General features: G+C 62.5%; 49 protein-coding genes, 1 tRNA gene and 1 pseudogene (2 of these 51 running past the window's edge). 24 read left to right on the top strand and 27 right to left on the bottom strand.

The annotated features are described in order from the left end of the window. Positions 1 to 96 carry the 5' portion of a DUF3618 domain-containing protein gene (locus tag NE2_RS08250; protein WP_063025324.1) on the bottom strand. The gene continues 129 nt to the left of window position 1, outside the view, so only the first 96 of its 225 coding nucleotides appear in the window; it begins with the start codon at positions 94 to 96; its stop codon lies off the left edge, out of view. A 100-nt stretch (positions 97 to 196) separates the two neighbouring features. On the opposite strand from NE2_RS08250, the gene bcp reads away from it, so the two are divergent. Next, entirely contained in the window at positions 197 to 670 is a 474-nt protein-coding gene (gene bcp / locus NE2_RS08245; protein ID WP_063025322.1) for a thioredoxin-dependent thiol peroxidase, read from the top strand. Positions 671 to 744: 74 nt separating this feature from the next. Here bcp and NE2_RS08240 read toward each other — a convergent pair whose 3' ends face one another. Next, positions 745 to 2,022: a DUF7159 family protein gene (locus NE2_RS08240; protein ID WP_146165327.1), complete on the bottom strand. Its 1,278-nt coding sequence runs from the start codon at positions 2,020 to 2,022 to the stop codon at positions 745 to 747. A 328-nt stretch (positions 2,023 to 2,350) separates the two neighbouring features. On the opposite strand from NE2_RS08240, the gene NE2_RS08235 reads away from it, so the two are divergent. After that, positions 2,351 to 2,980 carry a TetR/AcrR family transcriptional regulator gene (locus tag NE2_RS08235; protein ID WP_228533674.1) on the top strand — a complete coding sequence of 210 codons (630 nt, stop codon included), beginning with the start codon at positions 2,351 to 2,353 and terminating at the stop codon, positions 2,978 to 2,980. A 143-nt stretch (positions 2,981 to 3,123) separates the two neighbouring features. On the opposite strand, the gene acpS is transcribed toward NE2_RS08235, so the two are convergent. Further along, positions 3,124 to 3,549 (bottom strand): holo-ACP synthase AcpS, encoded by a 426-nt coding sequence (gene acpS / locus NE2_RS08230; RefSeq protein ID WP_030517926.1) that lies wholly within the window; start codon positions 3,547 to 3,549, stop codon positions 3,124 to 3,126. An 86-nt stretch (positions 3,550 to 3,635) separates the two neighbouring features. Beyond that, positions 3,636 to 12,983, bottom strand: a complete 9,348-nt coding sequence (locus NE2_RS08225; RefSeq protein WP_063025318.1) for a type I polyketide synthase — start codon at positions 12,981 to 12,983, stop codon at positions 3,636 to 3,638. A gap of 383 nt (positions 12,984 to 13,366) precedes the next feature. Here NE2_RS08225 and NE2_RS08220 point away from each other — a divergent pair. Next, positions 13,367 to 13,451, top strand: a tRNA-Leu gene (locus NE2_RS08220). 643 nt (positions 13,452 to 14,094) lie between these two features. Here the strand turns inward: NE2_RS08220 and NE2_RS37635 are convergent. From NE2_RS37635 to NE2_RS08175, 10 genes and pseudogenes are all read right to left on the bottom strand, one after another. Beyond that, positions 14,095 to 15,153: pseudogene (locus tag NE2_RS37635) on the bottom strand (recombinase family protein); the annotation flags it as partial. A 74-nt stretch (positions 15,154 to 15,227) separates the two neighbouring features. Then, on the bottom strand, positions 15,228 to 15,725 hold the full coding sequence (locus tag NE2_RS34810) for a recombinase family protein (protein ID WP_084493882.1): 498 nt from the start codon (positions 15,723 to 15,725) through the stop codon (positions 15,228 to 15,230). After that, positions 15,722 to 16,312 (bottom strand): ImmA/IrrE family metallo-endopeptidase, encoded by a 591-nt coding sequence (locus NE2_RS08210; RefSeq protein ID WP_051757013.1) that lies wholly within the window; start codon positions 16,310 to 16,312, stop codon positions 15,722 to 15,724. The genes NE2_RS34810 and NE2_RS08210 overlap by 4 nt, the downstream gene beginning before the upstream one ends. Positions 16,313 to 16,577: 265 nt before the next feature. Continuing rightward, the gene (locus NE2_RS08205) at positions 16,578 to 16,988 is read right to left on the bottom strand and encodes a helix-turn-helix domain-containing protein (RefSeq protein WP_030517922.1); all 411 of its coding nucleotides are present in this window, start codon (positions 16,986 to 16,988) and stop codon (positions 16,578 to 16,580) included. A gap of 133 nt (positions 16,989 to 17,121) precedes the next feature. Next, positions 17,122 to 17,778 carry an antirestriction protein ArdA gene (locus tag NE2_RS08200; protein ID WP_084493881.1) on the bottom strand — a complete coding sequence of 219 codons (657 nt, stop codon included), beginning with the start codon at positions 17,776 to 17,778 and terminating at the stop codon, positions 17,122 to 17,124. Then, positions 17,771 to 18,184 (bottom strand): hypothetical protein, encoded by a 414-nt coding sequence (locus tag NE2_RS08195; RefSeq protein ID WP_030517920.1) that lies wholly within the window; start codon positions 18,182 to 18,184, stop codon positions 17,771 to 17,773. The genes NE2_RS08200 and NE2_RS08195 overlap by 8 nt, the downstream gene beginning before the upstream one ends. Before the next feature lie 110 nt (positions 18,185 to 18,294). Continuing rightward, positions 18,295 to 18,729, bottom strand: coding sequence for a hypothetical protein (locus NE2_RS08190; RefSeq protein WP_051757011.1), 435 nt, complete (start codon positions 18,727 to 18,729; stop codon positions 18,295 to 18,297). A gap of 84 nt (positions 18,730 to 18,813) precedes the next feature. Further along, on the bottom strand, positions 18,814 to 19,446 hold the full coding sequence (locus NE2_RS08185) for an MT-A70 family methyltransferase (protein ID WP_051757009.1): 633 nt from the start codon (positions 19,444 to 19,446) through the stop codon (positions 18,814 to 18,816). After that, complete coding sequence (locus NE2_RS08180) at positions 19,443 to 20,447, bottom strand: replication-relaxation family protein (RefSeq protein WP_233429708.1); 1,005 nt, start codon at positions 20,445 to 20,447, stop codon at positions 19,443 to 19,445. Before NE2_RS08180 ends, NE2_RS08185 begins: the two co-directional genes overlap by 4 nt. Beyond that, positions 20,444 to 22,648, bottom strand: coding sequence for a type IV secretory system conjugative DNA transfer family protein (locus NE2_RS08175; protein ID WP_063025314.1), 2,205 nt, complete (start codon positions 22,646 to 22,648; stop codon positions 20,444 to 20,446). Before NE2_RS08175 ends, NE2_RS08180 begins: the two co-directional genes overlap by 4 nt. Here NE2_RS08175 and NE2_RS35550 point away from each other — a divergent pair. Then, entirely contained in the window at positions 22,647 to 22,868 is a 222-nt protein-coding gene (locus tag NE2_RS35550; protein ID WP_146165328.1) for a hypothetical protein, read from the top strand. The two genes, NE2_RS08175 and NE2_RS35550, sit on opposite strands and share 2 nt — an antisense overlap. A 222-nt stretch (positions 22,869 to 23,090) precedes the next feature. On the opposite strand, the gene NE2_RS08170 is transcribed toward NE2_RS35550, so the two are convergent. From NE2_RS08170 to NE2_RS35545, 6 genes are all read right to left on the bottom strand, one after another. Further along, entirely contained in the window at positions 23,091 to 23,306 is a 216-nt protein-coding gene (locus NE2_RS08170) for a hypothetical protein (protein ID WP_231509473.1), read from the bottom strand. After that, the gene (locus NE2_RS08165) at positions 23,294 to 23,554 is read right to left on the bottom strand and encodes a hypothetical protein (protein WP_146165329.1); all 261 of its coding nucleotides are present in this window, start codon (positions 23,552 to 23,554) and stop codon (positions 23,294 to 23,296) included. The genes NE2_RS08170 and NE2_RS08165 overlap by 13 nt, the downstream gene beginning before the upstream one ends. Continuing rightward, a complete protein-coding gene (locus tag NE2_RS08160; RefSeq protein ID WP_146165330.1) occupies positions 23,548 to 25,017 on the bottom strand; it encodes a hypothetical protein in 1,470 nt (489 codons plus the stop codon). The genes NE2_RS08165 and NE2_RS08160 overlap by 7 nt, the downstream gene beginning before the upstream one ends. A gap of 62 nt (positions 25,018 to 25,079) precedes the next feature. Next, positions 25,080 to 26,297: an OmpA family protein gene (locus NE2_RS08155; RefSeq protein ID WP_063025310.1), complete on the bottom strand. Its 1,218-nt coding sequence runs from the start codon at positions 26,295 to 26,297 to the stop codon at positions 25,080 to 25,082. Between the two features lie 405 nt (positions 26,298 to 26,702). Beyond that, positions 26,703 to 27,515 carry a hypothetical protein gene (locus NE2_RS08150; protein ID WP_063025308.1) on the bottom strand — a complete coding sequence of 271 codons (813 nt, stop codon included), beginning with the start codon at positions 27,513 to 27,515 and terminating at the stop codon, positions 26,703 to 26,705. A 203-nt stretch (positions 27,516 to 27,718) separates the two neighbouring features. Further along, positions 27,719 to 28,474, bottom strand: coding sequence for a hypothetical protein (locus NE2_RS35545; RefSeq protein ID WP_146165331.1), 756 nt, complete (start codon positions 28,472 to 28,474; stop codon positions 27,719 to 27,721). Positions 28,475 to 29,217: 743 nt separating this feature from the next. On the opposite strand from NE2_RS35545, the gene NE2_RS08145 reads away from it, so the two are divergent. The 10 genes from NE2_RS08145 to NE2_RS37630 all read left to right on the top strand — a co-directional run bounded on the left by NE2_RS08145 (position 29,218) and on the right by NE2_RS37630 (position 40,479). Continuing rightward, entirely contained in the window at positions 29,218 to 30,066 is an 849-nt protein-coding gene (locus tag NE2_RS08145) for an AAA family ATPase (protein ID WP_084493880.1), read from the top strand. Continuing rightward, a complete protein-coding gene (locus NE2_RS08140) occupies positions 30,066 to 30,626 on the top strand; it encodes a hypothetical protein (protein WP_146165332.1) in 561 nt (186 codons plus the stop codon). The genes NE2_RS08145 and NE2_RS08140 overlap by 1 nt, the downstream gene beginning before the upstream one ends. A gap of 2 nt (positions 30,627 to 30,628) precedes the next feature. Continuing rightward, positions 30,629 to 32,965: a DEAD/DEAH box helicase gene (locus NE2_RS08135; RefSeq protein ID WP_106958666.1), complete on the top strand. Its 2,337-nt coding sequence runs from the start codon at positions 30,629 to 30,631 to the stop codon at positions 32,963 to 32,965. Positions 32,966 to 33,405: 440 nt separating this feature from the next. Further along, positions 33,406 to 33,807 (top strand): hypothetical protein, encoded by a 402-nt coding sequence (locus NE2_RS35540; RefSeq protein ID WP_146165333.1) that lies wholly within the window; start codon positions 33,406 to 33,408, stop codon positions 33,805 to 33,807. Further along, positions 33,807 to 34,556 (top strand): hypothetical protein, encoded by a 750-nt coding sequence (locus tag NE2_RS08125; protein WP_106958667.1) that lies wholly within the window; start codon positions 33,807 to 33,809, stop codon positions 34,554 to 34,556. The genes NE2_RS35540 and NE2_RS08125 overlap by 1 nt, the downstream gene beginning before the upstream one ends. Positions 34,557 to 34,658: 102 nt before the next feature. Beyond that, a complete protein-coding gene (locus tag NE2_RS08120) occupies positions 34,659 to 34,961 on the top strand; it encodes a hypothetical protein (protein ID WP_063025294.1) in 303 nt (100 codons plus the stop codon). Continuing rightward, positions 34,958 to 36,889, top strand: a complete 1,932-nt coding sequence (locus NE2_RS08115) for an RHS repeat protein (protein WP_063025292.1) — start codon at positions 34,958 to 34,960, stop codon at positions 36,887 to 36,889. Before NE2_RS08120 ends, NE2_RS08115 begins: the two co-directional genes overlap by 4 nt. 33 nt (positions 36,890 to 36,922) lie before the next feature. Next, complete coding sequence (locus NE2_RS08110; protein WP_063025290.1) at positions 36,923 to 37,798, top strand: hypothetical protein; 876 nt, start codon at positions 36,923 to 36,925, stop codon at positions 37,796 to 37,798. 705 nt (positions 37,799 to 38,503) lie between these two features. Beyond that, a complete protein-coding gene (locus NE2_RS08105) occupies positions 38,504 to 39,730 on the top strand; it encodes a helix-turn-helix domain-containing protein (RefSeq protein WP_146165334.1) in 1,227 nt (408 codons plus the stop codon). Positions 39,731 to 39,864: 134 nt separating this feature from the next. Then, positions 39,865 to 40,479 carry a DUF4236 domain-containing protein gene (locus tag NE2_RS37630; RefSeq protein ID WP_373862231.1) on the top strand — a complete coding sequence of 205 codons (615 nt, stop codon included), beginning with the start codon at positions 39,865 to 39,867 and terminating at the stop codon, positions 40,477 to 40,479. A gap of 97 nt (positions 40,480 to 40,576) precedes the next feature. Here the strand turns inward: NE2_RS37630 and NE2_RS08100 are convergent, their stop codons facing one another. Next, a complete protein-coding gene (locus NE2_RS08100; RefSeq protein ID WP_063025286.1) occupies positions 40,577 to 41,161 on the bottom strand; it encodes a DUF4760 domain-containing protein in 585 nt (194 codons plus the stop codon). 83 nt (positions 41,162 to 41,244) lie between these two features. On the opposite strand from NE2_RS08100, the gene NE2_RS08095 reads away from it, so the two are divergent. The 3 genes from NE2_RS08095 (at position 41,245) to NE2_RS35535 (ending at position 44,252) form a co-directional block, all read left to right on the top strand. Beyond that, positions 41,245 to 41,745 (top strand): DUF4760 domain-containing protein, encoded by a 501-nt coding sequence (locus NE2_RS08095; protein WP_063025284.1) that lies wholly within the window; start codon positions 41,245 to 41,247, stop codon positions 41,743 to 41,745. A gap of 424 nt (positions 41,746 to 42,169) precedes the next feature. After that, positions 42,170 to 43,447 (top strand): IS110 family RNA-guided transposase, encoded by a 1,278-nt coding sequence (locus tag NE2_RS08090; protein WP_063909313.1) that lies wholly within the window; start codon positions 42,170 to 42,172, stop codon positions 43,445 to 43,447. A gap of 196 nt (positions 43,448 to 43,643) precedes the next feature. Then, complete coding sequence (locus tag NE2_RS35535) at positions 43,644 to 44,252, top strand: DUF4352 domain-containing protein (protein WP_167356718.1); 609 nt, start codon at positions 43,644 to 43,646, stop codon at positions 44,250 to 44,252. Positions 44,253 to 44,261: 9 nt separating this feature from the next. On the opposite strand, the gene NE2_RS08080 is transcribed toward NE2_RS35535, so the two are convergent. Further along, entirely contained in the window at positions 44,262 to 44,537 is a 276-nt protein-coding gene (locus NE2_RS08080) for a helix-turn-helix domain-containing protein (RefSeq protein ID WP_233429707.1), read from the bottom strand. A gap of 192 nt (positions 44,538 to 44,729) precedes the next feature. Between NE2_RS08080 and NE2_RS08075 the strand changes: the two genes are divergently transcribed. Next, complete coding sequence (locus tag NE2_RS08075; RefSeq protein WP_030517895.1) at positions 44,730 to 45,878, top strand: hypothetical protein; 1,149 nt, start codon at positions 44,730 to 44,732, stop codon at positions 45,876 to 45,878. A gap of 81 nt (positions 45,879 to 45,959) precedes the next feature. Here NE2_RS08075 and NE2_RS35530 read toward each other — a convergent pair whose 3' ends face one another. The 4 genes from NE2_RS35530 to NE2_RS08065 form a co-directional block, all read right to left on the bottom strand. Continuing rightward, positions 45,960 to 46,496 (bottom strand): hypothetical protein, encoded by a 537-nt coding sequence (locus NE2_RS35530; RefSeq protein ID WP_146165335.1) that lies wholly within the window; start codon positions 46,494 to 46,496, stop codon positions 45,960 to 45,962. Between the two features lie 20 nt (positions 46,497 to 46,516). Then, positions 46,517 to 47,032: an amidase domain-containing protein gene (locus tag NE2_RS34800; RefSeq protein ID WP_167356717.1), complete on the bottom strand. Its 516-nt coding sequence runs from the start codon at positions 47,030 to 47,032 to the stop codon at positions 46,517 to 46,519. A gap of 343 nt (positions 47,033 to 47,375) precedes the next feature. Next, entirely contained in the window at positions 47,376 to 47,933 is a 558-nt protein-coding gene (locus NE2_RS08070) for a DUF6907 domain-containing protein (RefSeq protein WP_146165336.1), read from the bottom strand. Positions 47,934 to 48,115: 182 nt separating this feature from the next. Continuing rightward, positions 48,116 to 48,454: a histone-like nucleoid-structuring protein Lsr2 gene (locus NE2_RS08065; protein WP_063025276.1), complete on the bottom strand. Its 339-nt coding sequence runs from the start codon at positions 48,452 to 48,454 to the stop codon at positions 48,116 to 48,118. Positions 48,455 to 49,078: 624 nt separating this feature from the next. On the opposite strand from NE2_RS08065, the gene NE2_RS34795 reads away from it, so the two are divergent. Beyond that, positions 49,079 to 51,235, top strand: coding sequence for a DNA methyltransferase (locus tag NE2_RS34795; RefSeq protein ID WP_218018569.1), 2,157 nt, complete (start codon positions 49,079 to 49,081; stop codon positions 51,233 to 51,235). On the opposite strand, the gene NE2_RS08060 is transcribed toward NE2_RS34795, so the two are convergent. Continuing rightward, positions 51,219 to 52,112, bottom strand: coding sequence for a hypothetical protein (locus NE2_RS08060; protein ID WP_146165337.1), 894 nt, complete (start codon positions 52,110 to 52,112; stop codon positions 51,219 to 51,221). The genes NE2_RS34795 and NE2_RS08060 overlap by 17 nt on opposite strands. A 233-nt stretch (positions 52,113 to 52,345) precedes the next feature. On the opposite strand from NE2_RS08060, the gene NE2_RS34790 reads away from it, so the two are divergent. The 5 genes from NE2_RS34790 to NE2_RS08040 form a co-directional block, all read left to right on the top strand. Continuing rightward, entirely contained in the window at positions 52,346 to 53,566 is a 1,221-nt protein-coding gene (locus NE2_RS34790; RefSeq protein ID WP_167356716.1) for a DUF262 domain-containing protein, read from the top strand. Then, on the top strand, positions 53,563 to 54,678 hold the full coding sequence (locus NE2_RS08055; RefSeq protein WP_146165338.1) for an MAE_28990/MAE_18760 family HEPN-like nuclease: 1,116 nt from the start codon (positions 53,563 to 53,565) through the stop codon (positions 54,676 to 54,678). The genes NE2_RS34790 and NE2_RS08055 overlap by 4 nt, the downstream gene beginning before the upstream one ends. Before the next feature lie 149 nt (positions 54,679 to 54,827). Continuing rightward, on the top strand, positions 54,828 to 55,517 hold the full coding sequence (locus NE2_RS08050) for a uracil-DNA glycosylase family protein (RefSeq protein WP_146165339.1): 690 nt from the start codon (positions 54,828 to 54,830) through the stop codon (positions 55,515 to 55,517). Further along, positions 55,495 to 55,845, top strand: coding sequence for a hypothetical protein (locus NE2_RS08045; protein WP_146165340.1), 351 nt, complete (start codon positions 55,495 to 55,497; stop codon positions 55,843 to 55,845). The genes NE2_RS08050 and NE2_RS08045 overlap by 23 nt, the downstream gene beginning before the upstream one ends. A 1,559-nt stretch (positions 55,846 to 57,404) precedes the next feature. After that, a protein-coding gene (locus tag NE2_RS08040; RefSeq protein ID WP_081879808.1) for an ATP-dependent nuclease crosses the window boundary here: on the top strand, positions 57,405 to 57,671 show its 5' end (the start). The gene runs 1,722 nt beyond the window's last position; 267 of the gene's 1,989 nt are visible here — the first part of the coding sequence; the start codon lies at positions 57,405 to 57,407; its stop codon lies beyond the right edge, outside the window.

Genomic DNA, 57,671 nt, shown 5'->3' with positions numbered 1-57,671 from the left:
CGGGTCCGCCCGCACCGCGAGCTCGTCGAGTGTGCCCGCGAGCCGATTGCGCGCGGCTTCGATCTCCCGCTCGATGTGCTCGGTATCCCTCGCCACATTGTCTCCTGTTGTCGTTCCGGTAGGTCGCTGGGCGTCGAGTCTATCCGCCGCCACCGATGTCGCGTCCGTTGTCACATCGGTGGGCTACCGTGCTGGCATGACCGATACCAAAAAACTCGGCCCCGGCGATCCCGCGCCGGATTTCACGCTTCCCGACGCCGACGGTAAGCCGGTGTCGCTGGCGGACTACCGCGGCCGCAAGGTGATCGTCTACTTCTACCCGGCCGCCAGTACGCCCGGCTGCACCAAGCAGGCGTGCGACTTCCGCGACAACCTGACCGAGCTGAACGAGGCCGGCCTCGACGTCATCGGCATTTCGCCCGACAAACCGACGAAATTGGCGAAATTCCGGGACAACGAGAAACTGACCTTCCCCCTGCTCTCCGATCCAGACCGCGAAGTGCTCCAGGCATGGGGCGCCTACGGTGAGAAGACGATGTACGGAAAGCGCATCACCGGCGTCATCCGCTCCACCTTCCTGGTCGACGAGCAGGGCGTCATCCAGGTGGCGCAGTACAACGTGCGCGCGACAGGGCATGTGGCGAAGCTGCGCCGCGACCTGTCGGTGTAGCGCGAACCGGCCGTAGACGAGGCGAGGGGCCCGAGACGATCGTCCCGGGCCCCTCGCGGGTGCTTCGCGGCTGTTCAGTCGCGCTGCGGCATCATCGCGACCATCCAGCGCAGCGTCAGCCGCCAGTGGTTGTCCCACCACTCGGTGAATTCGGCGGTTCCGAGCGGCGGCGGCGCCGATTCGCCCGGAAACAGCAGCGAGCCGTTGGGCGCTCCGACCGGTTCGGTCGGGGCCGGGATGACCGACTTCGTCTGCGGTTGCGGCGAATCCGGCTGCGGCGCCTCCTTGGCCAGGCGCTTCGGCTCACTCGCCGGATCCGACCCGCGCACGCCCAGCCAGGACGAACCGTCCAGACCCCAGCCCGCCGCGGCCGGATCGGCATCGGACGGATCCGGTGCGGCATGCCGCGGACCCGATGACGGCCGATCGGCGGGGCCGTCGATCGGCAATTCCGGAATCGAATCCACCGCCGGCAGACCGGGTTCCGGTCGTGCGTGGCGCGGCCCCCGGCTCGGCTGCGCGTTGCGGGCGTCGGCGAGGCGGGTGGTGGCATCCGAACGCGGATGGTCGGTGAGCTCGTGCACGCCGCCGATGGTCAGACCGCCGGCCAGCACACTCGCCGCGGCGACGACCGCGACCGAATTGCGTGATACCCGTGCGCGTTCCCCCGTTCCCGCGACGAACGCCTCCGGCTGCACCACGAGTGCCGCACCGATCGCCGACCCGGCCTCGGCCATCGCGCACGGAATCACCGGCGCGTTGAACCCCGCCGACAACACCGCGGCGAGCCCCGGCTGCTCTGCCTCCGAACCGATCGCGACGACCGCGCTGGGCCGAACACCGGCCGCATCCAGCTGATCCCAGGCGGCGGCGATGCCCAGCCGCACCGAATCCTCGGAGACGAAACCGGCGGCGGTAGCGGTGGCCGCGACCACCCGGTCGCGATGCGGCGAAATCAGCGAGAAGCCTTGGTATCCCGGGATCAGCTCGCAGATCAGCAGGTGGTCGAATTCGCTCGCCCAGGTCATCGCGCGGGCCAGTGCCAGATGCGCCGACTTGGCCGAGACCAGCGAGGCCTCGTACCACGGCCCGGAAGCCAAGCCGGTGACGACCGCCCGCCGGCCCGCGGCATCGCGATAGGTCACGGCCGCCCCGGCGATCTCGTACTCCGCGCCGACCCGCGCGGCGAGCCCGTCGAGCAGCGCTTCGATCAGCCCGGGCAATCCGGTCGGCGACGCGGCGCCCAGTTCGGCCACGTGGTGCGCGAGCACCCGGTCGGTCAGTTTCGCGCTTCCCTCGCGCAGGGCCACCGCGTCCACGCAGTCGCGAGCGATCGAAGCACCGAGAGTCACCACAGGTCGAACCACCACAGATCAGGCCTTCCGTGTGCAGGAACCGCGCCGAGAAAGTTGCGCCGAGCAGCGGTTCAACGCCGCAGCGGTAATGATCGAAAATCGACACACCCCCGCCGATGTAGATCTACTCGGTATGTGTTCGTCACCACATTCGGCTTGGATGGGTTATGAATCGGACCGAATCGCGGGTACAGAAGTCGGCACCGTGTGTCATCCGCGTGTCGCTACCGCTAGCCTGGTGGATGTGGTGGAAGCGCGCACGGCACCGAGGTCGAACCGGCGTCCTGATCCGGCGTTGGAGCTGCAGGACGACCCGCAGGAGTTGATGCCGCGCCGGCGGCCCACCCAGGAACGTAGCAAGCGCAAATTCGATGCGCTGCTGCAATCGTCGCGCGAACTATTGGTCGAGGTCGGATTCGAATCGTTCACTTGCGAGGAAGTCGCCGCCCGCGCCGAGGTGCCGATCGGCACGCTGTATCAGTTCTTCGCCAACAAATACGTCATCGTCTGCGAATTGAATCGGCAGGATCTGGTGGCCGTTTCCCAGGAGCTGGCCGACTTCCACGGCGAAATTCCGTCGATGGACTGGTTGCGGCATATGAACAAACTCGTCGACCACCTCGCGGAATTGTGGATGACCGATCCGTCGCGGCGCGAGGTGTGGCTGGCCATGCAGTCGACCCCGTCGACCCGCGCCACCGGCGCCATCCACGAGAAGGAATTCGCCGAGGCGGTGCAGCAGATGCTGCGGCCGCTGATGCCGCGCACCCCGCGTGGGCGCCGCTCGATGATGGCGCAGGTGCTGGTGCACGTGGTGTATTCGATGCTGAATTTCTCGGTACAGGACGGGCTCAGCCACGAGGCGGCCGTGGCCGAACTCAAGCGGCTCATGGTCGCGTACCTGTTGATCGCGGAGAAGGAATCGCGCACCGGACAACGCGATACGACGGCCTGATCGCGCGCGATCCGCACCTTCGGGCGATAAGGCTTTCCGTCGCTCCGACGAAGGGCGGAACCGGCGACGTGTGAGCGGGACGTCGCCGGTTCCGGCCTTCGCAGGAGCGACGGGCCGACTCGGGCTGCCGGAGCCCTACCGCCTCAGGGGTTTTCGATCAGATCGGCCAATTCGCCCGGATCCTCGAGGACGACCATCGCGGCGGCCGTATCGCCGTCGTGCGTGATCGACAGGTGCACCCGCACCCGCGGCAGGAATTCCGCTGCCAGTCCGTGCAATTTGATGCTGGGCCGGCCCCAGGCGTCGTTCACCACTTCGATGAGCGGATACGGGTTGTCACCGATCTGCGGGCGGCGAGCGAACCGCGAGGTGGCCCATGCTTTGAGCACGGCCTCCTTGGCCGCCCACCGCGCCGCGAAACTGCGGGCCGGATCTGTGCCCTTGCTCTGACAGTAACGCCGCTCACCCGCGGTGAAACTCTCCCGGAGCATGGTGGTTCCGGCCCGTTCGAGCTGTTCGGCGAAATCGGAGATGGTCACCAGATCCAGGCCGATACCGAGGATGGTCATGAATCCGCAGCCTACGGATTCGGCGGGCCATCATCGGTATCGGCGGATCGTTACCCGGGAGTTGTTACTTCCCGGGCCCGATCTCCCTACTTCTCGGACTCCCGGTTACCGGCCAGTTCGCCTGTGCCGCAGGAGCCGTGGGCCAGATACAACCCCTCGGCGCCCAGGCGAGCCTCCGCCGAGAGCAGCACGTCGGCCTCGAGCTGACGGATCTGCTTGGCCGGAGTGCCGTCGCCACCGAGACGGCGGTCGGCGGGCCGCTCGTAGAGCGGCTCCCCACCGCACATCGCCTCGACCAGCCGCTGACGCCCGGCGAGCCGGCGTTCCTCGGCGCGGCGCAGGTAGTCGTCGCGACGCTGCGGATCGAGCGCCTCCACGAAGGCCTGCGGATGCACGACCGCCAGCAGGCCGGAGACGTGCCCGAACCCGAGCGAGGTCACCAGACCGGCCTTGAGCGCGAACCGATCCCCGAACCGCAGCGGCTGCCGCGGCCACACCAGGTGCGGGTATTCGGCCATCTTGTCGTCGACGCAGTCGAGGCTGCGGTTCGGCGGAATCACGCCCTGCTCCAGCACCTGGCACAGCCCGATCAGCTGGAAGGCGGCCGCACCGCCCTTGGCGTGACCGGTCAGCGACTTCTGCGAAATCACGAACATCGGTGCGCCTTCGGACCGTCCCAGCGCGCCGGCCAGCCGCTCGTGCAGCTCCGATTCGTTGGGATCGTTGGCGGCGGTGGAGGTGTCGTGCTTGGAGATCACCGCGATCTCGTCCGGGGTCACGCCCAGCTTGCGCAGTTCGGCGGCCAGCCGCGATTCCGCACCACCGCGCCCCGCGCCGAGCGCGCCCAGTCCGGGAGCCGGGATCGAGGTGTGCACGCCGTCGGCGAAGGACTGCGCGAACGCGACCACACCGAGAACCGGCAGGCCGAACTCCGCGGCGATGTCACCGCGGGCCAGCAGAACCGTTCCGCCACCCTGGGATTCGACGAATCCGCCGCGTCGCCGGTCGTTGGCCCGGGAGAAGTAGCGGTCGCTGATGCCCTTGGCGCTCATGGCCGCGGAATCCGCGGTCGCCGACATGTCACCGAAGCCGACGATGCCCTCGATACCGAGATCGTCGTAGCCGCCGGCGACCACGACCTCGGCCTTGCCGAGCCGGATCTTGTCGACACCCTCCTCGACCGACACCGCCGCGGTCGCACACGCCGCGACCGGGTGGATCATGCCGCCGTAGCTGCCGACGTAGGACTGAACCACATGCGCCAGTGCGACGTTCGGCAACGCCTCCTGCAGGATGTCGTTGGCCCGCGGCTCACCGAGCAGGTTGTCGATGTAGAGCGAGCGCATCGAGGACATGCCGCCCATACCGGTGCCCTGGGTGTTGGTCACCATCGCCGGGTGCACCCAGCTCATCAGCTCGGCGGGGCTGAAGCCGCTGGACAGGAACGCGTCCACGGTGCAGACGATGTTCCACAGCGCCACCCGGTCCACCGAACTCGCCATATCCGGCGAGATGCCCCAGCGGGTCGGGTCCCAGCCCTCGGGAATCTGGCCGCCGACGGTGCGCGACAGCTTCGCCTTGCGCGGTACCCGAATCTCGGTGCCCGCCCGGCGAATCACCTGCCAGTCGCTCGACTCGGCGACCGGGCTGATCACGGTGTGCTCCGGATCGGCGGCGTAGAACGCGCGCGCCTCGGCCTCGCTGTTGACCACGAAGCTCAGATCCCGGTCGAGGAAGACCGAGGTGAGCAGCGGCGCCGCGTTGTCGATCATGGAACCGTCGTCGCCGTAGCGGCGGATGCCACAGCGCTGCACCACCGCGTCGTGGTAGCGCTCGGCCAGCTCCGATTCCTCGACGTACTCGCCGCTCTCGGCGTCGTACCAGCCCGGCTTCGGGTCGTTCTCCCAGGTGACCAGACCGGTGGTCCACGCCAGTTCCAGCACGCCGGCCGCGGACAGTTCGTCGGCGACCTCCATCTCGAAGCGTGTGCGCGCGGAACCGTAGGGCCCGAGCTCACCGGCGCCGACGATCACGACCATATCGGCGAGATCAGCGGTGACAGCGCCCCATTCGGGAGTCGGCAGCGCCGAGGTGAGCGTGGGCGGCACCGGCAGCGCCGGGACCGTCGCCCGCTCGTCGGCGATCGCCTCCGGCTCACGCTCGACGTCCTCGGCCAGGGCCGACAGGTCCAGCTTCGCACCGGCCAGGCCGCCGGTGAGGTCGATCTGCTGCGGTCCGGTGGCGGTGACGGCGCGGGCCCGCGACGTGCACCACTTGAGCAGCTCGTCGGCCATTTCCTGGGTGGACCAGGTGTGCACGCCGGCCTTCTCGACGGCCGCGACCAGCGGATCGTTATGACCCATCAGGCCGGTGCCGCGCACCCAGCCGATCATGGCGTGCACCAGGGTGACTCGCTGCGCCCACGACTTCTCCACCCGCCACTTGGCGATCACCGCGTCCAGCGCGGCCTTCGACTCGCCGTAGGCGCCGTCGCCGCCGAACATGCCGCGGTTGGGCGAACCCGGAAGCACCACATGCAGTTTCGCGTCCACGTCGTGGTCGGCGCCGAGGGCGGACAGACCGCCGATCAGACGTTCCACCGACCACAGCAGGACCCGCATCTCCATTTCGGCGCGCGCTCCGGCATCGGCCAGATCGCCGGCCACCCGCGGGGCGGCGAACGGCAGCAGCAGCGTCGGGGTCATCGCGGGCTTCACGAGAACCTTCGCGCCGCCGGCGTTGTCGGTCTGTTCGTTGCCGACCCAGTCGATCAGCGCGTCGATATCGGAGTAGGAGGCCATATTCGCCGGCACCACCCACAGCGCGGCTCCCGCGCGAGCGTGCTCGCGGTAGAGCTGCTTGTAGAAGGTGAGGCGGTCGTCGTCGAGCTTGGATGTGGTGAGGATGACGGTCGCGCCGCCGGCCAGCAGCCGACCCGCGATCGAGGCCGCGATGGACCCCTTGCTCGCGCCCGTGATCACCGCGGTATCGGCGGACCAGACACCCTCATCGGTGCTCACGGCCGCCTCGGCGATCCGTTCATAGGTCCGTGCCAGCACCGAACGCGCTTCGCCCATAGCAAGTTTGCGCCACCACTGCGCCTGTGCCGCAACGGCCTTACCGGCTCCGACGAAACTGTCGACCGTGTCCTCACCCGAACCACCCAGCCACAGCGTGGCCAGATCCTCGCGGGCGGTGGCCCAGCGGTCGTCGATCAGCACGGCCTTGCGGGCGTCGAAGGCCGGAGCCACCAAACGCGGCCAGTCCGAACCCAATTCGGCCGAGACCAGGTCGACCAGCGATTCGTCGCTCGCCTCCGGCGCCGACACCTGGTCGGTGAGCCCCAGCTGCTCGAGCACCACCCGGGCGGCGGTCGCCAGCACACCGTCGCGACCGGTGATCTGCTCGGTGAATTCACCGAGGGCGGCCGCGTCGACCGTGGCACCACCGCCACCACCGGCGGCCGGCAGCGCGACGCTGATTCCGCGGCGCGCAGCCACGGTCTGCACCGCGGCGTCGATCGCGGCATCCACCGCGGCGCCGTCGCTCAGCGCGCCGGAGACCAGGCCACCGAGATCCCCGCCGCGCACGCTGGCGCCCTCGCGGGTGCCGAGCGACACCTCGGCGGTGACGTGGTGAGCCCAGCCGTCGCCGAGCTGCCACACCTTCTTCACGCGATCGGTGATCGCCGCCGGGCGCTTGCCCGAGGGACCGAACACCTTGCGCAGGTGGTCGCCGATGGCGTCGGACAGCACCGAGCCGAATGGCTTGTAGGTGCGGGCCAGGCGCTCGACGGTGACCGACAGCGCGCCCATATCGGCATCCGCGGCGCCGTCGATCGCACCCAGCGACAGCTCGGAGCCGAGGTCGACCAGCAACTGATTGCGCCGCGAGGAGACACCGTCGCACAGCGCCTCGATCGTGTCCACGGGACCGATCTGGTCCAGCCGCAGCTTGGTCCACAGCGCGATCAGCACGCGGGTGGCGTCGGCGGCGGTGAAGGTGATGTCGTCGGGGCGGGGACCGCCGGCAGCGGCGACCGGAGCCGGTGCCGGGGCGGCCGCGGCGGCCGTCTCGGTCGGAACCGCTTCGGCCACAGCCTCTTCCGGCTCGTCGACCGGCGCCGGGTCGGTGTCGGTGGAGTACACCACGCCGGCCTCGCGCTCGATGTTGAGCACCTCGACCTTGGTGGCGGAGTACTGCGGCAACTTCAGGGTGTTGCTCGCCAGGTTCGCCACGGTCGGCGTCGCCGCCAGGCCGATCTCGACGAACCGCTCCACGCCGAGGCCACCGCGTCCGGTGTCGCCGAACAGCAGATCCTGGGTCTCGATCCAGCGCACCGGGCTGGCGAACTGCCAGGCCAGCAGCTCGATCAGCACCACCCGGCACAATTCTTCCGGACGCGCGGACCACGACTCGAAGTCGTCGAGCACCGCGCGCAGCGGCTCCGACGGCACGTAGTCGGCGATCTCGGCGATGAAGTCGCGCTCCAGCGAGAACGGCCGCGGCACCAGGTTCGGAATGTAGCGCCCGGCGAGGATTTCCGGATGCAGGTTCTCCGGCAGCAGCTCCTCGAGCTTGTTCCGGAACTCGGGCACGCCCTTGCGCAGCACCGTCGAGTGGAACGGCACGTCGATGCCCGGCACCAGCACGAAGGCACGCTTACCGCCGAATTCCGCACGGCGACGCTCGATTTCGGCTTCCAGCTCCTCGAGCCCGGCGACCGTACCGGCGATCGCGTACTGCGAACCGCGCAGGTTCAGGTTGACCACCTCGAGGAACTCGCCGAGGCGCTCGCCGACGCCGGCGACGAAGTCGATCACCTCGGCGTCGGGCAGCCCGATCTGCGACGGGCGGATGGCGGCCATCCGATAGTCGCTGCGGCCCTGCGCATCCCGGGGCACCAGCTCGTGCATGGCCGAGCCACGCTGGAACACGACCTCGAGCACGGCTTCCAGCGGCAGCACACCGGCCACCGCGGCCAGCGCGTTGTACTCACCGACGGAGTGGCCGGCCAGCATCGCGCCCTCGACGAACGCACCGGCCTCGCGCAGTTCGGCGACCTGGGCCACGCCCAGGGTGGCCATCGCGACCTGAGTGAACTGGGTCAGATGCAGAACACCCTGCGGGTGACGGTATTCCACGCCCCGCGCCTTGAGGTAGGTCGGGTTGTCGCGCACCACGGCGAGGATCGAGAAGCCCAGAGCTTCCCGGGTGTGCTTGTCGGCGCGGTCCCACACCTGCTTGGCCGCCTTCGACCGCGACCGGGCGTCCAGGCCCATCCCCTTGGTCTGGATGCCCTGACCGGGGAAGGCGTAGACGGTCTTGGGAGCCGCGAGCCGGGCGGTCGCGGTCATCACCAGATCACCGCCGGTCCGGCAGGACACCTCGACGATCTCGCAGCCGCGGTCGACGGCGATCCGCTCGACGCGCACATCGATCTGCGCGCCCGGCCGGACCATTCCGAGGAATCGGGTGGTCCAGGCGGTGACAGTGCGTGCGGGCAGCGGAGATTCGGGATCCACGGCCGACACCGCGTGCTGAGCCGCGGCCGACAGCCACATGCCGTGCACGATCGGGCTGCCCAGGCCCGCGAGTTTCGCGGCGGCGTTGCTGGTGTGGATCGGGTTGTGGTCGCCGGAGACCTCGGCGAAGGCGGCCATGGCCCGCGGCGCGGTGAGCGTGACGTCGCGACGACGGCGGCGCGGGGTTTCGGTGGCCTCCTCGGACACGGTCCCGGCCGCGCGCGGCGGATCGGTGAGCTCATTGCCGCCGTTGCGGCCGCGAATCGCGAAGCGTTCCACCAGCGTTGCGACGGTCGGCGTCTCCAGACCGTGATCGCGCATGACGCCGACGGTGACCCGCACCTCGACGACGCGCCCCAGATCGGTGTCGACCACCGACCCGGATTCCGCGCGAACGCTGAGCACCGCCGGATCACCGGGCAGCTCACGCACCAGGTCGATCTGGTGGTCCAGATGCACTAGATCCAGCATGCCCTCGATAACACTGCTGACGCTTCCGTTTTCGCCCTCGGCGCGGCTCGCGCCCAGCACGGCGAACACGGCCGGCCAGCAGGCGCCGACCAGCACGTCGGGAACCCGGCGGCCGATGGTGCTGAGGCCCTCCGGCAGACCCGAGCCGGTCACACCGGCGTGGTCGGCGACCATATCGGGCGTCCAGGCGATGTTGACGTGTGCGACGTGAGAGCCGTTGGCGGACTTGACTTCCGGCAGCGCCTGTCCGGCAGCCACGGCCAGCAGGGCCGACATCGCGGTCTCGGCATCGGCTTCGGTCACCACCGGCGCGCCACCGTTGTAGACCGAAGCGGGAACCGTGATCCGGATCCGGACCTCGTTCGCCGGCGACAGCGGGACGGCCAGTTCCACGTAGGCGTTGTCGGCGTCGGGGCCGGTAGCCGGAACCAGGGTGGCGCCGGTCGGCCGGTGCACCGCGCCCTGGGGGTCGACGGTCCACTCGTGCAGATCGCCGAGCCGGTGCACCGGGTTGGCGGTGGTGCGCCCGGCCCACTGCACGTCGGGCGCGGCCAGCACGATGTCGATGGCGCCGGAACCGATATCGGCGCGGCGGCGACCGTCGACGGCGGCCGGGGTGACGCCGCCGCGGATCAGCGTGTAGGCGGTGTCCTGTTCGAAGCGGTCGAGCAGTTCGCCGACCGGCTCGTCGACGCGGGTGATGCCGGCGACCGAGACGGTGCCGGGGATCACGCACACCTGGTCGGCGGTGTAGCGCGGGTCGTGGGCCTGCCACAGCGAGTCCGAGCGCCACCACCGGCGCACGTCGGCGTCGACGACCGGCACGAAGTTGACCGGCTTGCCCGGGGTCTTGCACAGCGAGACGAAGAACGGCACATCGGCCGGGTGCAGGACGGTCTCGGCGGCGGCCGGGTAGTGCTCCTTCAGCGTGCAGATCACGTGCACCGGCCGTTCGAAGACGCTGTCGTCGTCGAACAGGGTCGGGATGCGGCCACGGTCGGCGGGGTTGAGGCGACCCTCGGCGCGACGCACCATCTCGGCGAACCGATCCCGCCAGGTGATGTCGGCCCAGACCGAGCGGGTGGCGTCGGCGATGGCGTCGCCGAGGTCGGTGCCGCAGTCGAAGCCGTCGCGACCGGCGCGCTGGTGCTCGGGCAGCAGCGCGGCCAGCTCGACGTAACGCTCCAGCCAGCGCAGGTAGGTCATACCGGCGACATCGCCGAAGTACGGCTTGGCGGTCCGGTCGAGCGCCTCGATGATCTCGTCGCGGCGCGCGGCCACAGCCTCGGCGTCACCGGCGACCTCGTCGAGCAGGCGCCCGGTCCGCGAGGCGGAGTTGTCGATCTCGTGGATGTCGGCACCCAATTGACTACGGCCGGAAGCCATTCCGCCGGTGGCGGTCCCGGCGGCGACCCAGTCCGGGGTACCGGGGGTGTCGACCAGCAGCTGCTTGACCTCGGGTGCGGTGGTGGCCTCCAGGGTGGCCATGGCCGCGGTGCCGACCAGCACGCCGTCCAGCGGCATCGTCGGGTAGCCGTGGGAAACCGACCATTCGCCGGTGAGGTATTCGGTGGCCCGCTCCGGGGTGCCGATGCCGCCGCCGACGCAGACCACGACGTTCGCGCGGTTGCGCAGTTCGGCGTAGGTCTCGAGCAGCAGGTCGTCGAGGTCCTCCCAGGAGTGGTGGCCACCCGCGCGACCGCCCTCGATGTGCATGATCACCGGGTAGTCCGGCACCTCGTCGGCGATGCGCAGCACCGCGCGGATCTGCGCGACGGTACCGGGCTTGAACGCGACGTGGGTGATGCCGGCCTCGGTCAGTTCGGCGATCAGCGCCACGGCCTCGTCGAGTTCGGGGATGCCCGCGGTCACGACCACGCCGTCGAACGGGGCGCCGGCCGTGCGGGAGCGCTGCACCAGCCGCTTGCCGCCCAGCTGCAACTTCCACAGGTAGGGGTCGAGGAACAGCGAGTTGAACTGCACGGCCCGGCCCGGCTGCAGCAGGGTCTTCAACTCGGCGACCCGATCGGCGAAGATCTGCTCGGTCACCTGGCCGCCACCGGCCAGCTCGGCCCAGTGACCCGCATTCGCCGCGGCGGCAACGATTTTCGCGTCGACGGTGGTCGGGGTCATACCGGCCAGCAGAATCGGCGACCGGCCGGTCAGGCGAGTGAAGGCGGTTTCGACCACGATCCGGCCGTTGGGGAGACGAATCGGCTTGGGCGCGAACGCATCCCAGGACGGGGCGACCTGCGGAGCCGCGCCCGGGGTGAAGAGGCTGCGCTGACCGGGCCGGGTCGCGGCCGCGACGATGCCCACGCCGGTGCCCTTGAGCGACCCCTGGGTCAGGCGGCTCAGCAGATCACCCGGGCCGATATCCAGAATCCATTGCGCGCCACCGGAAACGGTGTCGTCGACGATCTGCACCCAGTCCACCGGGTCGACCAGAATGCTGCGGGCCAGCTGCGCGGCGAGTTCGGTGTCGATCTCACACTGCGCGGCCCAGGCCGACACCAGCTCGACGGTCTCGGCCAGCGCGGGGTGGTGGAAGGCGACCTCGACCTGGACGTCCTCGAAGACCGGGGCGAACACCGAGCCGCCACGCTTCTTGGCATCGCGATCGCGGCTCTGCTCGGCGTTGATCTCGGCGCAGCGCTGCCGCACCCGCTCCAACTGGGCCACGGTGCCCGACAGCACCGCGCGCCGGCGGCCGTTGCGAATCGACACCACCGCAGCGATGTTCGGGTCCACACCTTCCGAGACCTCGGCCACGACCGCGCGCAGCTCGTCGGGGTCGACATTGGACACCGCGACCATCGGCGATTTGTCGCCGACCGGAATGAGACCGCGCCGGCGTGCGACCAGTGTGGCCGCCGCGCCGATCAACTGGGCCAGCGCGAGCAGTTCCGCGTCGCGCGCACCCTGCGCGGTCGCGGCCTCGGCGGCGAGCAGGCCCTGGGAGTGACCGATGATGCCGGTCGGCGCCTGCTCAGCCGGATCCAGTCCCTGCATCCGCAGCGCCCGCAGCGCGGCGACCTGCGCGAGGAAGACGCCCGGCATCGAGACCGCGGCCGAACGCAGCGCCTGCGCGGACGGCGCCGCCGACTCCTCGCCTTCCTCGCCGTCGGCGAGCTCGTCCTCGAGCATCCACGCGATCGGGTCGAAGCCGACGGGCCGGACCACCAGCAGCTGCGCCGCCACCGGTTCCAGCCGCGCATCGGCTTCGTGCACGAGCGCGGTCAACTCGGGCTCGAGCGCACTGTCGCGTCCGATCTCCTCCAGCTCCCGCAGCCACTGCGCACCCTGGCCACCGAAGGCCAGCGCGTACTTCTCACCACCGAGCAGGCGATCCAGCAGCGACGACTTGATACCCGTATCCGAAACTCCCCCAGCGACCTTCGCGTTCGTTCCGGTCCCGGTGCGTTCGTTGATCGTCAAGACGTATCGACTTCCTTCTCGTGGCGGCTCACCCCGCGGGGCCCGCTCTTGCGTGCACAGGCGTCCCTCACCCCTGAGGACCTGACGAAGCCTCAGGTTCGCACAAAATCATGAGGAAAGCCTCACGTTTCCCCGGCCCCCGCACCCCTACCGTCGAGTATTTCGGTACGGCAGTACAAGAACACCGCCAAACATGACCCTCCCTCATGTTTGAAGCCCCAGGTGGCAGCGTTACTCGGAAGTCAGAAAGTTGAGGGTTCCTCATATTGGGAGTTGCCGAATCGTTATAATCCCAGTTCGTGTTACCCGTGGGTACACGACACCCCCGCGCGGCTTCGCGATCCGCGCCCGGGCCGGTAGAGTTTGGACGGTCGTACCATCACGCGCGAGTGGCGGAATTGGCAGACGCGCTGGATTTAGGTTCCAGTGTCCTCGGACGTGGGGGTTCAAGTCCCCCCTCGCGCACCAGACCGTTGCCTTTCAAACCTGCACCAACCGGTGCAGGTTTTTTCGTTCCTGCACGAGCTGCCGACCCGTTGCGGATGACGTCCATCAGCGCTACTCCGTCCTCGGCGAGCCGTTGGTCGGCGGAGTCGACCTCCGTCGCAGGAGCTGCGGCTTCGGCGTGGCTCGCAACGTGACCGATCAGCTCGCCGCCGAGCAATGTGTTGAACGGTTCGGCTAGCTCCACGCGAACCTCATCCTGTTCGAGGTAGACCTTCTCGAAGAACGCCTGGTTGAACAGGCGGCGGACGCTTGTGCTGGCTTCCAGGTAACCCGCGTAGCAATTGCTGGCGTAGTTCAGCGCAGTGCGGAGGTTGTTCTCCACGACCTCGATATTGAGGACGCTTGCTTCTAAACGGACCTCGATGCGCGCCAGCTGCTCCGCGATGCGGTCCTGCTCCTGCTTCATCAGATCAAGTGGGATCGCGCCGGCATAGTGGGCTTGTAGCAACTTGCCACGCTCATCGAGCAGGCGCTTCTTCTGCTGGTCCAGCTCGCGTGCCTCACGATCCGCAGCAAGCCGGCTGGAGGAGAGCTCACCACGCAAGCTGGTTTCGATCTGCTCGCGCAGTTCGGGGATCAGCTGGACCGCTTTGTATTCCTCTTCGACCAGTTCCTCCACACGGTCAATTAGAACGGCGCGGCGCTGGCAGTCATTGACCTTCTGATGACGGCCCAGGCAGACGAAGTATGGGTAAACCGTGCCGTGCCGGTTCTTGGCGTGGGTGACGATGAGCCTGCTGCCGCAGCCGCCACAGAAGACGGTCGATTTGAGGTAGTGCGGGTGTTCGCGCTGCTTCTCGCCGTTGACCCGTGAAGTCAGCAGGGCTTGCACCAGTTGCCAGGTGACCGAATCGACCAAGGGGGTGTGTCGGCCGGGATGCGTGGCGCCGCGGTAGACCACTTCCCCCTTGTAGTACGGCGAGCGCAGGATCTCTTGCAGCTTGTTGTACTCAACCGTCTTCGATGGACGCTTTGGGGTGGGCCGGGTGGTCAGCCCCTTGGTCTCCAGTTCCTTCGCCAATCGCTTCAGTGTCCACTCTCCAGTGGCGTATGCCTGGAAGGCCCACGCGATCAGGGGTCCGCGCTCGGGATCAACAACCACGGTGCGGATCTCGACTCCCTGTTCGTTGATGATCCCGACGTTGCGGTAGCCAATGGGCGCTCGATGTGGCGTACCGCCAGTGCGAGCCTTCTCGGTCATGCCCTTCAGCACCTCAGTGGCGAGGTTGCGGGAGTAGAACTCCGAGATGGAACTGAGGATGCCGTGCAGCAGCATGCCCGAGGGGGTTTCGTCAATGTTCTCTGTCGCCGAAACAAGCTCAGCCCCGGCAGCTCTGATCGCCATATGAATCTCGACGTCGTCGGCCCTGTTGCGCGCCAACCGGTCAATCTTGTGGACAATGACATAGTCGACCGGATGCTCCTCGATGTAAGCGAGCATCTCTTGAAGCTTGGGCCTATCGGCGGTCTTGGCGCTCTCGCCGCGTTCCACGAACTCCTTCACGACGACCGCGCCGAGCGATGCAGCCTTCCTACGGTTGGCATCTCGCTGCGCCGGTAGGGAGTACCCATCCGGATCGGCGCCATCCTTCTCGGCTTGCTCCTTAGTCGACACACGCGGATAGGACACGGCCGTTTTCAGCGGCTGGTCTGCCACGGTCATGCTCGGACCCACTGCTTCGAATCTGTTTCGTGTCATATCTTCCCTCCGATATCGTTACCTGCTATGCAGGGGTGTTAGGTGGCAGATGCCGCTTTCTGGCGACGTTGCGCCCGTGCTGCCAGACTTCGTTCCCGGACCCATTCAGTGGTGCGCCAGAGCGCTTCGCGAACAGCCGCAGGCATCAAAGGATCGCCATACGGAAGCACCACGACCACGTCACGGGCATCGAATTGGGTCATCAGTTCGCGGAAGTCTTCAAGTCGGCGTGACACCCGGCCTGTCGCCGAGAATATGACGTAACATATACCGGGGTTCTCGTCCAGATAGTGGAGTAGTTCAACAATCGCCGGTCGCTTGCGGTGGCCTGTCGCAGCAACACCGATCTCGACGAACTCACGTGAGACATGAGAATTCAGCTCAGCTGCCTTTTTTCTTCCATTCTCGCGTTGCACCTGAACTGCCAGCGGCTCGCCGCCACGTGCGGCCGAAACCGGCATTGACGCCATGGACAGAAACAGCACGGCGAGTGCTCTATCGTTTCGATGATCAACCGCTTTTTCAGTAATATTCATTGCAAACTCCTAACCAAGTCGACGTTTAAGGCGTCCTGCCACCAGCTGCCGCCGTGACGGCCCTGACAGTTCACTGCCCATCCCATCGCATGCCGCACAACGCCGCTCTCTTCACGGTGCGAACAATCGACCAATCCGGTTTGACGAAGACGCACTTCAATCGCAACCTCGCTGACCCGGAATAGATGTGCAAGGTCAGTGACCTTTTGTATTCCGTTTCCCCATGCACGCTTGAGGAACTTCTTCGGCACCAAGACGCAGCCAGCGAAGTAGTCGGCTGCGCGTTCGGCCTCGATGTCCGAGTCACTATGACCAGGACCGGCATACAGCACGTGTCGGTACCCGTAGTCGATTATGTGTTTGAATTCGTGGAGTAGGGTGAACCGACGACGACGACGGGAGTCGCCGCGGTTGAGATAGATCGCCCATTCGCTTCGTTCGCGATCCCAGAAGCTTGCGCCCGAGGCGCTCTGAAAGGCGTGCTCAACGCGGACTTTTGGCAGGTTGGTGACGATCTCACTCAAAACCGGTGCCGCGTCAACCTCGCACAGCTCCAGGAGCGTAGCCGCTTGCAGCTCGGCGATCACAAGCGCTTCCGAGTAGGTTACGTTTGGGCGGCGGGGGATCCGGATACGCAGTTCACGCAAAATACTGGGCTGCCGTTGCGAATACTCCCCTCCTTGCCGAACTGGCAATATTACCGGTTTGTTAGAGATTGGTCGTCCGTCTCGCATTGAGCGTCACCTCCTTACAAATTAACGTTTGATAGTTGCGCACTACTCCTTTCTTTCCCTCTAGTCTGCCATTAAGGAATTATTAATCGCTGAAGGCGGTGCGTTTCTCCCCCGCTAGCTACCCCTCATCTTCACCGTCGATCGGGCCGTCGTATTCATTGAAACTGATACCTTTCTCCCGTGCGATGCGCGCGAAGTCCCTCTCGATGTCCTTCATCTCCTCGGCGGTGAGGTTGTACTTCGTGCGCAGATACGGCCGTAAGGTCGGCAATTCACCTTTAGGCATCCAACCGGCCACTGCAAACAGGTCACTTACCGGCACGCGCAGCACATTCGCGATAGCCTTTATGTTTTCCGGCCTCGGATTCGGGATCTGCCCCTGTTCGATCCGAGAGACAGTACCTTTATCGACGTCGGCACGCCGCGCAGCTTCTCGCACCGAAAGGCCGAGCGCTTCCCGTCTCAGCTGAAGCAGTCTGCCCAATCTGGCGATGTCGCTTGTTTGATTAACATGCAAATCTTCGTTCATTTTCTTGTCCCCATTCGTATTTGAATAATACCTCCAGTTGGGGAATTATTTCAACGCTTTTTCGTGACTTTTACAATTTCTACAACAATTTCCTGATAGGCTATTTTCTGACGAAGTCATTAATATCGACTGCCTACGCTCGCTCGTCGAATATCCACACGCCGCCGCCTTCTGCCGGAACGGCCACGATGTCGTCTTGTGCCAGCAGTTGCTCGCCGATCGCCTCGTAGTCGATGTAGGCGAGGTGTTTGAGCTGGTCTGGTAAGGCGTCTTTCAGGACTTCATCCAGTCCGAGCGGTGCGAGCAGGTGGCGGACGTAACCGTCGACGCTTTCGTAGTGCCCCTGGTAGGCGCGTTCGAAGTGGTCAAACAGGCGGGGGTCGTCCTCGTTGAATTTCGCCCATGCCGCGTAGGCCGGACCGTGTTCGGTGAGGCCATGCGCAACCTGCGAGAGCAGTTCGATGCTGTCGGTGCCTTCGAGTCCGATCGCGCCGGTCCTGACGTCGAACGCGCCGAAGTCCTGATAGTCCCAGATATACAGCGGAGCACCGGCATGCGCCTCGTCATCGCCGAGGACCGCATATAGTTCGGTAGCGATAGTGGCCGGGTCGCGGGCCATGTCCAGCCAGGTGCCGTCGGTCAACTCGGCCCGCAGCGGCAAGCCGCGGGTGACGTAGATACGCGGATTGAGACGTGTCGGTTGTTCGCGGCTCGACTCCTCATAGCTTTGGGCGTCAATGTCAGGCTGGTAGTCGTTGTGTGCGTGTGGATTTGGGAACCGCTCATTCATGATCACCGCCTTCCGTCTGCTCGACGCCGCCGACCGGCAGCTGGTGATGGACGAGCCGCATGGCCAATGCTTCGATGGCGCCTTGGAGATCGCTCGTAGTCAGCTCGTCGCAGGCGTCGATGAGTTCGACAAGCCGGGCGGCCGCATAGTCGGCCTGCGACGCTAGAACGTGCTGATCATCTTCGTCGGCCACGTCGAAAACGTGTGTCCGCTCCACCTGCTGCAGCGCGACGGTCACCGCGGCCGACCGGGCATCCTCGCCGGAGCGTTCGGCGGCGTCGTAAACCGCCTGGAGCAGCGCCTCACTCACGTCCCATGCGAGGCGCTGCTTGCGGTCGTGGTTCGGTTCGGCGGGCGGTATCACCTCGCCCGAATTACGTTGTGGATTCTGGAATTTCTCACTCATGATCTTCTCCTTTCGGTTACGTTTGAGTGTTGGCCGGTGGACAGCAGCGAGGTCTGTGCATTCCTCGATCTGCTGTCCGCCGGCCTCTTACACCGGGCGCTGAGCGTGGCTCAGCTGTCCGTTTGTTCACCTCCCGCCTGTTGGCTGCCACGACGACCCCGACTGCGGCGAGCGCCTTGTGCCGGTGCGTCTTCCGTCGTGTCCGTCACTTCGGTCGCATCGGCGGCCTCGGTGGCGGGTTCCGCCTCCTCGGGGATGACGACGGCGGTGTCCTCATCGTCGGGTGGCGGGGGTGGTGTGGCGGTGAACAGATTGTTGATGGCTGCCTGCCGCGTGCGTGCTTCTTCTTCGATGGCAGCGCGAGCGGCGTTGGCCCTGGCCATCAGGTCAGGATCGTTCTTGGCAGCCTCGATCCAAGCGTCCACGGCGGCGAAGCATTCAGCCTTGAGGCTGCGCTTCCTGAGATCGGCAATCCAGGTCAGCTGGGTGTGCCGCGCCGTGTCTATCCGGATCGCCAGGGTGACTTCCCGGTTCGGTTCGGACATGGTCCTTCTCCTCGGTGCGAGCGGCCGGCAAGCGCTTGTTGCGCTTACGGAAACGGCCGCAGGACACCGATGAGGCATGTCCGCTCAGGTAGCGAGTTTCTCCGGCGCTGCGCGAGGCTGATCAGCTTCCTGTCGAAGGTGCTTCGCATCGGATGGCACCGGATAGCCGGGAATCATGATGTTCGAGTCGATTTCGTTGCCCCAGGCGTCCCATCCTGGTTGCGCCCGGCGGGCGAACAGCTCCAGGTAGGGGCCGCCGCTGACGCGTTCGATGATCGCGTACTGCTCTTCCGGCTTATGACTGTGCTCCTGCACCGGCGCGATGAACCACGTCGGTTGCGCCCGGAAGTTGACCTTGGCCTTCCCGCGTGTGCCAAACAGGACGTGTTCGGTCATGTTGCGCAGGTATTGCCCGAGCTGCAATCGCGGTTTCACCCAGGTCAGTGGGGAACGATAGGTGAAGCCCCAGGCTTCCATGACGTCGTAGCCTGCCCTCCATGAACCGTTGGTCACCCAAAGCCACAAGTACGCATCGTCTTCCGCAAGATCGACAACAGGCATATTTTTGATCTGCTCGACAGTCATGAGCGGGTAATGCTGATCTGCGCCGCGGTGGCCTCGCTGGAGAATGTCCCAGGGTGGGTCGGCCATGATGGTGCGATAGCGACGGTGCGGCGCCGCGTTCTCGGGCGACTGAATTAGTTTGTGCTGCTTCATAGTTCACCTCCTTTCTGCAATAGTTCGGGCAGTTGTTCCGGCGCGATGATCCGGAACAGTTCCGGCCGCAGTCTGCGGTCCTTGTCGATGGCCCGGCCGAGGGCGTCGCGTCGCCTCTCGGCCTTGGACGGCGTTTCAGCGGTGATGCTCCACACCACCAGCGGGAAGACGCCCTCGTTCTTTTCTTGCTCGGCCCCTTGGCGCCAGTACGCCTCGTACTCATGGCATTTACGGATGAGCGTCGGGATGCTCTCGGTGCCCATGTCGATCTCGATGAACGCCGCGTCGACGTACTCGCTGCCGGGCGGATACGCGGTTTCGGCATACAGGTCCGGCTTGAGTGTCAGCCTCGCGCCACCGATGCCAACGTAGTCACGCCAGGCCACAGGTTCGATGTCGCACTTCAGCAGTTCCAGTTGGCCGTGCCGGGATGCCTCCACAAGCGCTACGTGCGCGGTGGCAATCCCCAGTTGATGGTCCAAGAACCGTTCGGTCGGGGTGTGGAAGCGCCGCCGGGCCACGGCTCCGGACTCCCGCCGAAGCAGGCGCTGCCCGATGTCGTCGACGTAGTGCACCATGCCGTCGCTGCCCCCGGCCAGACCTCCGACCCGGTGGGTCAGGTTGTTCAGCACACGGAGCTGTCGCAGCTTAGCCAGCGCTCGTTGCGCTTTGCGCCGGCCAGAGCCGGGTGTCAGGTCGCCGAAATGCAACGACTCGATATGGCGCACGGTCAGGAACCGATGCTCGGCCACGGACCGCAGAATGACCCAATCGCGCTCACTCAACTGCTTGGCGATGGCGGACAGATCACGGATTGGCTGGCGGGTACGACGTCGCGGCGGATGTTGGTGTGTGGTGCCCGAATGGGCACCATCATTCGCGTCCAGCGGGACGCGGAACTTGGAGCTGACCGGCGAGAATGCAGGAATGTTGGTCGAGGCGAGACGGCCATCGAGATGGCCTCTGTTAGAAGCGGCTCCGCCGCCCGCCAATCCGCTCACGCTTGCCTCCTACGCCGCGCGCCGGCCCCACCTATCGAGGTGCTGCTACCGTTGACCTGATCGAGCAGCTCAGCGAAGCCGCGTTCAATCTCGTCCAGCGGCTGGCCGTAGCGTTCACGGCTTAACCGGCGGATCTCCTCTGGGTCGCTGATCTCGGGTGGGGGCGGCAACGTCACGCCGGATGCCCATGGCTGCACCGAATTGTCGCGCATCAAGCTGGCGTAGACGTGGTGAGCAGGCAGTGTCCCGAAGTCCTGGGGTACCAAGACGGATTGCCCCTCGGCCATGTTCTTGGCGTCACCTGCTTGGAGCTGGAAGGTGATGCGGCTCCGGGCGTTGTTACGGAAGGCGTCCAACATCGCTGGGGGCATCTGTTTCTCGTATTGGTGCGCCATGTGGAATCCGGCTTTGAGGGAGCGGGCGGTAGCCAGGGCATCGCCCAAATCCGTTGGCAGTTTGAGGTAGTCCTGTACCTCGTCGATATAGACGAGTACGGGAATCCGCGACTCCTCCGGGGTGCCGGCGCGTTCCCGGATCGCTTGCCACAACTCGGCCAGCACGATCGCTCCCAACAGTTGCGCCGACTCCGGCCCGATGACGCCCTTCTGGAGCGGTACCAGCAACACCTTGCGTTCGGTCAGCACTTGGCGAATGTTGAACTTCGGATTGCGCTGCGCCAGCACTGCTCTGAGCTGTTTGGTCAGCAGTGGCCGCAGCTTGTTGCTGAGTGGCGCGATCTTGTTGTCCACGCCTTCGGGTGACAACGAGTCGAACCACTGCCAAAAGGGCCCCGCCGCGAATGGATCTTCCTTGATCACCCGCTGCGTCAGTGACCGCCGAAACCCAGGATTGGTCAGCAGGAGCGGCAACATGGCCAGACTGGCGTCGTCGCGCTTGGCCAGCACCTCCAGACTGTTTCGAAGGATGTCCAGACTGCGCGGGCCGACGTCGCCATAGAGCGATTGGAAGGTGCCGACTAGCGAATCCGCCACGACTTCCGGGGTCCGGCCATCGCTCCTCCCACCGAACGATCGGCTGAGCGGGTTGATACCGACCGGGGCCCTATCGAGGGGGTCGAGGAGCACAATATCGTTCTTCCGCTCCTCGGGGATGCGGGACAGAACGTCGGCCACAAGGTCTTTCGGTTCGATGACGACGATCGGGCGGCCCGCCTCCAGGTCTTGCACGATGAGGTTCAGCAGCAGCGTCGACTTGCCGGTGCCGTTCGGCCCAATCACCCAGGTGTGACGCATGCTGTCGATGACGTTGTAACCGATCGTCGCGGTGACGCCCGGCGCGTTCGCGGTGGCGATGGTTCGCTCACCGGTCTGCACCGCATCTGAAGGCCGTACCGGCCGGGGGTGCAGTGGCGGTTGGCCCGGGAAGTATTCATCCTTATCCGATACCGGCCACGCCAGCAGGTGACTAAGTTCGGGCACACTGACCAGTTGGGCAGGCATGAACATCGACCAGCCCGACTTCGGCTGGTTGATGCTGGCGGCCTTCTCCCCCGCCAGCTTCAAATGCACCCCGGCGGTTTCCACCGTCCCCAGCGCCGCGGCCAGACCCAACAGCAGCGATTTACGTCGTTCCGCGGTGCCGGCCTCGACGCCGATCCGAATGACGGCCGCGAAGCCATGCTGGCCAAGTTTGCGGACGAGGGCCTGACGGGCGTTCGGGCGCCGGTCAGGCAACAGACCGCTCCAGACCTTCGAGGCCACCGATTGATGGGCCGGGGGTTCGACAGGCGGCAGCATCGGCTGGCGGCGTGGCCCCAGGATTACCTGAATCACCAGGCGCTCGCCACGATTCACGGCTGTCAGCGCGCTCAGGATGGAGCGGCTCGACGCCACCCGATCGACCGGTTCCAGCGGCCAATCCGTCGCGGTCAGCTTCACCCGGCGGGCGGTGCGCATCTCCCGGCGTTCATCGGCGTCGAACGGCGTGACGACACTGCCACCCACCAACTGTTCAACCGACCGCCGTATCGGCAGGGCATGACGCAACTGGCTCCCCACCAGGTACTCAACACCGCTGGCGTCGCTGCGTGCCTCAAGGATCAGCTGCGGCGCGTGCTTCTGCGCGGCCCAGTGCCGCAGCAGCGACGTCGCCGAGGCTTCGCGAAACGGACTGGGCCAGAACAAGTGCTGCCACACCAACGAGTCAGCATCTACGGGCAGTTCGGATTGGTCAGTCGTCATGGTGAACCTCCTCCCCAGTGGTGTGCGCGTCGGTGTCGACGACGGCGCGAGCCTCGGCCTTGGCGTCAGCCGTACGGGAGGCATCAGCCAGCGCCAACGCGAGAAATGCTTTTCCCAGCAGACGAATGTCGGGGTGCTCGCGCCTCACAGTTCGCGCATAAATCCGTCGTTCGAGTTTCGCCTGATGCCGCCGCTCTCGGCCGCTCCGGCGGTAATTTGATCGCCCTGTTTTAGACATAGCAGTCCTCCTATTCGAATTACGTTTATATTGGTCTCCACCAGCGAAGATGATCGCCGGGCTAGCCGGTGAATATATTCACCAGATCATGTCTCTACTATGCGGTGAATTAATTCCCCAGGCAATAGGGTTTGCGTAAACTACAACACCGAAACGGCCATCATTAACAGAGGTGGAAAATCTGGTTTGTTTGAAAAATTTCGTTCACCACCCGGCACGCATCTTTCGCCAGATGATGATGCCGACGACGACCATGGCCACGAGGCCGATCGCGCCCAGAATCACCGCCAGCGTCGGCCACATCGACTGAATCAGACTGACCGCGAAGTAAATCGCGATCACGCCCAGCAAGATGCCGATACAGGCCCGCTTGAACTGTTCGACCATGCCGGACGGCGAGTCCCCGCTCACCGCGGCCACCGCCGCACCCACTCGATCGCCTCGTTCGCGACCAGGCCAGCGAACGCCAGTGCCAGTCGGCTGCTCGTCGGTGCCAGATCTTCTCGTTCGCCGGCAAAGCGTTCGATCTCGCCGGTGAGGCGCAAACTGCGCCTCACCACGAAATTGACCAGCTCACTGCAGGTTTCGAGATCGTCGCCCTGCGGTACCTGGGGCTGCAACTCGTTGAGAATCACCCGGTGGTTATGCGGAAAGTCCATGTTCACCACTCACCACCGAGGTCATCGGTGTCGTCCACGTCGGTAGAGGTGATCGTCACCAGGGCCGCGCCCCCTGAGGACGTCCGACGCGGCTTGTCGGCAGTGGCGGACGTGGTGGCCTCGGCCACCAGTTCGTCCAGGCGCTCCATCAGCTCGATCAGAATAGACCGGTCGACGGCGACGGACGGCCGGAGCAAGTTGGCGCTCGGGCTGCCGTCCTGGTGTGCGAACACCGCCTCCGGGCCACACCCCTGGTGGTACGAGCGGGCCAGCAGCCGCACTTGGTCGGCGCCCTTGATCGGCGCGCCCATCTTGGCGAGCGTTGAGGCAAAGACCCGCTCGGCCTTCAGCTTGAGCCTCGGCAGTTGCGCAGAGAGCCCATCCAGCTGGCGCTGCAGCGCCAGCCGCTGCTGTTCGATCGGCTCCAGCTGCGCCGCCAGATGCCCCACCTCGTCCGTCTGGAGCGAGCCGTCGCGGAACTTGGTGGCGAACACCACCACGTTCACCACGATCACAATGAGCGCGAAGAACACGCCCAGAATGGCCGCGCCGGTGATGCCGCCGCTCGCCGCCACGCTATCGCTGATGATCCGGTAGGCCATAACGATCCCCGCCCCGACGGCGAGTGCGGTCGCCAAGCCCACGAAGAGGAGCGGCAGGATACGCGCCGAGCCCACAGGTAGAGCGACTGCTCCGTCAGGGTCCTTGTAGCCCTTAAGGTCGCGGCCGAAAAACTTCAAGCCGATGGCCACGGCCGCAGTGCCCAAACACGCGAACACGACCGACGTGACGAGCGGGATAAGGCTGCCGCCCCACGCCGCGCCGTCCCCGCTCGTGATGCCCGTCAGATCGACGTTGAACACCTGCGCCAGGAAATAGACCAGTACCGGGAAATCCAGCAGCCCCGCCCACGTCGAGAACCGGTGCAGCCACACCGGCACCCGGCGGTGCTTCAGGCTGCCCGCGTCACGTTCCTCGGTGACTCTGGCGCTGACCGTCTTCATGCGCTCGGTCGCGTCGCGTGCTGGGATGACGTCGCCGTTCATGCCGGTAACCGGCTGCTTGTCCAGGCGATCCAGTTCGGCACGCACGGTAGCCATCTCGCCCCTGATCGCGGCGGCCTGGTCTACCAGTTGCGCAAGTTGGTCGGCACCGTGCTCGCGGGCTTCCTCGGCCGCCAGCATGCCCTTGCTCATCACCAGTGCTTCCATCTGGCTGAAGGCGTCCGGATCGCGGGTGACGCCGATCCGCCGCTGTTCATCGACCAGCGCGAGCACCTGCGGTAGCCACTTACGCGGAATCGGCTTGCCGGTAGCCAGCGACAGGGTGATGTCGCGTCGCGGTACCTCCGGTGGTGATGATGCTGGACGGCGGCCGGGCGCCGGGGGCGTAGTGATCGCGCGGGGCAGGGCCTCGTGGCGATCGGCGCGCCCGCTGTTTCCGTTCACAGGCGCGGTGGGCTGAATGGTCATGGTGGGATCTCCGATCTGGTTGGGGTATAGAGATTCTGGGCAGCCTTGACGGTCGTCGACCATCACTGGCCGCCGCGGCGGAAGGTCAGCTCGACGCGCCGGTTCTCCTCGGCTTTGGCCTCGTCGAAGACGCCGCCGACGATGTCCGGCACCACCGGCTCGCTGGCGCCCTTACCGGTGACGGTGCCGAGCTGCTGAGCTGGAAGCCCCAGCACCAGAAGTCGATCCGCCACGGCTCGGGCACGTTGACCGGACAGGTCGCTGTCGTCCCGGCCGCCGCCGGTGTCCGCGATGAACCCGGCGATCTCGATAGACCGGACGTTGCAGCGAGCAGCCGATTGGACGAGAGGCCGGAGGACATCGTCGGCATTCGCCGGCAGGACACTGCTCTCCGGGGAGAAGTGCAGCGTGTGGTCAGACAAGCTGGCCCAGACAGGACAGCCGCCTTCCGTGATGGCGTCCGGCACGGGCACCAGTGGCACCGGCATGGTGGCCACCGGCGCCAGCCCGGACGGCGCGTCAGGCGCGACCACGCAACTGGCCGCTTCCGCTCGCTGGCAGATCCCGGTCCACAGTTGTCCGACCACGCTGCGGGCGAACGGTGGCAAACCCGGCTGCGATCCGGCGGCGATGCCGAGGCCATGGAACGTCACGTGACGACCCTGGAGATTAGGGATACGGCCTTGCCGGGCAATGCTGTCGATGACGCTGTCCGGCCTCGTGTTCCAGCCGACGACGCGCAGATCGACCGGTGCAGCTGTCGTGATCCCGGAGGAGATGACCTCGATGTCGCCCGGCATCTGGCTTGCGCGGTCGAGCAGTCCGAGTAGGTCGAGGCCCGGCTGCCCTGCCCGTGCTTCTGCCAGCTGGTCCGCCAGTCCTTGTACCGACGCGGCGATTTGGCGCTCGGCCTCGGCCGTGGCGTGCTGCACCTGGCCGTTTGGCCGGACCGGCGTCAGGTCCTTCGTGGTGATGTCGCCGGTGGCCGAGGACACGATCCGCACGGTGGCATCGCCAACGCGCTTGGATTGTTTGGCCATGTTCGCGAGCTCGGCGGTGAGCGAATCCGGCAGAACCGCGCCGGGTTCGGCGCTGGTGGCCGTGGCGACGATGGTGATGGCGGTTGGCGCTTTGGCCACGTGCAGCGTGGTGCAACCGGCGATACCGATCAAGGTGGCCAGCGACAGGCTGATCGCCGCACCCGCGGCGAGGCCGGCGCGGAAGGGACGACCGATCCGCCTGTCGGGCGCGGAGGATGGGGCTACGGTGGGACGGGCCATGCGGCACTCCTTGGTTAGGTGTTGGAAGGCTTGGACCGAGAGATGAATTCGGATGGCGTGAGTGGGCCTGGTGCCGGATGGCCCTCCGGCACCAGGCCCGTCAAGACGACGAAGGCCGGGCGCGCCAGCGCATTTCACTGCATGGCAATATGTGACACCCGTTTAGTTCCGGTCTTCGTCGTCACCCGCGTCGCGTCACTATCAGCAGTGCATGCAGTAGCCGCGCGAGAAGCGGAGACCCGGAACGACGCCGGGCTCCAGCGTGAAAATGGCCTTCCACCATAAGACTTCACCTCCTTTCCGAGCGCCGGATACCGAAATCCGGTGCGCTCGAAAGGAAGTGAAACAACGCAAAGGCGCAGTTACGGCGTGCGCCGTAACTGCGCCATAAGGATGAGCCGAGAGCTACAAGTTAGGCCAGGTCCACCGAAAACCGAGCACAGATTGCTGGGCATAAGGAACGAAGCGGTGTGCCGCACCGTCGTTGAGCGTCAGTGGTTCCTGGAGTACCGGTTCGCCTTCGTAGTGGTCGGGCCAGGCGCAGAAGTACACGGCAGAGGGGAGGCGGTCTGGCGTGAATTGGATAGCGAAGTCCAGGTTTTCGACGCGCGCTCGTACAGGCCTGCGGACTTCGGTGACGAAGTGGGCACCTGGTTCGAAGTGCGTTTCGTACTCGAAAGCAGTGCGCTGCCCGGTGTTCAGTTGCCGACCGAACGCAATGTCGTCGCTCACGAGACCGAAGCCGTATTCGTAATGGTCTCCTAGGCGGCCGCCATACAGCACATGGATACGCTGCGCGTACGGTTCGTGGTTAAACAGGTAGCTGTCGATGCCGTCCTCGATCGCCTGAATAACCTGCAAGGTGCGGCGCAGCTTGTATGTCCCGTCGGCGGCGAAGAAGTAGCGTTCGAACAGTGTGAGCGTTCGGTGCCATTGCCGCTTGCCGTGCGGCCGTTCTACGGGGACCGTGTCCGTGATGCCTTCGTTCCGACTGACGGCATCGCCCGAGAAGGATGCCCAAAGCCGTTGGGAGTCTTCATCTGTCATGTCAAAGGCACCTATGAACCAGTTCAGAGTTTCGCCCGAGAGGTTCTCGCCGAGCAGTGCGCGGCGGATCCTATCTCGAATCTTACGGGGTAGATCGGTGTCGGTGTCGGGGTACTCACCGACGTCCCAGAGGTACTGGGCGATGACGTGGGAAACGGCGGCTTGCGGCACCTGTTCGGATCGAAGGCGCCTCCCAGCCACCCGCCACTTACGAGAATACGCCCCCTCGTTGCTCAACAGTCGAGAGAGTAATTGTCCGGTTTCGCTAATAGCGCGTTGGCGTGACGTGCTGGCCATAATTCATACCGTTCGATCCAATATCCGGCTTATAGCGCCTTGTCTTGCAGAATAAACTTGCGCATTAATAACCCTCGTCAGTAAAGCCAACCAACACCATAGCTCAAAGCGAGGCGTAGCTGATGGAATTCCGATTGCACTTCGCCCAGGCTGTCAGCGGACAGCAAGTCGTCAGAAGGCTCCAACTCTCCCAAAACAGCTGGAGGTAAGCCATTGATTCGCCAAATAGCTTTAGGGACGTCCTGTCCGAAACATAACCGCATCCGCAGAGAACGGAGGTTACGCCAGGGCGTGACGACGTAGTAAGGAAGAATTGACCGCGGAAGTAGCGAAGACGCAATAACAATACTGTAGTCGTGATATTGCCCCATGCCGATAGGCTCGGGTAAACGAACCGTGAAATCCACGTGTGAACGACCCACCCGGCGCTCCTCGACAAGTTCACCACCGAAACCCATCACAGCTTCGAGTTCCATGAAGGTATCAGGATTGCCCTGCGCTTGGGAAAAACTATACGAAACAACAATTTCATCGAGTTCCTCCGCAGTCGCGACGATCCGCCGTTCCTCAATCAGCCGAACAGCACCGTCGGTGAGGTGAAGCGTCACCCCCAGGTGTTCCGTATACCATCCAGCGTTGGCAATCGAGTCGGACTCGGTGTCTAGCGCTCTCACCGGGCCTGCCATTAACTCTGCCAACATGTACAAGGCTTGATCGATACGACGCAAGGCCGTCCTCGGGTCGCGATCGAAGCTGGCGGCAAGATCTTTAACCCGTTGGTGCAAAAACCGACGTTCGGTCCGATTACTCCCCCTATCGAGCGCAAAGGCCACTGACGCGACGTAACCGAAGGGCTCCGGTAGTCGGCCGCAGTCTTGGGTGATTCTCAGAGTAAGTTTCCCTCGCGCCTCGGCTGGCGAGTCACTCGAACTTATGCCGCAAATCTGACGAAGATGAGGGCCAATTCGTTCAACGACGTCATGGGAGCGAAGTCCATGTCCACGGCGCAGTTGTTTCAGCTCAACGAAGAGAGAGTCAGTCACGACAGAGTTGCTCCAATATGTCTAGAGGCTAAAGACGATTGTTGCACCGTCGATCGATTGCGACCAGGCGAGCTGAGTGACAAAAACATGACAGTATCGACCGTCGCGTAGACGGAACCTGATGGGGGACGGATCATAGATCGAGTGCGCCATCGGCCGCCATTCTCGGACCATGGGCATAATATACCTATCGGTTTGTATGGAAAGAGCTGAAGATTGGACATCAGCAGTAATCCGGTAACTTCAGAGGACGAGGCACGTGCTATCTACGAAGCGGCACGGCAGATCGATCCGATTGATATCGGACAGAATGATCATGAACTCCCTGCAGGGGCTGCCACGGCCAAAGCCGAGCTGTCCGAGAGTCCAGCTGTTTCACCGAGCGAGGCAAGCCCACCACCCGCCGAGTCGGAAGCCGATGGTTCGGGCCATGAGGTGTGGCGCGTAGAGCAGCTCCGCCCACCGCGGTTGCGCGATCGGTTCGCACGACTCAACAGGAACCTTGATGCCTATCGCGAAGACGGGACTCTCCGATGAACAGCGCTGTCCATGTCTCTCCTCGGTTCCGGGCCGAAGTCGAGCTTCATCTGGTTCGGAACCTCGTGCGTCTGCCCGCGCCCGGCACCCCGCTCCTGCTGGGAATCCATGGTCCGGCCGGCGTGGGCAAGAGCTTCCAACTCGATACCGTGCTACGGCAGGTCGGAGTGGCTGTCCTGCCTATCAGCAGCGCAGATCTGGAGAGTGACCGCGCCAACGACCCTGCTCGCCTCGTACGCAAGACCTATCTCAATGCAGCGCAGCAGATGGAGGCGGACGGTGTTGTCGCCGCGGCGGTCGTGATCAACGACATCGACGCAGCACTGGGTGACTGGGGGGCGATGGTCCAGTACACCGTCAACCGCCAACTCGTTATTGGTGAACTGATGCATTTGTGCGATCGGCCGGCTTCGGTCACTGGGTCGCCCAACCTGCGAGTCCCGATCTTCTTGACTGGCAACGACTTTACGAAACTCTACGGCCCGCTGCGCCGATCCGGCAGGATGAAGCTGTTCCACTGGCGGCCCGACGCAGGCGAGATGGTTGAGATTTTGCGAGCAATCCTGCCGCAGCTGCCGGTCGTCGACATCGCCGAGTTCGTGGAGCAGTTTCCCGATAAATCAACATCATTCTTCGTCGACGCGCTCAACGGCGCCCGCGACCAATACGTACGGAGCCTGCTCCACCAGTACGGAGTCCGCGAGGTTGTGTGGCAGGCCAAGCAGGGCCTGATCGACACCGACGGCCACGTCGGCGTTGCCGATCTGATTGCGGCGGCAAAGGGCCTCCTGACCAATGAGCAGGCTGTAGCCAACTACGCCACTCCAGCGTTCGAGGAGCAGTAATGGCCAGAACATCGACGTACACGGCGACATTTACACGGTTAAAACTGTTGCAAATCAATGTCAAAGCCGCCCTGGCTGAAATCGGCTGGAATGAGAAAAGTATCGATTTACTGGTAGACATAGGGCTGTCCGACGAAAACCGATGGGTACAGTCGTTCCACTCGTATGGCAAGCGCGACTCCGGCGATGGCGAATGGGTAATTCATTTCTACATTACCGTAGATTGGGATGAACATGGACGCATGGTCGTTGATTTTCCCGATGTCGGCACCCCCGACCATTGGAAGCAAGGAGTAAATCCAGGCTTGCGTAGCGCGGCTCGGGAGTTTGCGCAGCTACTCGAAGATGAGCAATTGGCTCACGAGATGCAGGTAGATCTTGCCGATTGGGTCCAGGATGATCACTCACTAAGGAAACAGGTTGAAGCCGCACTGCACCTCAGCCGGGCCAAACGACTTGAGCCCGCCGGGGAAGTCGAAACCACCGGTGTTGACATGGTCGGCGATTTGTCCGAACTAACGTTCGCTATCGAGATGGCCTACGATGAGGACGACTGCTAGCAATGGAGGCTACGGATTACGGCCTTCCGCCGAATTACACCCTTCGCACCGAGGTTGGGTCAACGATCTGTCCGTTTCGGGTTGCGAGAGCGCTCCAAGAGCTGATCACTACAGACAAGCTGACTATCGACGAGTACCTCCCTGCAATGGCTAGCAAGCCGTTCTTCCTAGTGGCTGCGACAGGGCTCGGCAAGACAGTTGTCGCACCACCGCATGTTTGGTTACAGCAATGTGCCGACCTCCGAGAAGTTCGCCCTGGAACGGTGCCACGAGTGTGGGTTGTCGAGCCGCGAGTCATGATTGCCGACGAGCAGGGTGCGTACATGCACGAAACGTTTCGCAAGCTCTTCGCCTCGCAACAGCTCGGTCCGCGAACGCCTTTCTTGTTCGGATCAGTCAGTTCGAGTAAGACCTTGCGGCCTGACGCGCCGATTATTTTTGTCACCACCGGTATCTTCACCTTGCGCGCCCGGGCAGGTGAATTTGATCCGCTACGTGATCGCGTCATCATCGACGAGGCCCACGAGACAATCGGGCAGAATCCTGACGTCGAGTTGGCTATCACCATCTGCCGACAGGCCGGCGTCAAGGTTGACTACATGTCCGCGACGGTGGACACGACCTCTATCCCCGACCTGTTGGGCATTGCCCCGGACAACATCATCGTCGCGAACAAGCAGCGGCACCCGATCTATATCAGCACCACCGGCCGGACGATGCGCGAGTCGATCGTCGAGGTGGTCACGGACCTGCTGATTCGCCGAAATCAAGACTCACCGCTCCTACCAGCACCGAACCACGCCCTGCGGGAGCGGATCATCGCGGACCTGTTCGGCGACGAGCGTCGGGCTCATGGCCTGCTGGTGGCGATCAATTCATTGTCCGGGTCAAACAGCGACGCCGTAGTTATTCAGAAGCAACTCAAGGAAGCCCGGCTACAGAGCAACAGTACGCCGCTGGCGGTACTGGAGCTGTCCAGCAAGCAGACCAAGAACCCGGCCGAGATGGCTCGCTTTACCGAGGCACTTGCCAAGGTCGAGCAACGCGCCGAGCCGTACGTGGTGGTGGCGACCAGCGTGATCGAAATGGGTGTCACGATCGGCACTTTGGACTTCGCGGTCACCATGGACAGCGGGTATGAGAACGTCGTTGTCGGTGACCGAAGCCTGCCGACGGTTACACCGCTTCCATTTAATTCCCTCAAACAACGGCTCGGCCGTGTCGGCCGACGCCGCGCCGGAATCGGCATCATCACGACCGACGTTGGTGCGCCATACACCGAGTTCGGCCGTGAAAAGCTGAACAGTCCAGACCTCGAATACGAGCCTGTACGCACGCCACTAGCAAAGGCGTCGCTCCTGTCGCTGGCTTACTACACCTTCGAGCGGGGCTGGCTAACACCGGCTGAAATCGGCGAGGGCCTAGCCAGGCTTCGCCTCCCGTCACGGCGCGCTCTGCTTACAATCCCCCGACTGACGCAACTCGTCGAAGAACGCCGCTACCTCATGCGCCTCGGCGTTGCCGACACCGACGCCAATCTCACTTCCGCCGGCAGGTCCGTCGGTCCATGGATCGGCGATGGATATCTCCCGTACGCGGTGCGGCTTCAAGCTGAATTGGCGAAGCCGACACCGGATCGGCTGGGAACATTGTTCTGGATTGTGGCCCTCGCGTGTTCGGACAGCACACTCTCGGGCCTGATGCGAAGCCGCGTGAGCCTGGACCAAATGACGGGCGCCCCAAGCCCTTTCGACCTCACCGCCGATCAGCTGTGCCGATCAAACGAACTCATCGCCCTGTATCAGGTGGTGGCGTTCTGCGGCCGGGCATTCGGCCCCTACTTGGATGAGCAGCGTGCTCCGCTGCTTTCGCTCCACCGCGCCAGCCTGTCGGGCCTCGACCGACTGTGCGAGGCACTTGGAATGGACACCAACAAGGTGAAAGAACTTCTTACTCGCGTGAGTGCCGTGATCGCTCGGGTGCCGAAGGTCAACCGCGACCGACCGGGCGCAATCAAGCACGTATTCGGCACCCGCACACCACGTGCCCTCGGCGACGTTGCCTGGCCAACCATTACCGACCGCGATGTCGACCGGCTTACGACCGGATTGCACCAACTTCCCGGTCGTCCAGCCCTACAGCTGGACGTTGAAGAGCGCAAGGACGGCACCCCGATGCTGTTCTGGGCTTCGGGTGGTCGACGAATCTGCCGCGCGGGCAGCGCCGTGACGGCACCGAACGGCAGCACGCCACGCTTCTCAGGAAGGGTGCTGCTGCTGCACCGTCCCACCCCGGAAGGCTTCTGGCTCGACGTGGCGCACGTAACGGAGCTGCGCTGATGCCCGAGCTGCCGTCCTATACCTACACGTGCCGAAACAGGGGCTGCCAAGGTGAGCGGCATTTCCAGGGTGCACCGCCAGAATGGTTCCAGAGCAAAGGGCTATCTACCCCGACGAACTGCCGCAGTTGCAAAACGTGGCTCGATGCGCAAACGGACGAGGACGTGACCTGCTCCGCATGCTCCTACCGGTTTCGAGTGCCTAAAGGCGTGAAGATCATGTTTCACCGCAACGATGGTTCATGGAAGACGCCTACATACTGCGCTCGATGCGAAAGCAATCCTGAATGGCGTCAGCGTGCCAAAATTTGCAATAGGCGACTCCGTTTCCGAACCACAACCAACCTGGACGGTTCACTCCATGTTCGAGCAGGCGCTGGCCAAAGAGCCGTACAACACGTCGTCAACTACCTACAGGCGAGGCAGATTACAACGCCTCCTGTGACGAAAGTCGAGCTGATCCGTCACAAGCAACAGTATCAAGCACTTAATTCGTTCAGCGAGCCAGAGAGCACCCTCTTCGACCACATACTGCTCCATGAAGTCAATGGTGGCCACCGCAGCTCGCTCGCGGAGGCGTTCGATCTCAATGAGAACGACGTCGATGCAATCGTTGACAAATTGGCCGAAATTGCAAATAATACAAATCAGAATGAAATACTTCAATTTAGCAGCCGGGGCTCGATCGTGAAAGTTGAACGCGAAACTGGCGTGATGCTGGTCATCAACACATTACCGAGGTCAATCGCTGGATCCAAAGTTATCGTACCGCGAACTGCGTTCGTGCCGAGTAGTGAATTCAAATTTGTCGATAGCGTACGTACCGGAAAGTGGTCGGTCTGATGGCGGATATCGCAACAGTTCTTTCCGATGCCCTCGATGCCGCATTCCCACAGGATGGCACAGCGTTTAACCTCGTACCTTTTGACCAGTGGACAGCGGAGCTCACCAAACTGCAACACAGTAAGCTTCCGGTGGAATCGATCGAAGCTCGCTGCGTATCTACTCTTGTCGAGGCCGCATCGGATATCGTCGCCTTGCGGTTCGGTAACTTCCTCCATGCTACCCGCGCGTTGGCCGTGTGGATGGAGGCGCTGGAAATAGCCAATAACTTATCGTCCGGAAGTCAAGGCATGCCTCCTCCCGCTCGTATCATTGATTGTCTGTACGAACTGGCTGCCGTGGTTGGCTCTATTGAGCAGCAGCCCGAACTCGGCTTTATCGAATCACTAACGAAGGAGTTCGACAGTCATATCTCGGTCGCTGCGGGGCGAGTGCCGAAATTTTCTTCAGTTCCAGGAGACGACGAAGGCGCCGTGGAGGAAGTGCGATTCGCCATCGACGAACTATACACGCAACGCGACAATCTTGAATGGGCCCTTCACGCTGTCCGCTTCATCAAGCTTGAGTTCGCCACGTGGAAGCTTCTCGCGGGTGTCGATGACAATCGCATTGCCGAAGCGTTGGCGTCGCTCGACGAGGAGATGAGCAGAGCGGTCAAGACATCGACAGATAATCGATGGATAATTCCTGACTCGAAAGCTCCAAAATCCTTCTGGTGGCGTCACCTCAAGTCACGCCAGCACGGTTAACGAGCTCCGATCGGTAACTTCGTTCGAGACGCAGTCCCGCTGGTAATCTGACCGCTTGAACGTGGGCGGCACGCCTCGGGCTGTGGTCAGGGAGGGGAACCAGTGGGGATGAAGGTTGATCCGGACGCGCTACGAGCGTGGGCTAAGTGGCTGGACGGACTGTCCAGCGAAATCAACGGGCTGCGAGACGGATTGACGGAGCCCTCCGAAGCGAGCGATCTGTTTCCTGGCGTCGACCTCGGAGCAAGTATCTACTCGGCGCGGGACCAGGTGAAGGGCGGCTTGACCTTCTTCGCGGCTCGGCCGCAAGAGATGGCCGAAATCGCTAAGGGAGTCGGGAACAAGTACGAGATCACCGACGACGAGTTCGCCGCGAAGCTACGTGAGATGGGTGGGCTGAAGTGAGCCCAGAGCCGGGCCGTCCGACGCTGAAGATCTCCGATGTCGAGAAGTGGAAGCCGGACGTGCTCGGCTCCTGCGCAACACAATTCGACAAGGTCGTCACCAAGGGCGATCAGCTGCTCCAGTCGATGCTGACCACGCAGGACGATCTCGCCGAGTCGTGGAAGGGCGCCGGTGCGGATTCGGCCGCATCGCGAGTGACGAGTGAGAAGACCGCCGGCAGTCACCTGATGGAAAAGATCGCCGGCCTCAAGACCGCGTTCACGACGCAGCAGACGGAGCTGGCGCACGCCAAGCAGTTCGTGATCGACAAGCGAAACCTGATCGTGGGCATGGGCTTCGAGGTCGCTGACGACGGCACAGTGACTGCGGAGGCCAAGCGAAAGGCGATCCAGGCTGCGGCCGGCAACTCGCAGCAAGAACCCGCCAACGTGACCATGGCAACGCTGCAGGTGGGCTACGAAGCCCAGCAGCAACACGTTGCGATGTTGGGCGCGCTGCAGCACGCCGAGAACACCGCCGTCGGCGCGAAGGCGGCGATCGACATCGCGAACCAGGCGCTCAACCATGTCGCCATGTACGAGCTGCCGCCCAAGCAGATTCGAGCGATGTTCCCTGGCCTGACCCATCCCGACACCGCGAAGCCCAGCGAGTTGCCACCGATCCTCGGTGGCGCCTTGCAGTTGGAGCAAGGCATCCCGATCACGGTGACAAACGCCGACGGCTCGACGACCACCACCACGCCGAACCCGGATGGGACGCTGACGGTCTCGACCTCGGTGCAGCAGCCGGATGGCTCCACCGTCATGACCGAAACCACGGGAAATCAGCCGCCGGTCACCACAGTGACGACGAAGCCGGACGGTGCTGGCATCACCAGCGTGACCGTGACAGCCGCCGACTGCAAGTCGCAGCAGTTCCAGAAGGTGCCCGAGGACAACGGTAAGACCAGCACGTATGCCGTTAACGCCGACGGCTCGCGCGGCACGAAGGTGTCTGAGTCGTACCCGCAGAACGGCGGCACGACGACGGACCGCTTCGGACCTGGTGGCGTCATTGAACGCCAGTGGCAACGCCCCGACGGCTTCCGCGCGTTCGAACAGTACGTCCCTGGACCAGATGGGCAGCCCAAACTGGCCGGCACTGCCAATTCGGCTGGCATGCGCTCCGTTATGAATCCTGATGGCACGATCACGACCACCGACGCGCAGGGTAAGACAGCGCAGACGGCCCAACTGGCTGATGGTCGGATCGTCACCAAGTTCCCCGATGGCTCGGTGCTGCAGTACGACCCCAACCAAGCGCCGGCCGGAGCGCCCAAGCAGACGATCTGGGACAACACCAAGCTTTGGGCGGGTACAGAGTGGAACAGCTTGTACGGTTCGAGCAAGGACACCGTGATTCAGCATCCGCTCGCGACGGGGTTCGCGGGAATGACTGCAGGGTCGGCTCCTTTCGCGGAGGCAGCTGGTAACTCGTTGGCCGCCCAGGCGCAGGCGGCGATGGCGGATTCGCAGGCATCGCAGGCCCGAGCGCTTCAGTTGCTGGATTCCGGGACGCCGGGCGCCGGGCACGCGTTTGTTGGGGCGATGGACTCCGCCACCGACGCAGCCAGCAAAGCCCAGCTGAGCCAGTTGCTCAAGTCCGACGGGAAGATGCTCGGCGGTGTCCCGTTGGGCGCGGCGGTCAATATCTACACGAACTATGACGACTGGAGTCACGGCAAACCTTTGGACGAGGCGGCAGCCAACGCAGCCGGCGGGACGGCAGGTGGCTGGGCTGGCGGGCTTGCTGGAGCGGAAGCCGGGGCGTGGGCGTGCTCAGCGGCCGGGCCGATCGGGTCAGCCTTTTGTGCTGGCGCCGGAGCGGCACTGGGTGGCTTTTTCGGCGGCTCGTTCGGTGCATGGGCCGCTGAACAGCCCTTCAAGTAGCCTGACGCAGGAATCGAACCAGGAGGATGCCGGTTGTCCGCGAACGCGAGGATCCAATCACCGCTACTTCCGTGGCCGAGCGAATGGGGTCCGCAGCGTCCTCCGGCCAAACTGCTGCTCGCGCTGGGCTTCTTTAGTTTGTGTGTCCTGATCGCAATCCCCTACGCTATCGACTTCGCAACCCATGGAGACACGCTGAGGGCGTTTTACGGCGTGCTTGGTGGGGTCGTGGCGGCGAGTTTCGTGTTGATGCTGGTGCCCAGTTTGCGCGTCCGGCGAAAGAGCCTGCCTTCCAACCTGCACGTCGGCCCAAGCGGACTGTTTATCGAGGTCAAATCTTCGTGGCGCCCGGTCCTGATGCTTTGGCTCGTGACAGGCGTGATCTTTCTGGTGGTCCGCGGAGCGCTGTTTGTTCGTCACCTTTCGAGCGATGACGACGGGGCCGGCTCGGCGATAGACGTCGGAGGGATCGTCACCGTCGCCGTCGTGCTGGTGATGATCGTGTTCCTCGTGTTCTTTCTGTTTGGTCGTCATCGTCGGTACAACGTCGTTCTGTCCCCGGGCGGGATATCGCAGGGTATGGGCCGTACGGTCCGGACGTTGTCCTGGGATCAGGTCGGTGCGGTTCTGCCAGACATAGTGAACAGCGCTCATACAGTGCGCACCTATCCCACGGCCGGTGCACGAGTTGATGTTGACAACGGACGTGGGTTTCTCGACCGTCTGCAGCAGGGGTTGCTGGAGCAATCCATCGATGTCGCCGCGTGGACACTGGCGTTGGACCCGTCGCTTCTGCTGTATCTGATCCGCTACTACTGGCAGCATCCCGAAGCACGCGATGAGCTGGCGTCGGAGGCAGTCGTTGATCGGATGCGCCGTGGCGAATTGCTCGCCGGCGCAACGCAGTAGGGACGTAGCCAATGCGCTCACTGAGGAGTCAGCGGCGGCTGTCATGCCCATAGCTCCGCGCATGGAAGATGCGGCAGATCGCGGCAGACCTTGTCGTCGATCGTGACGGTAAGACCTGAACAGTGTTGCGTTAGCTCCCGTGCCACATCGCGAGCTTGTTCCGCGCTCGCCTGGTAGTCGAGTGTGAGGGCACCAGATTCGATACGGATATGGCGCTGCCGCCGGCTCCCGTAGGTGGCTGGCATCGGGCATCACGCTCCGCACCGGGCGCCGTTCGGCATCCGTTCTGCCGCACCACGGTCTAGTGCCCTGAGCAGGGTGGCTCGGCTCACCGCAGCTTCGAATTCCGGTTCGACGGCGGCGCCCGACTGAGTGATGGTGGCCGACTGCATGTTCGGGACCTCGGTTCGTAGCGGGATCGGCGGTGCACCCGGCACCGGGGGCTTTCGCCGTCAGTTCGCCTGCCTCTCAAGCGAACTGGCGCGCCGTTGGAGGAGAGAGAGGCGTCACCCCGGTGTCGGGTGCGGTCACGACGATATGGCCCGGTGGCGGCACTTTTGCCCGCAAATACCCACCTCCTTTTGAATATACGGAAACCCGTATATGGTCCGTTGTGTGGCTAAACTCGTTGCCCGGCAATGGGTTTGCTTTCGCGCAACTTCCCGAGATGCATTTTCATTTTGAGGACGGGGAACGGCCGTGCACATGACAACTGGTGAAGTGATCCGGCGCATTCGCAAGTCCATCGGGATGACCCAGTCGGAACTCGCTGCCCTGATTCACGTCACGCAGCCGGGGATTTCCCAGCTCGAACACGACGGACCCGCCATTCACGATGTCCGAACGTTGCGCCGCGTAGCTCGTGCGTTGGGCGTGCCACTTGACATACTGGTGGTGGAGGACGAAGAGGAGGCGGCCGTGAAGCGACGCGAGTTCTTCAGAGTAGGCGCCCTCGGCGCTGGCAGCATGGCGGTGGTCGGTGCAGGAACGTCGCGGGCCGCCCCGGACTCGGCTTCTGGATCGACGCTCAAGGTGGGAGCGGCCGATGTTTCCGCGCTTTCCGACAGCGTGAACCAGATCCATGACCTTGATTTGGTCATCGGCGGTGATCGTCTGCGCGCGGTGGCGGCCGCGCAGGTCCGCTACGCACAGCACCTACTGAATGTGGGCAGCTACAGCGACGCCGTGGGGAGCGATCTGGCGAGCGTGACCGCTGAAATGATGGTCGCGGCAGGCTGGGTGCACTACGACTCCGGAGATCCGGACAGTGCCGGCCGGTACTACGCAGAAGCTGCTCAAACCGCCACGGCGGCCGACGATGGCGTCGCTGCTGCACATGCCCTGGGCAACGCGAGCCACCTCATGGTCAATCGGTTCGGCTCGAACACTGCTCCCGATCAACGAGCGACCCAGTATGCACAGGCTGCTTCACGGGCCGCGCTTAAGGCAGGTGGCCCCAAGCTACGGGCACTGATGGCGCTACGGGAGGCCGAAGCTCATGGTGCCCGCGGTGACAGGGCCGAAATAGCCAAGGCGATCGGGAGAGCCTTCCGGGCCTACGAATCGACCAGGGGCTACGACCCTGACTGGGTGTACCTGCCCGAAGCCGAGATGAGCGGGGTGTCGGGCAAGGCGTATATGCGTCTCGGCGACTATGCGGCCGCCACGACACATCTGCGAGATGCGATCGAGCGGTCGGCCGCATGGCCTCGGGAGCGCGCGTCATGGCAGCTGCACTTGGCGCACAACCTTATTCAAGATGGCGACGTCTCGCAGGCATGCTCGGTGCTCACCGGAACATTGCCGACGATCTCTGATCTGGCCTCTGCCCGGCTACAGAAGCGTTTGGATGAAACCGCTGCCACCCTGCGGCCCCACGCGAAGGTGCCGGAGGTGCGGAAACTTCTTGCTATGTGGGCGTATCGAGCATAGCGACGCCGATATCGCCAGTCGTCATGCCTTTTGGCTCCACGACGCCTCAAAGGGCACGGTCGGTTGACCAAGTGTATGTGTCTGCGCCGTATTCGGCAGTATCATCAATCTCAGCCCGTGTGCTATTAGTCTGAATGGCTTCGCACCACAGACTTTCGAGTTCATCTGCCAAGGGGGAGTCGATGGTTCGCATGACGAGAAAGTTCGGTCCGGTGCGTATCACCGCATCGAAATCCGGGTTCGGCGTCAGTGCCGGTGCTGGTCCCGTTCGAGTGACACGCCGTGCGGACGGCCGTGTGCAGCGGACAGTGCGCCTTCCCGGCACTGGCATATACGACACCAAGACTATCGGTGCGCGCCCGAACCGCCTCCCCCGACAACAACTCGTGTCCTCCGCTCGGACGGGCTCTCCCGCTGCGGCCCCCGCTAGTCGCGACGCTGAGATCGGTATCGCCTTCTTTGTATTGGTCGTCGGTGGTGGAGCGGCCGCAGCCCTTGCAAGCGGAATGATCTGGCTGGCAATACCACTGTGGCTGGTTACGGTCTTTCTCGTCTACTGCGGATTACTGGCGCGATCTGACAGACGAAAGGCCGAGGCTGGTCGCACCACCGCGCGGACAAAGGCCAGCAAAGTCCGCGATCTGCCTGCCCCAACCGCACCACCAGGCTGGTATCGGTCGCCCGACGACCCCGGCCGCCAACGGTGGTGGGACGGTCAGTGCTGGGCGGAAACTGAAGCCGATGCCTGATAGGGCCGTTACTGCTGCGGGCAGATGTTTCTGGGCACAACGGCCTTTGCGCACAGCAGATTGTCTATGAACCGGTCCGATGGAGCTTCCTCGTGCGCTAAGGCTCTGACCGTGGTCTCGCACGGTCGGGCTCGTCTCCGCGCACAGGCATGCTGCCCTCGCTGGTAGGGAGGGTTGGAAGCGAATCCGGGCTCAGAAGTGTCCGCGCGGAATCGTCGGGGAGGCGCCGCGCACGGCCTGCGTAGTATTCGAGCAAGCTGAGCATGTGCTTGTCGCCGTACGGATTGTTCAGCCGTTCTGCCTCGACATAAGGTTCGACCGCGTCCCAAATGGCCACGATTCGCGCGCGAATCCGGGCAAGCATCACCTCCTCATTGAGGACGCCCATCGCGATCTGGGTAGCGATCATCTGGTAGAAGTACACGACACTCACGAAGGCGTCGCGCTCCTCGTCGGGCAGATCGGAGAAGCCGATTCCTGCTTCCTGCGGCTTCGGCAGAGCCATCACCGTGCGGTGGGCGTCGTGGAACTTCGGGGACCGAAACTCTGCCATCAGGTTCGACATGGTGGGGATGTGGTTTGCGCTTCGCGACAGTCGTTGCTGTCTGACGGCCATGGTGGTGGAGACGGCGATCGACCCGATGGAGATGAGGAGCGCGAAGGCGCTGATTGCGAGAGTCATTGTGTCCCTGCGGTGTTGCGGGCGCGACGGTCGCGAGAGATCAGCTCTTGTGTGAGGCCACCTCGTCCGCGATCGTTGGTGCTATGAGCGCATTCCTCGCGGTTGTTCCGGCTCTGACGCTCTTGGTGGCGGTCGCCGGCCTCGGCAGATTGGTGCACGAGACCAGGCGGGAGAATCGCCGTCAACAGCAACGTGCCACGGTCACCTACATCACCTCGACGCTGCAGCGGCAACACGAGTTGTACGCCGAGATTCATCAAGACCCCGACTTCGCGCGCAAGGCCGCGGTCATCGACAGCGCAGAGTTCCACCAGCTGACCTCCTACTTCGCTCATCTGGAGTACCTCGCGGCCGGCGTGAACATGAGGATCTTCGACGAAGAGGTCGTCAACCGCACCGTCGGTGGTCGAATTCTACGTGCCTGCAGCATTTTTCGAGCGTGGATGGATTCCGAGCGTGTTCGATTGGAGAATCCAGCGGTCTATGAAGAACTGGAGCAACTTGCGGTGCGGCTACGTGAACGGCGGCGCCAGGCGATCCCGAGCGGACTGGCCGCGCAGCCCGCAGAACTGGAGACGAGCTGAACCGTGTTGCGCTGAAGCGTGTGACCTATCGCTCAGTACGCGAGCAAGTCTCGTCCGCGCGGCTTCACCGCAGCTTGCATGCGGGCAAACCGTGAACACCATGATCGATCGCACCGCGGCGTAAAGGTGGTCGCTCGGAGCGGCACGGTCGTGGGCACGCGGTTGCAGGTCGAGGTTACAAGTCGTGCTACCCGTTCTGTGATCTGAAAGATCTTGTAACGCAGACCAATACGCGACCTGCACGGCGCCGAATAGTTCATGGAGCGTCGAAGATGGCTGGTCACGCACTGCCGACCATGGCTGATGGGATGGAGCTCATGCCGATGTTCCACCGGTGGCCCCATTGCTTTGGTAGGACGGCGCGGATCGCTACTTTCATCACGCACGGGCCACCGCTCAACGTGTAAGTCGGAGAGGACGACGTATGGGTAGGCGGCAGCTCTGGGCGGGTGTTGATGTCGGGAAGCGCGCCCACCACTGCGTGGTCATCGATAACAGTGGTGCCACGCTGTTTTCGCGGCGAGTCGCCAACACCGAAGCCGACCTCATGGCGCTCATTGACACAGTGGCCAGCCTTCAAACAAACAGCAAGGTCACCTGGGCTGTCGACATCAACCGTGGTGCAGCAACAGTTTTGGTGACGCTGCTACATCGGAAGCATCGGCAGGTCGTCTATTTGCCAGGTCGGACGTTCCATTTCGTCGCGTCGACGTACCCGAGCGAACAAAAGTCCGACGCCAAGGATGCCGCGATCATCGCCGACCATGCCCGCATGCGGCGCGACCTCCAACCGCTTCGGGCCGTCGATCCCGTCACCGCGGAGCTGCGTCTGCTCATCACCAAGCGGACTTCCCTGGTTGAGGACCGCGCTCGGGCGGTCAATCGGCTGCGGCACCTGTTGGTGGAGTCGTTTCCGGCGTTGGAATCGACCTTCGATTTCGCGCACTCTCAGGGGGCGCTGCTTCTGCTGACTCAATTCAACACCCCAGATTCCGTTCGGGACGCTGGCGTGACGGCGATCGCCGAATGGCTACGTGAGGCCGGCGCTCGCATCTCCTTCAAGGTCGCCACAAAGGCAGTCGAAGCTGCTGCTGCGCAGCAGGTCTCGCTTCCCGGACGAGACGTTGCGTCTGCCCTGGTTCGAGACCAGGCTCAGGACATCTTGAACCTCAGAACGCGGGCCTCCGCGATCGAGGACGAAATAGAAACTTGCTTCGCCCGTCATCGCTACGCCGCCCTGATTACGAGTATGCCGGGCTTCGGTATCACGCTTGGTGCTGAATTCATCGCTGCGAGCGGGGGCGACATGCGCCTGTACGCGAGCGCTAACCAACTGGCCGCAGCTTCCGGATTGGCCCCGGTAGCGCGGGATTCCGGCGACCGGAGGCACAAACACCGGCGCCCGTATCGGTACGACCGCCGGCTTCTTCGCGCCTGCTACCTGTCCGCCTATCAGGCCGTGCGCTATGACGCGACCTCGAAGGCGTACTACGACCGGAAGGTCGAGGAAGGCAAGCACCACATCCAAGCCATCTTGTCTCTCGCGCGCCGACGCTCCAACGTGCTCTGGGCGATGCTTCGCGATAACAAGCCGTACGAGGCACGTGCGCCCCGTTTGTCAGGAATTGCCACAGCTCATGCGGACGGAGCGACCGCAACCGCGGAGGTTGCCTCCGAAGGTTCCGGAACGGTTGAGGCATAGGCCAGAGATGACTGCCGGACAGGGCGATCGACGTCGACCTTGTCGGACGCACGTGAGGGCCGTAGTGCTCGTAACGTTCTCGTTGGCCCCGAACGACAGACAGTTGCTCAATCCCTTCTCAGTGGAGTGACCCACCTCTATGTCGTCGGATACCGAACCAGCCGCCTCAGCACCCGTCATTGGGCACAGCACCCGCGTGCTGGTGCTGTCGATCGTGCTAGCAGTCGTCGCCGGCGCCGGGGTCGCAAGTGCCGTCTTCATCGCACTTTCCGATTCGGACGGCACCTCGGCGGCACCAGCCACATCTTCGCAGCGGTATGCCATTACGACGGCCCCCACAGCGGCCGCGACCACCGCCGCCCAGTCCGGATCGAACTTGCTTCCCCAAGGGACGCCTGCGGTGTTGAATTCTGCGAAGATCACCGTCACGTCGGTGACAACGACCAACTTTCTGCGCGCAAACAAGACGTATTACGGGGCTGAGGATCGCTCGCCGCAAGCTGGCGGCAAGTTCATCGTCGTCGACGCTAATGTCGAGAACACCGGGACCAAGTCGATGGACCTGACGTGCGGCTATCCGATCGTGAATAAGCTGTACGACACCCAGCGCCGCCAATTCGACACCGTCCACGACCTCGCCTACATCGTTGGCAACCCTGAGTGCAACGCGAATCTGCAGCCAGGCTTCAGCTCGCGCATGATGTGGGTCTACGAAATCCCCTCAACGGCAACGCCGTTCGCCGTGTTGTTCCAGGATTACGACAAGCCAGCGGTGACTGCATACGTCGATGGCGCCGTGAAGTAGCAGGCTGGGCTACGCCTCGTCCTCGATGAACGCAGCCACCCGCAGGAGCGTCGAGTCGAGCGCCCGTACCACATGCAGCAGCTCGATGGCGTCCAAGCGCCGCTCGCCAGATTCGTACTTGCTGACGAAGGATTGAGGCACGTCGAGCCGCTCCGCGACCTGCACCTGTGTCAGCCCAGCTTCGCGCCGCAACTGCCGAAGGAAGCCGCATAACCGCTGGTACTCGGCCGAATATATCGACTTTTCCACAAGGTCAACCGCACCTTGCGAAAGCGAATATCCCAATTTAGGATATTGCCTGCTTGGCCATTTCGGGCCAGGCGTTCCGGGGTGGCGGGAGGTGAACCATGGGCGGCGACGGCGACTAAACGGCTAGCAATGGCCAAACGAGAGGGCCGCAACGGACCGTATTCCGTTGCGGCCCTGCGCTTTTAGCGTTGGCATGACGATCCTGTATTGCTACAATGTAGGTAAGTTATGCAGGACAATCTTGAGCGCATCAACAAACTGCAGACCATCATCGTCGCGATCGTTGTGGCGGGTGGCGGTGTGGCGCTCATGGTCTTCGGCAAGCAGCTACCGTCCCTACCAAATCTGGTATGGCTCAACTTCTTTCCCTGGAGTGAGGTCGGCGGAACCTTGCTCGTGGCCGGCGTGCTCGGCCTCGGCATCGACTATTTCACAGGGAAGGACCGCGATCAGCGGGACACCGCCCGACTGAAGCGGGTTCTCGCGGACTCTGCTCCAGCCATGCGCGATGCAGTCATCGACGGATTCGCCTTCGGCAACCAAGATCTGGCCCGCGTCGCCAGCCCGGAGACTCTCGACGACATCATCCGAAACAGTTTGGCGCTCAGGCTCGGTGACGCCACCTTCGCCGACGAGGTCTACCAAGATGTTCGGGACCAAGCAGTGCGTGCCCCCGAACGCTGGCACGACGCCACCGTCGAGATTCGACTGACGCCGCTTTCTGGTGTAGGTGGGGCGAAACCTGATGCTCATGCTGAGTCGGCCGACTCAAATCTGTTCGGCGTCAGCGTGCGCTGGGAGTACACGGTGGTGCCGAAACATCACAGCCGGCACTTTGCTGTCGTCGCCAACCGCCGTGAATACCTCGACCTTACGAACGGTCACGACGGCACCTCGGCATGGGTGCTTGTTCCGAAGCCAGGGGTCGATCCCACCAAACCCGCGGCGTTCGAGTTGGTTCAGTTCAGTGTGGACGGCGTAGAACGACCGATCCGTCGCGCCGCCCGCAAAGGCGGGCAGGTGTACAGCGTGGACCTCGGCCTCGATGCGAGGCAGGCCGAGGAACCGGTGACTGTCGCCTACACCTATCGAACCGTCACCGAACAGCGAGGCAACCTGCTCTACATCGACATTGAGCAACCCACCCGCGGCATCACCGTCGAGCTCGACTACAGCGACTGCGACATCGAACGCGTAAGAGTCCTGGACTTCATCGCCAGCAGTCGTACCGCTCGGATCGAACGCAGCCCAGATTCAGTGCCCGGCAAGACAGTCAGAGTCGGATTCGACGGGTGGGCCTTTCCCAGAAGCGGCGTCGGGTTCGTATGGACGCTCAGTCGGGACCATGACGCGACCGGCCCGGCAGTGGATTTCTAAATGGGAGCCAGGCGGCGCTCAGGTGCCTTGCCAGGAGGAGTCAACAAGCGCGGAGTACCGGGTTGCAGCCGAAACTTTCCGCTACTTTTTCTCTAAAGCGCGTCCATCGTCGGGCGCAGCCGCTTCCGACTTTCTATTGCGCCCTCTCAGATAAGTGCTGAGAGCTACCCCGATTATCGCGAGACCGGCTGTAGCGGTGAGCGGTAGATACTGCAGCGGGTCGCTATTATCGAAACCCCAAAGCATAATATTCCACGCAAATATCGAAATGCCAAAAGTGACACCGAAAATGGCTGCCACGGTCGCGGTGAGTCGCACTTCTGGCCCGCGATTGGATGAGAGCGCTGGCGCGACAACCAGCAGGCCCAGTAGAAACAACGATTCTATGCCAAGCACGCGTAGATCGAGGAAACCTGTAGCCCCTCCATGCATTCGCAAGGGAACGAGATACCACAAGTGCGAGGCCGTCGGATCGCCTGCGGCAGCCAAGTTTTTGACAGGCGTAAGTATCCAGAATACGCCCGTCTCGCCATCGGGCTGATAATTGACATTATAGGCGAATGATCGTGCTAGATCAGCAGCAGGTCCTGTTAATGGGCTTTCGGTATATCTCTCCATTTATTCAATAGAATACAATTTTACAAAAAATGAATCAAGTAGGCGTGTGACCCAGGGCGGGCGAACTCGATCCAATTGTTCGCTTCCAATGACCATGACCAATAGCGGTCACGCTGCGTGGGAGAATGCTGACTGACGGTCGGGTGGTGATCTTTTGTGAATCCGGTAACGATTGCCAGGTGGTCAATATGGTCCGCTTTTCCCTGCTCCCAGTGGTAAGCGATAACATCACCCAGTTCCGCTCCTGATGCGGTTTGATCACTCCATGTGATCAGCTTGACCTCGGCCGTGCGTGTGCGTTCCATGTATTTGGTGAAGTCATCGGCATTGGCGGCTGCCTTGCTGGGGCCAGGATTGAGCATTTTTTGAGATGCAAGCTTTGCTGGATCGCTTGTCTTTGGAGTCCACTCATCTGTCGGTGCGAGACCGCCGAGCCACAGTGCAGAGGATACGTAGTAGGTGCAGTCGCTCCAGGGGACCGTGTACCCCGCATCGAGAAGGTTGTGTGCTTGCCTCGCTGTTTCGAGCCGATCCATTGCGTCGAACTTCGCGTGCGCTGCGGCTGGGCTCGATAGTCCGAGGCCGAGGAAAACCACTGCCGCCGCTGTGGCGCTTGCGATAGTGCGGCAAACAGTTCTAAGGCTTGATCGCGACATGATGGGCCTTCCTCCCAGGGCGAGCGCGGTCCAGCGCGGCGAGGTGAGCTGCCTCGGAGTACCGCTGTACCGCCCAGGATACGGGCACCCGCGTTGGTGCGAGTTGAACTCTGCGGGTTGTGGCCGAAGCGGCGACTGTCGTAGCAAATCGACGTCAACAGACGAGCTGCTGGGGGCGCCGGGTCTCAGGCGCCGCCAGTCGAAAGACCTTGCGGCACACTGTTTACGTCTTCACCGGCGGAAGACGCTTCGCCTCGCCCTGGATCAGGCCTGCAAGCAATCGGGCTTGATCGGCTGTCAACGTGACAACTCCGCTTTGCAACCACAAGTCAATGTTTGTAGTGCGAAAGCCTTTTTCGTCGTCGGCGAACACCTGGACGCTCAGCAAGTCGCGCTCCGGCGGCTCATCGCTTCGCAGCTGCGTCTTGGGGCTGCTGTGGAGCGCCGACCCATCGTCGGGATGAGTTCTGCTTCCGGATTCACACCACGAGGGGCGCGGGCCGGCGACCGATCCCACGGCGTCGCAAGTGTCCGCCGCTGAAACGAGGAGCGTCGCGGCCTGATACGCCAGGGGCTGCGGTAGTTGGACCCAATCCTCATCCGGAAGTACCAGATCGACACAACACCAACGGCTTCCGAAATCATCGAACGCGCAGGCTTGCACCACGACCGATGTTTCGTCCGCTCCCGGCGGAGGGGGAATGACAAGCGTCTGTTTCGGTCCCCAGTGCGCTGCGTCCTCATCCGGCGCGCTGGCGTCTGGCGCTTCGCGGTGGTCCACGCACCAATCAGGACATACCAACATGAACGATCCCCCTCGTGTCACGACACCGCTCCGAAACGTGCGGAGCAGCTTCGTGACCACTCAACAACCAAAGAAACTGCAGGACAAGGCTTCCGTGACAGATGCCTGCCGCGCCAGTCAGTGGTACTCGCGAGCGCAGGCTCAGCCGACGTCCTGCACTAACTCGCCTTGTTGTATGCCTCGACGATGTCCGCTTGGATCCGCCCGCGGCTGGACACGTTGTAGCCGTTGTTCCTAGCCCAATCGCGAATCGCCTTCGTCTGTTCCTTATCGGCCACGGTGCGGGCACCGATCCTGGCGCTCTTGCCCCGGGGAATCCGGCCCACCTTGCGCGCCGGTTCGGTCCACTGCTCGAAGAGACCGCGCAACTTGCCGGCGTTCTTGACCGACAAGTCGATCTCGTACTCCACGCCATCGAGGCTGAAGAATACTGTCTCCTCAGCTTTCGACTTGCCGTCAAAGTCGTCGATCAACTCGACGATGACCTTCCTGGCCATACTCGTAGTCCTCTGTGATCATCGGAATGCTTGTTGAGGGAAGCGTAGAACGCCGACCAGCCAAGCGCTGTACCGGCACGCCACAAGGCCGCAGGGCAGATCGCTCGGCATCGCCGGCATTCCTCGGACACGCTGCGCGCAGATACTCAATCGTTCAGAAACTAGCGGTGCCGGTCGACATCCGCCTGCGCGCTCCGGGCACTTCGTTCGGCGTTGAGCGTCCGGGCCTCTTCCAGCGACAACTGCGCATAGGCCCGCCCTTCGGGCAGAGGAATACTGAGTATCGGGTTCCTCGCCTGGTGCGTCGTGCCGCGACAGCCAGACCCCGGTGGGATGCTGGTATCGGAAGCCGATCTCACTCTCGCGCCCCTCGTGGCTCCAAGCGCCGGCTCACCCTCATCACCGGCGGCCAGCCGGAAGGTTAAGCTCGGCACCTGGTAGCTGTCAAGGCAGGCGTGCGTGCTGCCCGTTAGCCAGGTGCGGAGCAGGTGGCCCAGTGAACCGGTATGGGCCGAATGTGGCACAATTTGCGCCGTCCCGGCGTGCACGGTAAAAAGGCAGGCACTCGGTCGCGTAAAAATTAAGTACAATAAACGGAAAAATTCGACGGGAAGAGGGTTTTCTGTGGCGACACCAACGTCGGCGGGAAATTCGTTGCTCCAGTTGTGGGATGATGGTACTGAAATCAATCCTCCCGAATCCGGTCGAGGTGACGTTAGCACGAGCCTTGAGATCGGATTTCCAGCTGGCGTGGTGTCAGCCGCTGCCGAAAAAGAAGCGTGGCGAAAAGAAGTCCATCGGCCAGCAACGCATACACACAAGTGGTGGGCCCAGAGACTTGGCACGGTGTTCCGCGGCATTATCGCGTCGGCGATGGCTAAGTCGGAGTCCGAGGCTGAAGAATTATACAGAACTGCGGTCAACCGGCCAGACCTTGTCGTGTTTGATCCGTTCGCCGGATCCGGCACAACACTTGTCGAAGCAGCCAAGATGGGCTGTCGAGCTATCGGATACGATATAAACCCGGTCGCTACGCTTGTACAGCGCCAAGCGGTCGCGAACTGGGACATCACTGCAATTGAATCCGCCTATGAGACGGTGCAATCCAAGGTGCGATCTGAGATCGACCGACTTCACGTTAACCATAACAAAGAGACAGTCCTCTACTACTTCTGGATCGGAACTGCATCCTGCCCTCGTTGCCCTTCGTCGACTCCTCCGGTCAAATTGTTCAACCAGTACATATTTGCCCGCCACGCATATCCCAAGAAATATCCGCGGGCTCAGGCGACGTGCCCTTTGTGTCATGCGGTCAATGTCGTCGATACGTCACGTGACACCGGATTCAAATGTCACAACTGCCATTGGTCGGGCGCTTTTGACGGCCCGGTTTCTGGCGCGAAAATGACTTGCCCCGCCGGCCACGCCACGAAAGTTATCGACGCGCTCAAGGGCATGCCACCACAAATGGAAATGTATGCCAAGCTAGTACTTGGCGCAGATGGCACGAAGCGTTATGAGCCGATTGATGACTTTGATCGTGAGCTGTACGCCGAAGCCGAAGCGTTGTTAGCTAGCACGAGCGATGAACTCGTTCTTCCGATTGGATCATTGGACCACGGCTACAATACGAGGCAAGCAATATCGTGGGGTTACAAGGATTGGCGACAATTCTTCAACGCTCGTCAGCTTTATTCGTTAGGTCTTTTGGGGGCCGCCATACGGGACCTTCCTGTGAGTGCGGAGCGAGAAGCTCTCATCGCACTGTTCTCGGGCACCCTAGAGTTCAACAACCTGTTCTGCTCGTACAAGGGCGAAGGCACGGGCGCAGTCCGCCATATGTTCTCGCATCACATTCTCAAACCAGAACGTGCACCACTCGAAGCCCACCCGTGGGGCACGCCGGCTTCATCTGGCTCGTTCTCAACCCTGTTCAACAGTCGACTGCTTCGAGCCTGGGAGTACAAACAGCAGCCACATGACATCGTTGATGGCGAACGCACGTTTGGGCTGTCGCGACCACTTGGCCACTCACTAGCGGCCTCCTTTTCGACGCTGATGGACGACCCACACGCTGCACTGGTGGTCTGCGGATCTTCCGATCGAACCCAGTTGCCGGACCGGAGTGTCGATTTGGTGATCACCGATCCGCCGTACTTCGACAACGTGCACTACTCCGAACTTGCCGACTTCTTTCATGCCTGGCTGCGGCGGCTGAAGCCGTTCGAGGGCTACCCCGATACAGAGACCACCCGGGCTTCATCGGAGGTTCAATCGGCTGATGCTGACGAGTTTTCCTCGGCAATAGAAGCGGTTTGGCGTGAAGTTGCGCGCGTCATGAAAGATGAAGGGCTGCTGGCCTTTACCTTCCACCAAGCGCGAGTATCAGGGTGGGAAGCGGTCGTGCGAGCGCTTAGAGCCGCTGGCCTGGTCATCACCGCAGTCCAACCGGTCAAGGGCGAAATGAGCGTCGCTGCACCGAAGAGCGCCGCAACCAATCCCTCCAACCTGGACTCCATCGTGGTCTGTCGCAAGACCACTGCCGGGCCGCGCCCGACACTTGAACGAGTCATTGCTGAGCTTCGAGAGTGTCAGGACGCGGACGTCACTGTTGGATGGAGTGACGTTCAATCCGTGGTCCGCGGCGCGATTCTCGCTGCCTACACGGATCCGACATGTACGGAATCCATTGCTGAGCTCCTGATTCGCGCAACGGACGAGGCAAACCAGGCATGCAAAGCGCTCGGTGTGGTTGACGGGCGAACTAAAGTTCAATCATGAACTTGCCGCGAGGGGATGTCTCCGTCTTGCGATTCGCTGGCGTGGGGAACGGGTCAATGGCAGCCTCTTCGACTATGCCGGCCGTCCCACGGTAGGCCCAGAACTCGTGCTTGGTGCCGTCGCGTCCGGTTCGGATCACCTGTCGGACGCGGTGCAAATCGTCTTGCTCGTCGGCAAGGTCGTCTCGCTCATGCAGCAGAGTTGGCTGCTCCCGCAACCAGCTCCAGCCGAGAGGATTAGCAAACACCAGCATCGGACGTTGCCGGTCGAGGCCATCGCCGAAAGTGCCTAGCTGGATGCTCTTCTGCCGAACGCCCGTAATACTGGTATACAACTCAACATCCTGGTTCAGCATCGCGCCGCTGACAAGCGCGAGGCCCTGGAGAATGTACTTGTCGTTCACTTGGGAGTGGATCGCAAACAGATAGAAAGCCGGAACAGCCAGCAGACGACCCGTCTTCGAGTGGATAGTGACGTGCGAGCACGGCGGTGTCGAGTTGTAGTCCATCCCACTCGCGCGCGCTGCGTTCCCCGCAGAGTCAGCGTTCACCTTCTTCACCTCTATTGCGATGATGCGACGCATGTCCATCTCCTCACCACCGTTGATGAGGAGCGATGTCTCCTCGGGGCGCGCAACGACAAGGTCCGGACTGACGAGCTTCTTGCCTGACGAGAGGACCTTTACGCCCGATGGGAGTCTTGCATCCAGACGATCGCGGATTAGCTGGTCGAACGGGTCATCCTGAGTGTCTTTCTTGTCGGGCAGCTCGAACGGGACCGGTCGGCCATCTGCATCGAAGAACTCTTCGGTGAGCACGACGAAACAGGCGGCGGCGAGATCACGTGGGTGTCGTTCTGGCCCAACGGGAATGGTCATGTGCCCCTCCTGGAGTATCAATGTCAGGCTGGTTCGCCGACAGGACCCAACGTACAGCCGAGCACCGACAAAGCGGGTACGCTCGGTTCGGTACTAGGGCAAGGAGGGACCTGCAGCGATGTCTGAAGCTGGGTCACTGCTGCTCCGGCTGGCGGCCGTTACCGCTGCACAAGCTCGCAACCATTTCATGCCGTGAGCTTGCCTGTATGTAGAAGAGGAGCCCCGCTTTGCCAGTGTCCAATGACAAGCTACTTCCCGGTGAACGCATCGAGCGAGTCTCCGCCCATGGGCTGGTGCCAAAAAGCGCAAGTACCGACGAAGCAATTAACGATAAATATGTTCGGGGCGAGATACGTATTGTTGTAGAGCAGGCAAGGTACCAACTGAAGCAAGTTCCCGCGTTAGTGCAAAGCGCTGACTACGATCTGCAACCAGACTTTCAACGACGCCCCAGATGGGGAGCCGAGAAGCGATCTAGACTGATCGAGTCTTTTATTATAAATGTTCCGGTACCTCCAGTCTTCTTGTATGAGGCTCAGCTCTCTAGATTCGAAGTCATGGACGGTAAGCAGCGTCTAACAACCATTGCGGAGTTCTATGATGATAAGTTCGCACTTGAGGGTCTACGGGAATGGCCAGAACTAAACGGCCGGAAGTATAGTCAACTTCCAGAACAGGTTCGGCGTGGCATTGACAGGCGGTATCTGTCTTCAATTGTTCTCCTGCACGAAACAGCAAAAAATGAGAATGAAGCCGAGCGGCTAAAACAACTTGTATTCGAGCGGATCAACACTGGTGGCGAGGATCTGTCGCCGCAAGAGCAGCGAAATGCCTTGCACCCTGGACCATTGAATAGAGCGTGCATCAGACTTTCGCGACATCAGTCATTTTGCGAGATGTGGGATATCCCAATTCCCACCTCCGAGGAACTACACTCTCCGGAAACTTGGCAGCCATCAAAGGAGCTGCTAAAGAACAAGAAGTATCGAATTATGGAGGACGCGCAACTCGTCCTTCGATTCTTTGCGCATCGTCAGCGATCCAGGCTTTCGAGGACGGGAGGGCTTGACGCGTTTCTTACTCAATTCCTAATTTCGGGTAATAAACTTCCAATTGAGACGATCCACCAGATGGAAGAGTTATTCAGGGATGCGTCCGACTTAGCTTTGAGTATCCTCGGGACTAAAGCGTTCTGGCTATACAGAAAACGCGCAGATGAGTGGCTCTGGATAAGTGATCCGACGGTGGTAGCTTATGACCCAATTATGCGTGCTTTTAGCAATCTTTTGGACAAGAGCGATGCGCTGGAGCGGCGGCGTGGGGATATACGCAAGGCACTTCCGAATTTCTATCGAAAGCACGCGGCAGAATTTGATGGACGCAAAGTCAATGCTAGAGACGCTGAAAAGCGAGACATCCTGTTCGCTGAGTTCCTTGAGGGGTTCGTGTATTGAGCACCACAGACCTGCGGGCGCCGGTGCTGCGGCTCCATGCATCAATGAAGGACTTGTCTGAATTTTTTGATCTCGTGAGTGGTCTTGAGGAGATGCGGGGGGCGATTTCTGCGGATTCGCCTGATCCAGTCTCGGTGATTGCGACGACAATGTCCCCGATACTTGCAGGGGCGTCTTGGCGTCGTCAATACTACTCGTTCGCTATCGTCCAGATTTACAGCACGCACGAACGTTTTATTCGAGATCTGGTTACGGTAACCACGCGATTGATGAAAGATCTGTATTCAACATATGACAGTCTGCCCGAGGTACTGAAACGAGAACACCTCACGCTGACGTTAAAGCGCTTGCAAGATATGGCGCAGGTGACGCCTCTGGATGCGGTTTCATTGAGAAATGAGATATACGACTTAGTTACCTGCTTCGATGGCATCATCGCGCTCAACGAAGAGGCCATGGCGAAGCACACCTCTAACTTTAGATCTGGGACCGTGCGTCAAGTGTTATCGAGACTGGATTTCAAACTGAAAGATTCAGCCGTCGACAAGGAGGGTTTTGGCGAGTTCCCATTTGGTGTTCTGATCGGTTTGTATACGACGGCTGAATCTGTTCTAGATGATCTCGCTAACAGACGCAACGACGTGGCCCACGGCTCGGACTCTGAAATAGTAGATATTGATACGCTGCGAGCGATTGCTGAGACGGTTTACCGGTATGATTTGTGGTTATTTCGCACTCTAGCTATTTATCACCTGAACGGCTTAGTCGAACGCGAGGCCGCAGAAGTCGGCACCATTGATCGCTCGTGGTTGAATAGCGAAACCGGCGTGCGCAGTATTGGACGCCTCGCCGATGTCTCTGTAACAGTCAGGCCGGGCGCTTCGGCTTATATGGTTAAGAATGGCATACACATCTGCACCATAAAGGAAATTCAAGTGAACCAGGAACGCGTTTCGGAAGCTAGCTCCGGCGCAGGTCCATTCGCTATCGACCTGGGTGTTGCCGTAAAGGATGGGGCACTCTTTAAGATAATTCCGAGTAAGCTATCAAAGCTGGAAAGGCTACTGCGCGACGCCGTATCCGAAGCCAAGGATGTCGACTTGATCGTCTAGGCATAGAATAGAAAGGTCAAACTATCGTTTCCAAGTGAAGCCTTCTCTGCGGCCAGCCCCCTTTGTAGAGATCCATAGAACCGACCGACTTGGCGGCATTCGTGCCGTGCGGCGCTAACGGCGGTCAGCCAGATACCGACACTAACGGCATGGCCTCTCCCTCCTACCGTGGTGTGAAAAACCGGCTCGCATACGACCGCGGTGAGCTGTTGAGCAAGCTGGTGATGCCCCAAAACGTCGAGGAGCGGCTGGCCGACCGCTACAGCGGCCCGATCGGCGAACTGAACCATTGGGTGGATCAACTGCGGACCGCCACCGGCGAGAGCATCCCGTACTTCGATCCCTGGTCAGCATCGGATGGGGCAAAAGTGCTTATGCTGCTACAAGATCCCTCCGGCGCGGCCGATGGCGAATCCGGTTTCATCAGCCTGCACAACAACGACCAGACCGCGCACAACGTGTACAAACTGTGCGAGGAGACGTCCCTCCAGTACGCCGATTATGTTCCGTGGAACGTCATTCCGTGGTGGGTCGCCAATCCCGCGAAAGGCCGGCGAACATTGGGATCGGAAGCTCGGCGGGCGCGACGGTACCTGGAGGAGGTGGTCGACCTACTGCCCGGTGACCTCGCCGCGGTCATCGTCATGGGCAAGTCGCAAACCTGGCCAGCCTGGCACGCCGCAGTCGGCAAGAGCCATCGACGGTTTCACGGTGCCGAGGTCCTGTTCACTGCGCATCCAGGTCCGCTGTCGATCAACCAGGTTGATAAAGACACCGGCCGCCGGAACCGTGACGACATCGCAGCCGCCTTCGCGCGTGTCGCAAGCATGGTCCGATGAACGGCTTTCCGCTGGGCGCCACCGGAAAACGCAGGACCTCGGCAGCTTCGATGACGTGCAGGAAGAGGTCGCTACGGATGAACGCCCCAGCTATCTGGAGATGTCCGCTGATTCCACTCGCTTGGGCAAAGCGGCCGAGTACCTGGTCGCGGCGAGCTGCATCCTGGCCACCCATGGCCAATTGAATGTCTCCACCTCGATCGTCGATGACGAAGGCGTCGGCCTGGTGTTCCACCTGCGTGATCACACCGCCACGCTGGCAGTACAAGTCAAAGCACGCATGTCGGACGGATTGGCAGTCGCCCGCGGTGATTCCAGGCGCAGATAGTCGCGGCAACATTCCGATCCAGGCATGATCTGGATCTCCTGTTCACCCTGATCCCCATCAAGAACGGCACGCTCGCAACGGCTTGGCTGGTGCCGAGCGGAGATTTAGAATGATTGAGGGGCGCGCCACCAACATTCCGCACCATCCGCGACGGCGGCGAGGTTTGCCGATCTCGATGCGAGCTGGTCCGCTATCGTCACTCGGCAGCGAGTGGCTGAGGATGTCGTCCCGACTTCGAGGTTAGCCTTCGCCGCAACGTCGATCCTGCCGCATATGGATCTGAACGGTGCCCGCATACCAACCGCCGCCGATTCCCGACCACGTCCCGTATGGCGATCATGACGTGCTCGTGGCTATGAGTGCCCATCATCGCTTGCCCTCCCCCGACATGTTGTTGCTACGGCGCGTCCACCCAGGTATGCCGAGCAGTCGAGGGCGATGCCACTGCATCTCGCTCAGGCCGGCGGTCGGCGCCAAGCCAGGCCATCAACGGTCGCCGGCTCGGTCGGCTTGTCCTGGGTCGCGAGGGTAGGAAGAGACTCCTGCCCCGTTTTCGGTTACAAATGGTCATCCATGGTCCGCAATTCGCCATGGCAACCAGACAGCAATAGACAATTTGGCCATGTTTTTCATTCAAGCCTAGGACGAATCGTACGTCCAATACCGGTCGGTTGACTTAATTTGAAACGGGCAATCATGCCTGATGGGAGCGTGCTTTGCCTACTCGCACACGGCACATCTGCGAGTATTTCGCGCACCACAAGGTCAATGTGATCGACGAGACGGGAAAACAGACTTTCCACAATCAGCAATACCGATGTAGGCTCCCTCCTCGGTACACAGCAAACCCCAGGATCAGATGCCTGTGGGGCTCTGGTCCTGGGGTTTCGCGTCTACTTGGCGGTAGGGCGCCGAAATTACCAGCCGGATGCGCGGATGTCAGTTACGTCGGACACATCGTGATCAGAGCTTTACCGCTGATACCACCCGGGCGGACGGACGTCGCGGCTCGTCAGTGAAAGGATGGCTCGGCATGAGTCAGGCTGGAATGATTGCTCACACAGGATCAGTGTGTCCGGAAAGCGGTGTCTGGCAGGTTGTCGCTGCACCGTCGACCACCGCGGCCGGCGCCCGAGGCAACATCATGCCGCCGTATGACGGCAAGGGTGTCGACTGGAAGTTGATCCAGCTCGCGTAGTTGACGGGAGCCGAAACGGGGCCGCTGTTCGTAATCGGCGCCGATCGGCTCATCCGCACCAATCCGCTGGGTACATGATTCCTCTGCCCGCCGGCTTGGGTTCGAAATCTCGTTTTGTTTCCCTGGTGATCGCGAAGCTCCACTCCCCCATATTGATGCGGTCACCAGCTCTTCAACGCGACTGACGCGCACGCCAAATACGGCCTGCGGGAAGTCGCGGTGGTTCTCCCGCGAGTAACCGCTTGTACGTATGCTGCCAATTTTCGTAAATTGGCGATCAGTCGCCAGTGGTGTCGCGGAAAGCTCAGCAAGGCCGATAACGGCGGGTGTGAGATAATGGACTCATTGGAGAAGCCCTAAGGTGTATATCAGACGAATCAATATAAAGAACTACCGGAGCATACAAGACTTGGATATCAGTCTTGACGACTATACGGCGTTGATCGGCCCCAACGGGTCCGGAAAGTCGTCGGTGGTGTATGCGCTCGACTGGTTTTTCAAGGGCGGCGGACTCGGCATTGCCGACGTGTATCGGGATGGAAGCTCGCCGGAGCCGGAGCCAGTCGTGGAAGGCGATCAGCGCTACATATCTGTCATGGTGACCTTCGATTCCCTCACCCCCGCCGAC

The sequence above is a fragment of the Nocardia elegans NBRC 108235 genome (assembly GCF_001612845.1).
Taxonomy (GTDB): Bacteria; Actinomycetota; Actinomycetes; order Mycobacteriales; family Mycobacteriaceae; genus Nocardia; species Nocardia nova.
The sequence above is the reverse complement of the archived record's forward strand: the minus strand, read 5'-3'. Positions and strand labels throughout refer to the sequence as shown.

Coding starts and splice junctions, on each gene's coding strand:
- NE2_RS08190 (WP_051757011.1), bottom strand. CDS start 18,729: ATGTCCGAACCGAACCGGGAAGTCACCCTGGCGATCCGGATAGACACG.
- NE2_RS08200 (WP_084493881.1), bottom strand. CDS start 17,778: ATGAATGAGCGGTTCCCAAATCCACACGCACACAACGACTACCAGCCT.
- NE2_RS08235 (WP_228533674.1), top strand. CDS start 2,351: ATGCCGCGCCGGCGGCCCACCCAGGAACGTAGCAAGCGCAAATTCGAT.
- NE2_RS08095 (WP_063025284.1), top strand. CDS start 41,245: ATGAGCGCATTCCTCGCGGTTGTTCCGGCTCTGACGCTCTTGGTGGCG.
- NE2_RS08100 (WP_063025286.1), bottom strand. CDS start 41,161: ATGACTCTCGCAATCAGCGCCTTCGCGCTCCTCATCTCCATCGGGTCG.
- NE2_RS34810 (WP_084493882.1), bottom strand. CDS start 15,725: ATGAATATTACTGAAAAAGCGGTTGATCATCGAAACGATAGAGCACTC.
- NE2_RS08185 (WP_051757009.1), bottom strand. CDS start 19,446: ATGAAGCAGCACAAACTAATTCAGTCGCCCGAGAACGCGGCGCCGCAC.
- NE2_RS08155 (WP_063025310.1), bottom strand. CDS start 26,297: ATGGCCCGTCCCACCGTAGCCCCATCCTCCGCGCCCGACAGGCGGATC.
- NE2_RS35530 (WP_146165335.1), bottom strand. CDS start 46,496: ATGGAGAGATATACCGAAAGCCCATTAACAGGACCTGCTGCTGATCTA.
- NE2_RS08105 (WP_146165334.1), top strand. CDS start 38,504: ATGACAACTGGTGAAGTGATCCGGCGCATTCGCAAGTCCATCGGGATG.
- NE2_RS08135 (WP_106958666.1), top strand. CDS start 30,629: ATGGAGGCTACGGATTACGGCCTTCCGCCGAATTACACCCTTCGCACC.
- NE2_RS35550 (WP_146165328.1), top strand. CDS start 22,647: ATGGTGAACCTCCTCCCCAGTGGTGTGCGCGTCGGTGTCGACGACGGC.
- NE2_RS08090 (WP_063909313.1), top strand. CDS start 42,170: ATGGGTAGGCGGCAGCTCTGGGCGGGTGTTGATGTCGGGAAGCGCGCC.
- NE2_RS08205 (WP_030517922.1), bottom strand. CDS start 16,988: ATGAACGAAGATTTGCATGTTAATCAAACAAGCGACATCGCCAGATTG.
- NE2_RS08050 (WP_146165339.1), top strand. CDS start 54,828: ATGGCCTCTCCCTCCTACCGTGGTGTGAAAAACCGGCTCGCATACGAC.
- NE2_RS08175 (WP_063025314.1), bottom strand. CDS start 22,648: ATGACGACTGACCAATCCGAACTGCCCGTAGATGCTGACTCGTTGGTG.
- bcp (WP_063025322.1), top strand. CDS start 197: ATGACCGATACCAAAAAACTCGGCCCCGGCGATCCCGCGCCGGATTTC.
- NE2_RS08195 (WP_030517920.1), bottom strand. CDS start 18,184: ATGAGTGAGAAATTCCAGAATCCACAACGTAATTCGGGCGAGGTGATA.
- NE2_RS08160 (WP_146165330.1), bottom strand. CDS start 25,017: ATGACCATTCAGCCCACCGCGCCTGTGAACGGAAACAGCGGGCGCGCC.
- NE2_RS08145 (WP_084493880.1), top strand. CDS start 29,218: ATGAACAGCGCTGTCCATGTCTCTCCTCGGTTCCGGGCCGAAGTCGAG.
- NE2_RS08065 (WP_063025276.1), bottom strand. CDS start 48,454: ATGGCCAGGAAGGTCATCGTCGAGTTGATCGACGACTTTGACGGCAAG.
- acpS (WP_030517926.1), bottom strand. CDS start 3,549: ATGACCATCCTCGGTATCGGCCTGGATCTGGTGACCATCTCCGATTTC.
- NE2_RS37630 (WP_373862231.1), top strand. CDS start 39,865: ATGGCTTCGCACCACAGACTTTCGAGTTCATCTGCCAAGGGGGAGTCG.
- NE2_RS34800 (WP_167356717.1), bottom strand. CDS start 47,032: ATGGATCGGCTCGAAACAGCGAGGCAAGCACACAACCTTCTCGATGCG.
- NE2_RS08060 (WP_146165337.1), bottom strand. CDS start 52,112: ATGACCATTCCCGTTGGGCCAGAACGACACCCACGTGATCTCGCCGCC.
- NE2_RS08125 (WP_106958667.1), top strand. CDS start 33,807: ATGGCGGATATCGCAACAGTTCTTTCCGATGCCCTCGATGCCGCATTC.
- NE2_RS08140 (WP_146165332.1), top strand. CDS start 30,066: ATGGCCAGAACATCGACGTACACGGCGACATTTACACGGTTAAAACTG.
- NE2_RS08075 (WP_030517895.1), top strand. CDS start 44,730: ATGCAGGACAATCTTGAGCGCATCAACAAACTGCAGACCATCATCGTC.